The organism is Candidatus Nitrosotalea sp. TS (assembly GCF_011319465.1).
GTDB lineage: Archaea > Thermoproteota > Nitrososphaeria > Nitrososphaerales > Nitrosopumilaceae > Nitrosotalea.
Map to the genome: position 1 here is coordinate 1 of NZ_RCMB01000018.1, position 56,668 is coordinate 56,668.

The window sequence follows — 56,668 nt, forward strand, 5'->3', positions numbered from 1 at the left end:
AAAAATAGTATCCTGATTTCCACTAGAATGGATGACTGATGTTTGCAATGCACTCTAGTGCATACCTACTGATTAAATTCCACAGAATCAAGTTAACTACGGTTGGATCATGGCATCAAGTAATAAAGCTCGAACTTTTGAATTTCTTTGGAGTAAAAAGCTTAAGAAAACACATACTCATTTGTATAAGATGCGGTTCTGACAATATTCAGCGGGGACAGAATATCATCAAGTGCACAGATTGCAGCAAGGTTATCTCCATCAAGTCATAATCTAGACATCAAATCTCTTGACATAGTCAATCCATCAGGTCCTTACCTCGAGGTTTCTGCCTTTATATAACCGCGAAAGTCGTACTAGACATGTTAAAAGAAATAATTGCAAAATTGAAATCTTGCTCTTGTAACAAGAAATCATCTGATGACATGAATACCGCAAAAAAATCCGAAGAATCAAAAAAGTAAAAAATAGATTCTAAACCCTTTTTGTTTTTCAATACAGTATAAACTCCAAACAGACCACCTTACAACGTTATGAAATGCTGATGTGTATTTTCTTTGTAAAAAGGCGTAAGTTCCATCTATTGAATCAGCAACAAAATGAGACAGTCGTCAATATGTGCCTAGTAGTGTCCAATAATCATGCCAAATTTAAAATTAGTATCAATTCAAATCAAGTCACATGCATAAAATACATAGTAACGCCAAGGCAGGACCGGCAATCAAGTGTATAGTCTGTGGGCGTAACGATACCGTTCATTGTACTAAATGTAAAACTCTTGTTTGCAGACATTGCCACAAGCCAACCACCCAGGTTTATTGTGAGATATGTCTTGAAAAGCTTCCAAAGCATAAAACACATTGTGACAAAAAAATGGAATTGTCTTATAAAAAGTACAGTAAACTGATGTAAAATAATTCTAGTTCATTTTAGAACTAGATCTAATTTTTTGCTACAAAAGACAATACTTGACGCAATGTTGGTGGACTTCCTTGTGTATTTTTTATGTAAAGTGCAGATGCACCATTTGCAAAGATGAGTCGTTCCTGCGTACTCAGGTTTGCAAGATACCCCATTATGTTTGCTGCATCCCATACATCTCCTGCACCAGTAGCAATAACAGGTTCGACTTGAAAGGACTTGGCAAATTCAACCTCGCTTCCATTTGACCAGTAGGATCCAGATGCGGTATGAAGATCTATTGTTACTGGTATCTTCTTTGCCAGTTCTAGAACTAGTTTTTTTGTGTGCTCAGCATCAGAGATGGCTGCCAAGGCCATACTGTTTGAGCAATATGTTACATTCATTCTCATTAATGCATAAAGAATTCAGACCAAAATGAAGTTCTTCTAGGGCTTCCTTGAATTCTTTGGGCCTTGTTTGTATATCAGCAGGATCTAGAAAATGAAGCGCAGCACTAGATTTTTCAAACGCAAACTTTGATAGTTCCGTTCCTTTCTTGTTGCTTGCCCAATTTGCCACAATGACAGCTTTGGAGTTTTTCAGTGCTTGTTGTTCCCTTGCTCCAAGCTTTTCAGGACCAAAATTTTCATTGTCGCCAAGATCAGAGAGCATTATATTTACAATGTTTTTGCCATCTTGAAATTCAAGAGCAGTAGTTCTGCCTGGTTTTCCATCAATTACAAAAAGTGATGCGTGTTCAAACTCTGAAAATACTTCAGTGAGAAGAGCAGATCCTGCCTTGTCTGCAACCGTAATTAGAGAGACTGGGCAACCAAGCCTTGCAAGAGCATATGCGACATTTGTGGCATTACCGCCTTTGAGATCCTTTTGCGGAATGCCACGAATACTTCCACCAAGCTTACTTTTCTCAATAATCTGGCTGTAGACCTTGTCAAGATCAGATATTGAGATTATCCTATCAAGAAAAAAATCATTTAGAACAACAACTGGATCTACTAGGTTAATGGTGTCTAGTTTTTCTAGCATGAAATGGTTCTAGCCCATTGGCGGCATTGGAGGTCCACCTCGTCCTCCTTTACCAGATGACGCAATTACATCATCTATTCTTAGAATCATGCACGCGGCTTCTGTTGCAGATTTTATTATCTGCTCCTTTACTGCCACTGGCTCTATGATATCAAGAGTGTACATATCAGCTACCCTTGTGTTTCGTGCATCAATTCCAGTCCATTTCTTACCCTGACTGTGCTTTGCACGCAGAGTAACCATGGTATTGATTGGATCCATGCCAGCATTCTCGGCTATTGTCAACGGAATTATTTCAAGAGCTTCTGCATATTTTTTGATTGCAAGTTGTTCTCTTCCCTCAAATCTGTCTGCCCAGTCTTTTAGACTTGATGCGAGAAATTCTTCTGGGGCACCACCACCAGCTACAACTGCTGGTTTTTCAATTACATCTTTTACTACCATCAATGAATCATGAAGTGATCTGTCTACTTCATCTACGACTCTTTGTGAGCCACCTCTAATTAGCACGGTAATTGCTTTTGGATTCTTACATCCTTCAACAAATGTCCACTTTTCTGTCTCCTACCTTTCTTTGTTCTACTAGTTCAGCAGAACCTAGATCCTTTGAAGTCATATCGTCAATATTGCTGCTAATTCTTCCACCAGTAGCTTTTGCAAGCTTTGTCATATCGCTTTCCTTTACTCTTCTTACTGAAAGAATTCCTTGTTTTGCAAGATAATGTTGTGCAATGTCATCTATTCCCTTTTGGCATATTAGGACATTAGCGCCAACTTCATGAATCTTGTCTACCATTGACTTTAGCATTCTATTTTCTTCCTCAAGGAACATCTGCATCTGAGTAGGATCGGTAATTCTAATCTCTGCACTCATCTCTGTCTTTTCAATTTCAAGAGCGGAATTTAGCAGAGCAATTTTTGCCTTTTCTATTTTTGTTGGCATGCCGCTATGAACTATTTCTTTATCAAGTACAATGCCTTTGATGAGTTGTGTATTTCTAATCGAGCCACCTGCTTTCTTTTCTACTTTGATATTATCTAGATCAACTTTATTGCCTCCTTCCTCTTTTTCAGCTATTTGCAGGATTGCATCAACCACAAGTTTTGAAAGCATGCCACTGTCCTCTGAGATTAGTTTTGATTCCATGCTTGTTTTTGCAACCTTCAAAAGAATTTCCTTTTCATTTGTGCTAACAGGCTTGGCAAGCTCTTGGAAGAAGAGAAAGTGCCTTCTCTGAAGCAGCCTGGAACCCTTCAATGATTACAGTAGCGTGAACATCTTTTTCTAAGAGTTCTTCAGCCTTTGCCAAAAGAGCTCCTCCAAAGACAACAGAGGATGTAGTTCCATCTCCCACTTCAGTATCTACTGTCTTTGAGATCTCTACCATCATCTTTGCTGCCGGATGCTGAACATCGATTTCCTTTAGAATAGTAGCACCGTCGTTTGTAATTGTAACATCGCCCAATCCATCTACTAACATCTTGTCCATTCCTCGTGGGCCAAGGCTTGTTCGTACTAGTTCAGCAACAAGTTTTGCCGCTGAAATGTTATTTTTCTGAGCATCTCGTCCCTTTTGCTGCAAGGCGCTCTCCTTTAGCACAAGAACAGGACCTTGTGGTGTTTGTTGAATTGAAGCCAAAATTATCTCTCTCTTTCGTGATTTAGTTTCCCCTTTTAATACCTTATCCATCCAAAATTTTGAGATAGGTTCTGTTTTTTACATCTATTACGCCATTATACAAAATTCTGATCTCTGGCAATGCAAGAAACGGTAAAAAGAGCGGGATCAGGTGAGGTTGTTTAAATCGACATCCTGTCTCAACTAGCTTTTCATCAACCTCATTGTACTTGGCTACTGCTTCCTCAAGTGGCAATTTGGAGACTAGCCCTGCAACCGGCATTTCAAATTTACATATTATTTTTCCATCTTTTGCAGCAACCATCCCGCCTTGTGTTTTTACTAGCTCGTTTGCCACAAAAGCCATGTCCTTTTCATTTGAACCAATTACGATCAAGTCATTTTCATGAAAACTCTGTGTACATCCAAAGGCCCCAGTTTTTCCTCCAAAATTCTTCAGGAATCCAACACATTTCCGTCCAGTACCATATGTTCTATCTATTGCTGCTACCTTCCAGACATCTTTCTCTTGAGAAGCAACCACATTTCCGTCCTTTACGCAAAGCTCCTCATGATCCTTTCTTGTTATAATTTCAGTATCTAGCCGGATTACAAGGGCTTGTGCCGAGTCCCCTTTGCTTTTGACCACAAAATCATTCTCTGTAAATTTACGCCTCACCTTTACCGTTTCTGTTATCCATTTTGAGATTGCTAGTTTTGCATTTTTGAATACAGGTCTGCCGTGGGCCACCATTAATTTTCCTCCTACGAAGACCTTGTCTGGTTTTAACTTGTTTAGATCATCGAAAACTAGAATGTCGGCAAGTTTGCCTGGAGCAATTCCTCCCAAGTCTTTGCCCATCTTATAATATTCAAAACAGTTTCTGGATGCAATTGTTATTGCATCTATCAATTCCATTCCCATAGATATTGATTTTCTGATACAATGATCAATCATGCCAAAATCTAAGAGATCCTTTGGGGTTACTCCATCAGTGCAAAACATCAGCCTATCAAGATAGGTTTTTTGCAATAGTACGTTTGGTATTATCTTATCAAGATCTCTTCGTATCGATCCTTCCCTCATCATAACCCACATTCCAAGTCGTAGTCTTTCCATCACTTGATCATAGTCTATTGGCTCATGACATGAAAATATTCCAGATGCAATGTAGGCATTTAGCTTCTTGTCGCTAGCACCTGCAGTGTGACCGTTTATGATTCCATCATTTTCAAGAATGTAATTCATACTTTGAATTGTTTTTGGATCCTGCGTTGTGACCTTGGTCCAGGAAAATACTTCTCCCATGCCAAGAACATTTTCTAGCTCAAAGGCCCTCTTCTGTTCTGTCAGTGACATTGTTCTTGCATGGCTAAACTTTCTGTCAACTGGAAGACCACCCGGTATCATATGAAATACCCTTATTGGTAAATTCTCTGTCATCCTGACGAATTCCCTAAAGCCCCTGTATCCGCAAACACTTACGATATCAATTGGATCTGAAAATAATGTTGTAGTACCACATAGAAGAGAATGCTTTGCAAGCTCAGAAGGCAAGATATACTGATCCATGTGTATATGGGAATCTGCAAATCCAGGTGTGACAAATTTTTCTTCCAAATCAATGGTTACAGTTTTTTCACCGATAGTGTGCGATGCGTCCTTTCCAACATATGCAATTCTATCTTGTAAAACGGCAATCTGTGTTTGCGGCGTTGTTTCTCTCGAATAGACATTAACAAGTTTGCAGTTTTTCAATACAATGTCTGCTTTTTTTTCACCCATTGCAACTTTGTTTAGTGGACCAATCATTGATGCAAGGGAGCTGGCCTTCACAAAATGACTTTGGACAAATACATTATTAAAGCGATGTTTAAATTACGGTCAGCCATCGTCTTCTTTTATGAACATGCCCAAGGAGATCAGACGATACTGTCGCAAGTGTAAGAAGCATACGCTACAGAAGGTCTCCTTGTACAAGGCAGGAAAAAGAAGAGGCTCTGCAATAGGTGAAAGAAGACACGCCGAAGACAAGAAAGGATACGGTGGTCAGAAATTCCCCAAGTTAGCCAAGCCTGCAAAGACTACAAAGAAGATGACACCCATTTTCACGTGTCCTGAATGTAAAAAGAAATGGAACGTGCCAGGAATAAGACTAAGAAAGTTGGAGCTTGGTTGCATAATGAAAAAGGCTCAAATCCTCATCCCAAAACCAGGAAGTAAATTCCAGCGAGTTCAGTGCAAAGAATGCGGAGAGGAAAGTGTTGTTTACTCTCATGTTTCTACCACAGTTGCATGCAAGGCCTGTGGCAATACATTGGCTGAACCAACAGGTTCCATTGCAGACATTAACGGTAAAGTGCTAGGCAGCGCCGAGTAGATCGCAGTCGCTTTTTGTGTTAAGGTTTATCGCAACACGCTTGTCATCAATTACAACATATGATTCTTGTACAGGTTCCATGCCCACAATTATTTTTGGATTTACAATCGATATGCCTGTAAATGCACATTCCTCCCCGTTGTAATTTACTAGATATTCTGGTTTTACTCCAATCAGGTCCAAGAACTTTTTGCTTACAAGGACACTTGTCCATGATTTCCTGTTTTCAAAATCACTTACAATTTTTTGTACGATTTCAGAATCTAATAATGCAAGGTCGCCTGACACTACAAAGACATCATCATCAAAACTTTCTAGTATATGATTTAGATCTTCCACATATCCTTCTCCCTTGGTTTCAACTGTGGACATGCCAAGATCCTTTACAAACTGGGATGTTTTTGGAGCATTACAACTCGTAGCACACACTATTTTGGAAAAACATCCAGACTCGTCTAATGCGGAAATAACATGTTGGATAATTGGTTTTTTGTATTTGAGAAGAAGTTTTTCTTGGACTGACTCCATCCTTGTACCCTTGCCTCCGCACATTACAAGGCCGATCATCTTGATGCAAAAATTATCAGCGATGCAAGTCTTACAAGTTCATTGCTTGCCCCAAATACGTCGCCTGAAATTCCCCCAAAGCTCCTGTTTGCCACAGCAAGAAGCAAAAATGACATCCCAATAGTAACACCTGTTACTATTATTCCAGTAATGCCACCTAGAATGATGGCAGGTGCTATTGCCAGTATAGATGCCACGGCTAATTTGGCGGGACTTTTCATAAATTGTGTAAATGGAGAGCTAAGCCCTTGCCATGCAGAAGATCCTCGGTTTGCTTGTAAAACCATGGCAAACTTTGCCATAAGCTCGCTAACCAATATTGCCTCAAATAGAACAAAACCCTTCATCATTGAAATTGACATTATCATTCCAGCAGCATAAAGAACTACAGTAACCACACCTGCCGAGCCTACTGCGGGGTCCCGCATTGCCTTGAGTTTCTTTTCCTTTGTTCCCTTTGCCATCATACCATCAGCAAAATCACAAAGAGCATCGGTATGATGTATTCCCGTAATGATCACAAGCGCTCCTGTTAGAACAAGGCCGACAATTAACGGCTGAACATACAAAGAGAGCCCATAGCCTGCACCACCAATCATCAGTCCAATTAATGCACCAGCGATTGGGAAAAGATACATGTTTTTTGCAACAATATCAAGCTCTGCACCTTTTGACGGAATAATTGTTAGAAATGAAATTACCGAGGCTATTCCTTTAAACAAGACTCCACCATCCCAAGTAAGACAAAATTACAGCCATTGGAATTGTAAACAACAGGGCAAACAAAATAGTTGTAACTTTCATTATAGATATAGCAGTCTTGAAATGTTTCTCTGTAAACTCTGTGCTGCCGTCACCCAAGACATAGTGATCTAGTTTTTCAAATTTTACTCCCAGAGCTCCTGCCATTGTTGCCATTGGATATCCAGCATTTGGGCTCTCAGTCTTTGGACCGTCTCGCTTCATGACTTCAAGTGAGTGTTTCCAGTTGCTGCCTACAATTATGCTTGCAAGTATCATGATCAAACTTGTCAGCCTTGAAGGTACAAAGTTTAGCACCTTATCACAATTTGCCCCAAACCATCCCAAGTTTCTAAAAAGATCAGTCTTGTACCCAATCATTGAATCTACAGTGTTTACTGTTCGATAAACAAAAGCCCCCACAAGTCCAAAAAATGCAAAGTAAAACAAAGGACCTGTGATTCCATCCACTGTATTCTCACTTATGCTCTCAAGTGTAGCAGAGATGATGTGTTGCTTGTCTAGATTTTTTGTGTTTCGCTTCACTATCATGGATAGTTTTGCCCTTGCTTGATCTAGATCATTTCTTGACAGAGAGTCCATGATTTGTGATGCGTGCCTTTGCATTCCCTTGACTGCAATTGTAGTCTTTAGCAGCAATCCAATTGCAAACACAGAACCTGCCAGGACTAGAATCTTTGGCAATTCATTCAAATCAAGACTGGCAAGATATGCAAAGACTTGACCAATGTAAAATGTCAAAACAGCAACAAGTGTCACTATAGAAACAACGAGAACCAGTCCCCCTAATTTTTCCGATGCAGAATTATTTGATCTTACCAATGGCGCAAACTTGCCAATCAGTGTTCCAATCCAAACTGTTGGATGATATCTGTTTTTTGGATCTCCAAGTACAAGATCAAGTGAAATAGCAAGTATAACTGATAGAACAAGTACTAGCATCATTTCAAAAGACCACGTATCGCTTTCATATTTAGACTTGATCTCACGACGCGACTTAAATTCTCTATCTCTTTGTCAAGGGATCGTATGTATCGCGTGGTAAACGATACTTGTTTGGGATTTGCATGCAATGAATCCTCATCTGGGATATTAAATTTTAAGAGCGGGATTGTCCCAAATACTGGCCTGCCGTCTTCTTCTTTAACATCACAAAGCCCGGACGTAAAATATCAATATCTCCTCGAAACTTGTTTATTACATATCCCTTGACAAATCTCTTGTATTCTCCCTCAAGCAGATCTAGTGTTCCCACTATACTAGCAAAGGTTCCTCCCTTGTCTATATCAGATATCAGAATTACTGGCGATGAACAATGCTTGGCCATTTTCATGTTAGCTATATCATATTTTTGCATGTTTATCTCTGCAGGAGAACCTGCTCCTTCCAGAATGACAAGATCATATTGTTCCCTTAGATTATCAAGCGATTTCTTTGCCACGTCAAGCCCTCTTGTAAGAGAGAACTTTTTGTAATATTCATCGGCGCGCATTTTTTTATAGAACTTTCCCTTGACAAAGACTTCACTTTTGTAATCTCCAAGGGGTTTTAGTAGAATTGGATTCATGTGTGGAGATATATCTGTCCTGGCTGCAATGGCCTGAATTGCCTGGGCCCGTGAGATCTCAAAATCATCACTTCGATAAGAATATGATGACATGTTTTGTGATTTGAAAGGGGCTACCCTATAACCTTCATCTGCAAAAATTCTGCACAGTGCAGTGACAAGAGTTGTCTTGCCTGCACCAGAAGACGTTCCTTGAATCATTAATGTTTTTGTCATGGCTTTCCAAACTCTTTGACTAGTCTTTGATTTTCATCATGGGTTCGTACAGCAACCCTGATGAATTTGCTGTCCAGTCCTCTAAACGAGCTACAATCCCTTATCAAGATATTTTTTTTCAGCAGTTTTTTCTGCAGTTGCTTTGAGCTTATTTTTGACTTTATCAAAATAAAATTTGCGTCAGAGCCATAGCATGAAAATCCATCAATCTTTGATATTGAACTATCCAAAAAATTGCGTTCTTTTTCAATTAATTTTCTTGTCTTTTTTAGATGTGATCTGTCAGATAGTGCCCTTATTGCAATATTTTGGGCAATGCCACTGACATTCCACGGAATCTTGATCTTGTTTAGAATTTCAATCATCTTCTTGCTTCCAAGTCCATATCCTACTCGTAGGCCTGCAAGCCCAAAGGATTTTGTCATGGACCTCAAGATGAAGAGGTTATCAAACTCATGCAGCTTGGACGCTATGCTCTCTTTTGGATTTGAAGCAAGTTCTATGAAACACTCATCTACAAAGACCAGAACAGACTTGTCATGTGAGAGATCCAAGATCTTGAGCATGTTTTTTTGGCTGGTGAGAATTCCGGTTGGATTGTTTGGATTGCAAACAAATATGCAGTGATTTTTTGGAATTATTTTTAGAAAATTGTCAATGTCTTGATTTAGGTTCATGGTCTTAAAATAGGAAACTCTGGCGCCATTCAGTCTTGCCGCAGATTCGTATTCTCCAAATGTTGGTATTGGAATTGAGACATTACGCTTGTTCAAAAATGCCTTGCTAAAATTGTAAATTATTTCAGTTGCCCCATTGCCTATTATTATCTGATTTTTTGGAATTCCAGTATAGTTTTCCAGATGAGTCCTTAGCCTAGTTGAATCTGAATCAGGATATACAGAAAACAAGTTAGAATTTTTTTTCAGGTCATTTTTGATTGTAGATGGGAACCCCAACGGATTGACATTTGAGCTAAAATCCAATATTTTTGGATCAAATTCAAGTCCTGCAGAATATACTCCTCCATGGGCTACTGTTTTGTGATTGGCAACATGAGGTTCTACTCTGAGTCTCACACCCTCATGATATCTCATGGGTATTTAGTTGTGTTTTGGATCCCCTGCTAAAGGAATATTAATTGTATGAGCAGAATTTTTTCATATGAAGAAACGAGTAGCTGTCATAGGCGTTACCGGAGCAGTGGGGCAAGAATTTGTGTTGGCCCTAAATAACCATCCATGGTTTGAGGTAAAGCAAATAGCTGCATCGGAAAGATCTGCAAAGAAAAAGTTTGTCGAGGCCATAAGAGACCCAAACAGTGGCATACTCAAATGGCATCTCAGGGAGCCCATTCCCGAATATGTCAAGGATATGATAATTGAATCAGTTGATGATATTAAATCAGAAAACCTAGATCTAGTTTTCAGTTCCGTTGAAAGCGAGGCTGCAAGAGATATCGAGTCAAAATTTGCACAAGACATACCTGTCATTAGCACCTCTGCAGCGTATAGATATGAAGCAGATGTACCAATTTTGATTCCAGGAATAAATGACGATCATGTTGCACTCTTAGATCAGCAGAAGAAAAACAGAGGATGGAAGGGATTTGTAGCACCTCTGCCAAATTGTACCACTACTGGTCTTGCAATTACAATGAAGCCGCTCTTGGACAAGTTTGGTGCACAAAAGATAATCATGACCTCAATGCAGGCAATGTCTGGAGCCGGAAGGTCTCCCGGAGTTTCTGCGTTAGATATCACAGATAACATAATTCCATACATTCCAAAAGAAGAGGACAAGGTTAGACTTGAAACAGGAAAAATTCTTGGCAAACTAATAGACGGTAAGATAGATCCTGCCAAAATGAAAGTTAGCTGTACATGTACAAGAGTTCCTGTAATTGATGGACATACAGAAACTGTTTTCGTCGAAATGGCGTCTCACACTGATCCAGAGAACGTAAAGAAGGCCATGCAAGAGTTTTCAAGTAAGATAAGTGTCACAGGCCTTCCATCTGCTCCAAAAGACTACCTCTTGGTTCACGAAGATCCAACAAGGCCGCAACCAAGATTAGATCGTGAGATTAATGACGGCATGACAACGGTGGTTGGCAGAATCAGAGAGGACACTGTTTTTGATAACGGTATAAAGTACGTCTTATTCTCACATAACGAGAAGATGGGCTCTGCCAAGGGAGCTGTCTTGCTAGCTGAAATGCTATACAAGAAAGGCTACATCTAGTCTACTGCAAATTATAGAAAAATTATAATAACAAGTTTATTAAGATCCATTTATTCACAATAAATGGTGTTTTGAATGGCAAAAGTTGATGATTTAGATATGATAATTTTATCGGAGCTATCACAGGACGCAAACATTTCAGTTCCTCGAATATCAAAGAAGATAAACGTAAACTCTTCTGTTGTTTACAGCAGAATCAAGAGGCTTATCAAAAGAAAGCTGATTGAGCGTTTTACCATTGTGGTAAATGACAGGGAACTGGGATATACCGTTAAAGCCCTAACAGGAATAAACATGGACTCTAAGATGAGAGACCATGTGATTGAGGAGCTGCTAAAGATAGCTGAGGTAAGGGAGATTTCAGAAGTAACAGGCAGATTTGATATCATCGTTACAATGTATGCCAAGAATCTCGATGAGATGCACAGGCTCATATCAGAGAGAGTTGGGCGAATACAAGGAGTTCAGCGTTCTGAGAGCTTCATTGAGATGAAAAGGACTACAAAGCCAATGCCCTACAAGGCTGCCTAAATAATCCAATATTTTCAACCTATAAATAACAAAAAGTCTCCAAAAAGGACAGAGTGTGCTAACAACAAAAGCCAGTTCCAGAATTAAGACGTACTATGAAGTAACCAAGCCTAAGATATGGTACCTTTTGGTCTTTACCGCAATGGGTGCAACATATACTGCTTCTAATCTATATCATATTCCAGTGTCTGCCCTGACTTGGGCACTTGTAACCTTTGGTGTCATAGCAGGCTCTGCCGCAGCCAATACACTGACAAACTACAATGACAGGGACATTGATGCCATCATGGAAAGGACAAAGGAGAGACCAATCCCAAGCAGAAGGATCTATCCAGCAAAGAAGGCATTTTACTTTGGGCTAATTCTTGCAGGCATATCACTAGTCTGTGCATTTGCAATTAACATATGGGCTGGTGTCTTCATGGCATTTGGCCTTGCAGACAACATTCTAGTTTATAGTAAATTTCTAAAACGAAGAAGTAGAACAAATATTGTCTTGGGCGGATTCTCAGGAGGAGCACCCGCAATGATTGGCTATGTGGCAGTGACAACAACTGGCATGTGGGATCTTGGATTGGTCATGGCAGGACTGGTCTTTGTCTGGATCCCAATGCACATCTGGAGTCTTACACTGCATGTCAAGGACGATTACAACAAAGTAAAAGTTCCAATGCTTACTGCAGTAGAATCTGAAAAGACATCGGTTCGAGTTATAGCTGGCACTACCTTGATGATGGTCGTGTTCAGCGTGTTGCCATTTTTCATGACAGATGCGTCTGGAAAACATTTGTTCCATGCAACATATCTTTACAGTGCAATAGCATCAGGCGCAATAATGATAGCATTGAGCATATGGCTTCTTGTTAAACCTTCAGAGAGGGCATCTTGGACACTATTCAAGTTCTCCAGCCCATATCTTGCAATCTTGTTTATTGCACTTATGGTAGATTCGGTCCTAAGATAGTTTACTTGAGATAATTTTTTAGAGAAACTTTTTCGGATTTTGGAATCTTTGCAATCTCGAATCCTTCTGGACGTTTTGAGAAAGGTTTGGTTGCATCAATTCCCATCTTTGTTGTAAGTAAGTTTTTTTGATCACTTGATGGGTCAAGGCTTGAGCCGCGCACCTTTGGTATTATCACAAGATTCTTGTCTGCCTGGAATCTTGTTGCTATGGCATATTCAACCTCCACGGGATTTGACGGATCAATATCATCATCCACTACAGTTACATGTTTGAGAGACCTGTGCGCACCAAAGGTTGCATGGATTGCCTTCTTTGGATCAGATTCTTTCTTCTTTGAAATTTGCACGATGGCATGAAGCCAGTTGCATCCCCCGTCACTTAGTACTACATTTTTTATCTGCGGCATCTCCTGTTTGAGATTTTTGTTTAACTTTGCTTCAATTGGCATTCCCATGAGTAATCTGTGTTCTGCGTACCCTGACAAAATATCATGAAATATTGGATTGTTTCTAAAATACAACCGGTCAAGCTCAAAGACTGGCTGTTCTCTCTTAAAGTCATACGTACGGAGCATTTCCACCATCCATTCCTTGTGGGTCTTGTCCTTGAGTATGCGTCCTTCCAAGACTATCTCAGATTCTGATGGTACCAGCATTCCAGAGTAAGGACATGCCGCAAGTGTCAGTTTTTTGGATAACAGTTCGTTTGCTATCTCAAGTTCATCCTTGCCCCATTCTGCCTGATAGGCACCTGCTATTGATACTGCGGGATGTACTCCAACAGTGATGGCTACACGCAGGTCTTCTCCATGCTCCTTGGCATACATATAGGATCGGTGCAGATGTCTTCCTTCAACCATTCTTACTGAAAAGTGGCGCTTGTCAAGCCTGAGAAGCCTATGAAAAGACGAGTTTTGGGTTCTAGTCTCCTGATTTTTTGTATAAATTATGGATGATGTGATAAAAGCACCTGGCTCTTTTTCAAAGTGCGTTATTATTGGCAGATCGTAGAGGTCTTGGGAATGATTTTCCATGAATCTGCCTTTTTTTATCATCTTGGGCTTTGATGCATGATTTATCGCATGGATTACTTTTTCGTGAATCTTGTCCTCTGTAGATCCTACTGCAAGCGCAAATCGTTTCTTTGTGCCAACAAGATTTGATACAACACGAAATTTGCTTTCTTTGATGTTTTCAAACAAGACTGCTTTTGAGCCATCAAGTTTTGCAGTAACAGCTGCAATCTCATATTTTGTAGAGACCTCTTTTTTACAATTGCCAGCTCTTTTGCCTTTGAAACCTGGCTTAGATATCCTCGCAAGTCCGCAGTCATTGTTTTATAATCTCCATTACTTCATCCATTAGAACCTTCATACTTTCAAGTTCTAGCTCTTTTTGTATGTTTAATGAAAAAATACAGATTCCGTTTATAGTTAGTGCAACTCGCTCAGAGACCATCTTTAGAAAAATTGTATCGGATTTTGATGGTATTACTGTAGCAGTGCTTGTACGTCCAACCGAACCAATTGAAACAACCAGTGTTCCAATCTTTTCTTTTCCCTCCGTTATAGAAATAAAATTTCCATTATCGAAGGGAACCATTTGTACTAAGAAATCTCGTTGATTCACTTTTGCGGTTTTTTTTCTATAACCGACCTGTGATATCATCAGCTAACTGCGCCTATATTGCTACAGGTTCTATTGCTACTTTCTTTATAGCACTGGTCTTAGTTGTCTTTGTCTTTCTTGTAGACTTTACAACTGGTGCTATCTCTTCTGTTTCCACAGTAGCATTAGCCTTAGTCGTCTTTGCCTTTCTTGTAGACTTGGCCACAACTGGTGCTATCTCTTCTACTTCCATAGCCCTTCCAGCAACAGCTTCTAATTGATCAGCCTCGACTCTTGCTCGTAGTTTTGCTTTATACTTGAGGTTTCGTGGTTTGGTTCTGAGTCTGTATCCGCAGCAAGGACACCAGAGACCTTCCCATTTTATGAAGATCTCACAGATTTGACATCTTTTTTGTCCTGATGCGTAACGGCCCGTACCTACTGGCTTCTGTGCCTTGTATCTTGTGCATATTCCTTTACATGTCATTCTATAGTCACTTTTTACCTTGTGTAATTTCATATAGTAATAGTATAATTTAAGCATGGATCAGAAATTTTTATAATTTATAGCATTTTTTTTTAGAAAAATTACATGTATCTTCTGGGATCAGGGCAACAGTTTTCAGAAAAAACGAAGAAATGTTCTATAAATATGTATGTTATTTTAAAGATAAGAATTTTGCGAATTTTCAACAATTTTCAAAAGTAGATATTTAAAGGTTGTTGATCGCTTTTTGATTTTTTATCCTATTCTTGAAAGTGGCAGTACAAGATGACGATATCCTTCTCTTTGAGTAATGTATCTTGCAGATAACTTGTCACGTGTTCCCCGCTTGTTGTAGTTCTTAACTCTAAGTGATGTTCTGCGCTCATCAACAAACTCTAATTCAAAATGGGAACAAAAGCGAAGATTTAGCAAATTGGCTATCTGTTTTGCAATTTGCATATTTCCGTTTCCTACCTTGACTACTTTACGTTCTGCATTCAGTCCGACAAGAACTTTTACAATATGGGAAATTAGGTCGTCGACTGATGTGTAAATAGAGCTCTCTATCTCCTTTTCGTAATAAAACACAGAAAGGCCTATTCTGTTACCAGGATCAATTCCTATGATTAATGAGCTATGATGAATTCCTGATTCTAGTTTTTGTTCTATCCTACCCCGCACTATTGTAGGATCATAGTCGAATTCATCATCAAATAGAACAAAGTTGCTTGGTATTTTAGACGATTCCCTAACTGTTGTAAGGACTAGCCTCCTATCTGAATTTGTAATTTCTTCTGGCAGAACAGAGTCGTAATCTAATTTCAGGTTCTTTAACGTATTTACGAATTTAAAATAAGATCTACCGTATGCAGTTGCAACCACAATGTTACTTTGGGTTTGATACGCTATGACTAATCTGGCTTCTTTGAAAATTTAAAGTTTTTTTGTATTCTATTGTTGATCAATGGAGATCATTTAGTTGTCAACAAAAGTATTGCTCTTGCCAGATCACCCTTGGCTTCAGTTAATGCTTTGGTTGCTTCTTCTGGCGAAACATTTGCCTGTTGTGCTACAAGCATTATATCATCTTGGCTAAAGACCGGCACTTCAAGTTCCCTTTCCTCATAACTTTCTGCAATTACTTGAAAGATAGAGTTGTCTTTTGCCTTCATTTCGGTGACTGCCGGCTTTGCGATTATAATCTCCTTTGTATCAGTCTTGATTATGACTTCTTGAACATTACTGAGCTCCTTCATTTCTAGGCCCATCCTGTCCAACATCCTACGCATTTCCCGGTTTCCGCCACGCATCATTTTCTACTCATATTCCTCAATCTAGACTTTTTAAACTATCTCTGATCTTCACTGGCAACCCCCCTCTTCAAAGAACTCATCATTTGAGATGAAAGGATGGCCCTGCCTACAGCAATGACTTTGTTCTCATGCAAAACCGGAACATCGGAGCCGATCAGGATGTTCTTGCCACACCATGTAATATGACTGCAAAAGACAGAGTTGCCATTTTCAATAAATGGTTTTGAGTCATCGTCTACTTCTACACAGTTTTCTCGAAATTTCTTGCTTTTCATTAGAATTTGTGCAAAATTCGGAGTGATTGCAAGCCCGCCATCTATTCGTAATGTACACAGCAACATATCATTTTGATATACGTGCTGGATTCTTCCAGTTTTTTTTGAATAGGTGAATCTGACATCTTTTGGCAGGTATTTTGATACGCCAATACCAAAAAGGGCATCAAGAGTATGCTTGATCTTCAAGACGGAATCCATTACTGACTTTCATTTGTAATGCCCCTAATTATTTTATAATGAATGCCATACTATATAGTAGAACCGAAGAACTATATAGAATAAACCATAATGCAATATTATATGGGAAATACCGAAGAGATGAGAAAAATACAGTTCACCGGCAAGTCTTCCTATATCGTTTCACTTCCAAAACAATGGGTTGCTGACATGGGATTAAGACAGGGAGACCAAGTGGCCGTAGTTCGACAGGGAATTTCCACGTTACAGATTGTTCCACTAAAACATCACAACAAACCTGTAGTTACAGAAGATGCAACTATTGAGATAAAACCAGAGGATGAAGGCGCTGTGATTATCAGGAAGCTTATTTCGTTATACTTGCTTGGATTTAACATCATAAACGTTAAACCAAAACTTGGAAGACTAAAACCATCCCAAAGAAATGCTGTCAAAGAGGCAGTAAAGGGAATCTTGATGGGAACAGAAATCATTGCAGATTCGACAGAGGGGCTTACCATCCAGGTTCTGATAAATCTCTTTGAGCTTTCAGTGGATGGCGCGTTAAAGAGAATGCTGATAATTGCAAAATCCATGCAAAATGATGCGTTGCTTGCTTTAGGAGAAGCCAACTATGACTTGTCAGAAGAAGTTATCGATAGTGACGATGAAGTTGACAGATTCAGTTTCTACATAATACGACAGTTAAAGATTGCAATTCAAAATGAACACATGTTAAAGGAGATGGGAATAGAGAGCCCGCACCATTGTCTTGGTTATAGATTAATTGTTAAAAACATAGAACGTGTTGGAGACCATGCCACAGAGTTGGCCAAGGATCTTCTAGAATTTAAAAAACCTATCAAAAAGTCAGTTCTTGAGCCAATCCAAGAATTGAATACCTTTGCACTAGCAGTGCTTGACGAATCTTGTCTATCCCTTTTCAAGAAGGATTTCAACCAGGCAGAGCGCACAGTGGAAAAGAGTGCGGAAATTTCCAAGTATGAAAAGAAGATCCTGGACAGCATCAAGTCACTCAGAGATGATGAAGAGATATACCGCGTTAGACGAATGAACGAAAACATACGTAGGATAGCGGAATACGCCAGCGATATTGCTGAAATCGTAATGAATATGACCATAGAAAAGAGTCTGCGAAGACAATGAGACACGAAAAAAAGGACTGGACCTATTGAGAGACTCTGCCATCCTGATAACATACGATAAAGAGGACGTTGTCAAGGAGGCAATTGCTCTCTGTGATGCTGCAGGCTATGAAATAAAAAAAATAATACGACAAAAATTCCTCAACAAATCTAAATTTGGACTAGGGGAAGGAAAGGTTGAGGAACTCAAGGAGTTTATTGGTTCTCTGAGGCCCGATGTCATAATATATGATGAAATACTAAGGCCCAGCCAGAATTACAATCTTGCATCTACTCTGAAAACCAAGATTCTAGACAGGGAAATGCTGATATTGGAAATTTTCCAGCGCAGAGCCAAAAGTTCTGAATCAATGCTGCAAGTAAAGTTGGCCCATCTAAGATACGAGATGTCAAGAGCCAAGGAACGAGTAAGACTTGCAAAGATGGGAGAGCAGCCAGGCTTTATGGGCATTGGAAAATTCGAAGTAGACGTGTACCACAATGATATCAAAAATAGAATGAATAACACCAAGTCAAAGCTGGTCAAGTCATCAAAACAACGCGAACTTCACAGGCAGGCAAGAAAAAGAATTGGGTTCAAGACCATTTCACTTGCAGGATACACATCAGCTGGAAAAACTACATTGTTTAACACGTTAACTGGAGAGCGAAAAGAAGAGAGTCCTAATCTTTTCACTACCCTTTCAACAACCACAAGAAAAATAGTGTTGCGCAGTACTGAGATACTGATATCTGATACGGTCGGCTTCATAAGCAAGCTTCCGGCATACATGATTGACGCATTCAAGTCTACACTTGAGGAATTAGTTTACACAGATATTGTAATAGTTGTAGTGGATTCAAGCGATCCCTTTCCGGAATTAAGGAAAAAGTTCCGAAGTTGCGTGTCTACCCTTGATGAGATAGGGGTAAATCAAGATAAGATAATTTTTGCTCTAAACAAGTCAGACTTGGTTCCAGAAGAAGAGATCATTGACAAGGCAGATCAGCTGGGCTTGAAGGAAAATAAAAAATGCCTGCCGGTATCAGCGGTAACGGGCAAAAACATTCCAGCCCTTAAGAGTCTCATTTACAGCATACTAGAAAACCAGCCTTTACTGAATGAGAAAAATGAAATAGCAAAACAAGAAATAAAAATCAACCATGAAGATTGAAGTTTTACGAATAGGCCAGAGATTGGTAAGGGACGATAGGGTAACCACTCATGTTGCACTTGTGTCAAGGGCATTTGGTGCATCAAAGATATTGATGTATGACGCCAATCCGGAGATAAAAGACACTGTTTCCAAAGTAAACAAAATGTGGGGAGGCGATTTTCAAGTGGAAATAATCGAGGATTGGAAGAAAGCTCTCAAATCAAAAAAATCTGACCTGTACAAAATTGTTCATCTAACAATGTATGGAGAAAATATCAATAGCAATAGAGGCTGAACTAAAAAAAGAAGACAAGATCTTGGTTGTGGTGGGGGCAGAAAAGGTACCAAGAGAAGTTTACGATATTGCAGATTACAACATAGCAATAGGAAACCAGCCACATTCAGAAATATCGGCGTTGGCCATCTTGCTTGATAGAATACTAGATGGGAAACAATTGCAAAAGAAACTTGGCAACGCGCAGCGTGAAATAATTCCTACAAAAAAGGGAAAAAGAGTAATGAATAAAACCATTGATTAAATATGGCAAGAAGAAAGATTTTGACATGAATGTAGAGCATGAAGATCCTTTTGTTAAGATAGCTGCCTTGATTGGCGGCGATGAGTACCTAAAGGTGGCCCGCTCCCTGCTAAATACAGAGGATGCAACAGATGAAGAGATTGCCAGCTCTACAGGCCTTAGAATTAACATTGTAAGAAAAGTGTTGTATGATCTTTTTGGAAAAGCCCTGATAACTGGAATAAGGGTAAAGGACGAAAAGAAAGGATGGTTTGTTTACAGATGGAGAGCCAGAAAGGACGAAGTGGACAATTTCATAGGAAACCAGAAGAAAAAGATTGTTGAGAGGCTACAACAAAGAATTGATTATGAAAATTCTGCAGACTTTTACCATTGCGGTAACATGGATTGCCAGAAACTAACGTTTGAGAAAGCCTTAGACTTGTCCTTCAAGTGTCCCACCTGTGGAAAACTTGTTAACCTTTCAAAAAATGACAAGTTGAAAAAAGCACTGCAAGTAAAAATCGATCAGTTACGCGATGACTTGAAACACTAAATGGTATAGTGCAAAATTATCTCGCTGCCCATCCTTTTGACTTGTTTTAGTTTTAAGGGATACGATATTTTGTCAAACCCATGTCCTTCTACCAGAGAGACAGATTCTTTGCCTCCAACCACGTATGGAGTGATAGTTACAATAATTTCATCAACTAGTTTTTCTTTCAAGAAATACCAGTTAGTTGTTCCTCCACCTTCAACAAGTATTTTTCTGATACCTCGCTTTGCTAAGATTGATAACAATTTTTTGAGATCAATTCTGATTTTGCCGCACTTGATAACTTCCAGCCCTTTCTTTGCAAGAATAGACACGCGCCTTGATGGTGCAGTTTCTGATACTATTGCCATGGTATGGATCTTTTTGGATGTTTTTACAATTTTTGAGCTGGGAGAAATTGTTGCTTTAGGATCGAGAATTATCCTAAGTGGATTTCTGCCTTTTGCATGTCTTACCGTAAGAGATGGATTGTCTACAGATACTGTGTTTCTTCCAACTAGTATGGCATCTACGCTACCACGAAGCCTATGAACTCTGGCAAGATCTTTGCTTGAAGAAAATTTTGATTCTCCCTTACGGGTAGCTATCTTTCCATCCATGCTCATCGCTGCACTCAGGATAACATATGGTTTAGAATTTGCCATGTACTAGTTCTCCTTCAAACATTACTGCCCTAATTGTTCCCTCTGATGCACGATGGACAATGGCTGCATATGGATTGTGCATGGGCTCTAGATCAATTGCATGTTTTTCTATGAATATGCAATCTGCAAAGCTGTTTCTCTGGATGGTTCCAACTTTATTGCCAAGTGCATTTGCGGCGTTTACTGTTGCCATTTTTAGTATAGATTTTGGAGATATTCGTGTCTTGTTCACTCCCATAGAAACTTTCCAGAGATAGTCCATCTCACGGAACATGTCGGCAGAATTTATCATTACATTATCGGTGCCAATCATGATATCACATCCTGCTTTCATCATCAGACTAACATTTGGTATGCCTTCTGCAAGTGCGCCATTTGCACGCGGGCATACTACAATGCCCACTTTATTTCTGGCAGCAAGTAAAAGGTCGCTTTTTGATGCATATGTCATGTGAATGAGGAGGTCGGGTTTTGCAAGCAATGCCCTCTGTGTTTCTGTTTTTTGTGTTGTTTTCTTTGATAGATTATTGCTTTGCTCTGTCTCTGCAGAATGAATCGCGCGCATGGTCTTTTGTTTTGAAAAATGTTTCAGGACAGAATCACTGAATTCATTTGGTCCACTTATTCCCAAGCCATCACAATTTTTTACAAGATTTTTAAGGTCTATCTTTTGGGATTCTGGCAGGGAATCATTTTTCTTGATTAATTTAGAGTCCTGGTAATAGTTTATTCTGCCCAAAACTATCGGCCTTATTGGTATTCCAGAAGATGCATTTTGCAGTATGTTGACTCCTTCTAGGCCTCCCTCTCTGAAATCAATGAAGGTGGTTATTCCTTTTCTAATCATGGAAATGCAGGAATTTTTAATAAAATTAGTAAGATGGGAAATCTCTGAATTCTTGAGAATTCTTTGTTTAAAACCACTTACAGGATGAATCTTTGATTCTACACCTGAGTTGATTCCTACATCCTTTCCTATAGAATCTCCTATGTGGGTGTGTGAATTAACAAAACCTGGCATCATCAAGAGGCCCTCGCAGTCAATGACTTTTTCTTTATTGCTGAGGTGCAAGACCCTCTCCTATTGATTCAATGTATTTTTTAGAAATTCTTACGTTTGTTTTAACAATATAATCCAGGTCTTTTCCATAAAGAAGGCTGACGTTTCGTATTAACATGTAAGCTCAAGAATTCTCTGTTCGTCCTTGCCAGAATCGCGAAGCTCTCGTATTTTGTCAAGCGATTTGGTTGCTAGCTTTGCGGCATCTCTTCCTGTCTTTGCAGTTCCTATACCGCAATTAAACGATATACTATGGTGCTTTTTTATCAATTCAAGAAATTCAGATATGGTTTTTTGTTCAACAGATGAACTAATTATCATAAAATTATCTCCACCCATAAAGAATGCAAGAGAATTCTTTTTTAGGAAAAATTCTGACATCTCGGAATACAACTTGAGTATAAGTGATGAAACTTCGTAGGGGGACTTCTTGGCTGAAATGGATGTAGAGCCATCTACGTCCATGTGTATTATCTGTACCAGGTCTTCGCCATTTTGCAGAGACTGTCCGAAAATATTGTGTTCCCTGTCCAAAACAAGATTTGCCCTTCGTGCATTGTCTGCATTTGAGTTTGCTTCAAAGGGAGTCTTTCCTTGTCCTATTGTCATCGATAGGCCCAGATCGAAGAGTTTTGACAACTTTTCTTGAATTTCCACATGGTCCCTTACTGTGAGTCCATTTGTTATAACAAAAATCTCATCGAATCGGTTAGGAAAGGCAAGACAGTTCCTCTCTGAAAACAGGTTTTGAACCTCCTTGTATAGCGAGGCCTGGAGCATCTGAAGCCTGTGTTCCCTGTCACTTCCCAAAGTTAGAGTCCATGGTCCATACCCAGTTATTTTCAATATAGTAAGTTGAATCATCTCAAATCTTTTTTAATTCATCAAATATTTTTTGTGCGGCTTCCACAGCTCTTTCTGCAACTGGTCTTATTCGTTGGTGAGCCTGTCTGTCACTCATTCCGGGACCTGTTATTCCAAGGGAAATTGGTTTTTGATGCTTCAATGATAATTCGGTTAACATCTTTGCCACAACATTTGCAATAAGCTCATCATGTTTTGTTTGACCCCTTATTACTGCACCAAGTGTTATTACGGCATCAACCTCCTTCTTTTTCAACAACATATCTATTACAAGAGGCATATCAAATACGCCGGGAACTTTACAGGTGTGACTTATGGTCATCTTAAGAGATCTTGCCTTTTCAAGTGCCACCTCAGAGCATTTTTGAGGTTACTTCATCGTTGAATTCTGCCACAACAATTGCAATATTCAAAATTAATGCTCCTTGGCGTATTCTACGAGTTTGCTGCCATCAAAATACGGTATGGCATTTTGCTTTGCATATTTTTTTGCCTTTTCAGCAGAAAGTGCACCATATGTTTCTGAATCTAACATTTCACAAATAACAGTTACAGGCGACAGACCTGCAAGAGTAGCCAAATAAACTGACATCTCCGTATGTCCCAATCTACTAGATAATAGTCCTTCTGATGCAATAAGAACGGAAACATGGCCAGGTGTTTTAAAACTTGAATTGAAAATTTCCTTCTTGTTTTCATTTGGATTTTTGTATAGACGTGCCATTTCTGACATTGTCAATGCCCTATCTCTGTCTGTGACTCCGGTATAGGTACTTTGATGATTAATTGAGATTGAAAATGACGGTCTGTCTCCATATGGTGCTTTTCCAATAATCATTTTTTTGGATTCTGCATCAACATTTTGAGAATTAGAAAGTATATCATGCATATAGTTGAGGCCCAGGTTTTTTGCAAAAGCATGGTTCAAAGACAAGCATATGAGCCCGCCAGCATCCTGTCGCATTCTTGCAACATGTTCAGGGGTAACAAAATCAGCAGCAACTACCATATCTACCTCGTTTTCTCGAGTATTTCCATCATGAAGTAATACAAAATCCCCTCTTTTCAGCGAGGTTATGGTTTCTTCTAAGGACATGATATGATCAGCTTGGAATTATAATTATAAATCTTACTACAAAATTGGTTATTACCACAAAAGTGGTAAATGGTTAATCTTTTGATAAAATGTACTTTCCAAGAACGTCAGTTTCAATATTAACTTTATCGCCAACTTTCTTCAATCCAAGATTTGTTACTTTCATGGTATGTGGAATTATAGAAACTGAAAATTTGTTTTTTATTTTATCAACTATAGTCAAACTAATTCCATCCACTGTTATCGATCCTTTTTTGGCGACATATTTTGATAGATCTTTTGGTAATTCTATCCAGATCTGCACTTGATTGGGTTGTTTATTTATTTTTGAAATTATTCCAGACCCGTCAACATGTCCAAGTACGAAATGTCCTTCTAGTCTATCCCCCATCTTGAGACTGCGCTCAATATTTACCCTATCACCATTTTCTAAAGAGCCAAGATTTGTTTTCTTTATTGTCTCCCCAACCATTTCAAATCTTGCCATTCCTTTTGCAATATGTATTGCTGTTAGACATACGCCGTTTATTGCAACACTGTCTCCAACTCGCAGTCCCTTTGCAAGTTTGCCGAGATTTATCATCATCTTTGCTTCGCTGCGAGTTTTTGTATTCTTGTCAAATTTCATTATTGTACCAAGCCCTTCAATAATTCCGGTAAACATCAAACGATTTTATGGACTAAACATGATTTATGTTCATCGCTGGAGATATCGGTTGTGCGTTATACAGTCATGCAGAATTAACAGACTGGAGCAATGTTTGTGCTCTCTTAAAGTGCACCTCATCTATCATTTTTCCGTCTACCTTTGTTGCGCCCTTCTTCTTTTTCTTTGCTGATGCATATGCGTCAATCACTTTTTTTGCCCATTCAATCTCAGAGCTTGTTGGACGAAATATCCCATGAGTGGTTTGAATCTGACCTGGGTGAATAATGGTTTTTCCTGTGTATCCCAAATTCTTTGCCATGATACAGTCTTGTTCAAGGCCAGCTTCATCGTTTAGGTCCTGCCAGATTGCATCCAGTGCATATTTTCCTGCAGCTCTTGCATCTATTGGAATCTTTGCCCTTGCGTATTTTGCTCCCTCTGCTTGTTTTGTATATTCTATTCCCAAATCATTGAGCAGGTCAAAGACGCCAAATATCAGGGAAGATACGCGTTTGCTTGAAGATGCAATGGAATATGCATTTACTACTCCTTCAGTTGATTCTATGGATGCCATCAGCTCTATTGGTTTTAATTTTCGCTTTTTTTCTAAATTTGCCAGTGCCTTTTCTATTTTTTTTATCTCACTTGCATTATTGACTTTGGGTATAACTATGCCGTCAATTCCCTTCTGAACAATTACGGCAAGATCATCTCCAATTAATCCCGACATCGGGGAATTTGTTCTAACATAGATTTCAGCTTGATAGTCTGTGCGCTTTTCTAGTGCTCCTTTGATGATATTTCTAGCAGATTTTTTTTCTTCAAGCGGAACAGAATCTTCAAGATCAAAGCAAACAACATCGGCAGAAAGTGTCTTGGCTTTTTCTAAGAAACGTTGGTTGTTACCTGGTACAAATAGAAGACTGCGTAAGAGTCTTGCCATAAAGTTGGTTAGACTATGGCTTCAATAAGATTTTGCCGAAGAGTCCCTTACCGGTTAACATTTTTGTGTGCGCTTCTGCGGCATTATCAAAGCTATATGAAGAATCAATTATTGACTTTAGCTTCTTCTTACCCATCCAGAACAGACCCTGCTCTAGCTCAGCCTTTGTTCCTTGTGTTGAACCCAAGATGTTTGTTCCTTTGAAGAAGATGTGTCTCAAGTCAGTCTTTGCATCATATCCAGTTGTTGCTCCACATGAAACAAGTGTTCCACCGATACTTTAGCAATGTGAGTTGAGCATTCCAGTGTGTCTGACCAATGTGGTCAAATGAGATATCTATGCCACCATATGGTTTTGCTATATCTCTTACTTGTTTGCTCCAGTCTTCTTTTCTGTGGTCTACTGCATAATCTGCGCCAAGCTGTTTTAGCTTGTCTAGTTTATCGCCACTTGCGGTTGAGATTACTGTACAATTGTACAGTTTTGCAATTTGAATTCCAAAGCTTCCTACACCAGAACCTCCTCCCATGATAAGGACTACTTGACCTGGTCGAATTTTTGCTCGGCCTACTAACATGTGCCAAGAAGTAAGCAGTGTCATCGAAGATGCTGCTGCCTCGTCATAGCTTACACCGTCAGGAATCTTTGCTACATTAACTTCAGGTAAATGAGTAATCTCAGAAAATGCACCCCACAGAGGCCCTGTTTGGAATCCCCAGATGGTTCTTTTCAGGCAGTCATATTCTCGTCCGTCAGGTGCATGCTTGACATACCCTGCAGGACATGTTTGAGTGAGAAACAACTTTGTCGCCAACTTTGAAGCCTGTGACATCCTCGCCAACAGCGATTACATCTCCTGCGGCATCGGAGCCAGAGATGTGTGGTAATGGAACAGGAACTGGCTGGCCCCTCATTCCCCAAATATCATTATAATTTAATGCTGCTGCCTTTACGCTAAATACAACTTCGTTTGGTTTTGGTTTTGGATCTGGGACTTCTTTGACTTGTAAGATTGATTTGTAATTATCGTCTGGGGCATATTTTTCATAAACGACTGCCTTCATAGATGGTTTCGACTAATTTACCCCTAATATATTTTCGCTCAGTTTTATCTTCTGTTTATTCTAAAATCGCGCTTTGGCTGCTGGATAGAAAGCAGGATCTGCTTTAGTTGATCATCGGATATCTGGTTATGCAGTTTTCCCTGGGATGCCATACCTAGAAGATAGTTTCTCCACCATGGCTGCAAGATCGGGTTTAACCAGTCGTACATTGTTCAATCTCAGTCTTGCTTCTGGCGCCAAGAGTGTTCTCATGGCTTGCTCTTTCATGGCTGTAACTTCTGCATCAGTAGGATTTTTCTCATCGTGTGGATCTTGGTTACTCATAAGATCACTAGGAGTATTTTTTTAGATTTGGATTTTTTGCAACCAGTTCGTTTAGTAGTTCAGTTGAAACGCGATCAACTTTTTTCATTCCCTCGTGAGAAATGGTTCTTCCTTTTCCTTCAACTTTATCAAGATAGCCTAGCTTTTCCAGGTTGTGTATGGCAGTTCTAATTATTGCGCCGCCAGCATCTCTGTGATGTGCGCCGCCATATCCAACTGGTTTTGTTCCACCATACATTGTTCTTAGATCTTGTACGCCGATTGGGCCGTGCAAGTAGATCTTTCTCAAAAGTGAAGCACATCTTGTGTAATACCAGTCATTTTGCTGTGGTGGTTTAACTGCATGAGCACCTGTCTTGACAAATGGAATCCAGCTGGGTGTGACTATGTCTTCAGTCTTTAGAATCTCCGATAACCTAGTAATCAGTAAATCTGCTGGTACGTCATATGCCTTTGCCATAAAATCCAAAATTCAAAGTTCGTCTTATAAATCATTGACCTTTGGAAGCTTGTTTTTTTATTATTTTTCGGTATGTGTGATTACAAAATTTGCATGTTATGCGTATTGATTTTACGTCAGATCTGCCCAGTCTAATTCTTGCTGTGAATCCTGGAACGATAAATTTCTTGCATTTTTTGCAAAAGTTCATTCTCATCTCATAAGGCATTCTGACACGATATTTCGTGCTCAGCCTCTTTGCTAGACTCGCTTGCCTTTGAGCTATCTCTGGATCGTGTCTTGCGTGCGATATTGCATTTTGAATCAAGATTTGCATTCTCTCTATGATAAGATCCCGTAATCTAGCCTTCATGTTGATTAAATAATGCCTACCCTTAAAATACAATCTTGCTTTCACTAGTAATAGCAGAATCAGCACTGGAACTAGTACCCAAAGAGCTTCAAAATCACAATTCGGTTCTTGCATCAGCCAAGAAATTTAACAAAAAACCATCTGAAATTCTTCTTGATGTATCATGGCATTTTGCCGCTATGAAGAAGATAAAAAATGAGATAAAAAGAGGTAGGCCTGATTTGGTGCATTTCTGCCTTCTTGAGGCTTGTAGCATACCTATCTATTTTGAAAATAGACTCCAGGTCTTTGTACACACAATTGATGACATGGTGATATCCCTTGACAAGTCAGTAAGACTGCCCAAGTCTTATCACCGATTTGCAGGCCTCATTGAGAAATTATATTCAGAAGGCAAAATAGAAGAAGATGGAAAAAAGCTGCTAGAAATAAAAAAAATGAATTTTGGCGACCTGATCAAAAAAATCAGCCCCGAGCAGATAATTGGACTTTCAAGCAAGGGAGCCTCATCTTCCTATCAGCAGCTTGCAGAAGAAACAGGCAAAAACGCGTGCATCATAGTTGGAGGTTTTGCAAAGGGACAATTTTCTGATGACATCAAGAAGCATTTTGATAAGACTGTATCAGTTGACAAGAATCCTCTTGAAGCTCACATAATTATTTCTCGCATACTATACGAGTGCGAAAAAAGAATTATTATGTAGGTATAAGATTGGCAGTGTGAGCGGTCGTAGTATAGTTTGGTTAGTACACTGGCCTTCCAAGCCCGTTACCCGGGTTCAAATCCCGGCGACCGCATGTTCTATTTTTATGAAATTATCTTGTTTGATATGAGATATTGAATCGAGTTTAGAAATGTTGCATCATCTATCTTTCCCTCAAACCACCAATAAGCAGTGATCTTCAACCAGTAAGGAATTACAGTTTTGCTTGACACTTCGTCATTTTGTGTCACGGTGTTTTGTTGAGTCAGGTATTGAATTACATTGTAAAAATCAGCATCACTTGCTTGTCCAGTAGCCCACAAACCTGCTACTCTTTTTGCCCATATGATGCCAGTAGAATTGTTGTACGAAGTAGATGTTTTGTTGGTTTGATTATCAATAAGGTAAAACCACGCTATACCCGACTCTGTTTTATTGATGAGTGTTCCTTCCAGAAGAACTGTATTGTTAAAAGATCCAAATTTGGTCTCATCTATGTTAACTGCCCTAAGAGTCACCTCACCTCCAGTTACAAACTGCGGATAATCATTGATGTTGAAAACCTTGATTGCAAATCTTCCATTTTGGGTGTCATTAGGCATTACATTTTTAGTAATCATTTCTCCTCCCTGTGCCTCCATTAGCTCAGATGCAAACTGGGATTGTAGCGGATTGATTATGATATGATTAGGATCGGCATACGAATAGTCTACTGCTTGTTGTGGACCCTTGTTACAAATCTCATGCCTCCAAGTTCCAGGGTACTTTATTGCATCAATCATCAATTGGCCGTGAAGCAGTTCATGATATAGAATTACTTGATTTTCCACTTGGTGAACTGTGGGGTTTACACCTGTTCCATTTAACAAAATTTCCGGATTCAGTCTTAGCTCGTTGTTACATTGAAGTGTGACCTTGCCTACTTCTGTTGTAACAAGACAATTCCATGTATAGGTCCCTCCTGTAACTATATCCTGATGAGAATTATCTTCATCAAACTTGGCTAATCGGGTCGTGATTACAGATACTACAAAATTATTTGTATCATTAGCATTGCATGAGAAACTTGTGATCAGTGGTTTCTCAAATGTCTGAATTACATCAGTTACATCTTTCTTAGGAGCCAGTGATCTTCTCAAACTGGGCAAGCAATTGATTGAAAAGATTTTGCTCTTGGAGGTGTAGGAGAATCATAAGTGGCATATGCCGAGACAAAGTTTGCAAAAAACAGAACAACGATTACAAGGCATAGATTTTTCAAACTGGCAAATTCACTTTTTTGCAATTAAGAATTAGGACTCATCTGTACTTGATTCTTAAATTCATCCCATGCCGGCTTTGTGTTGTTGGTATCGTCAATCAGTCCAGAACTGCAAAGATATGCCGCAGTATTATTCAAGAGAATGTTGTTGTTAAATGAAGTTTGTACGTTTGTATTCAGGCCTCTATAACAAGTATCAAGCGGTCTGTCATATTGCCTGTACCATGTCATAAACTCAAATTGAGATTCATTTTTCCTGTAAAAGTCAAATGCAGTCTTTACAAATTGTGCCTGGTCAGCCTCGGTTCCGTTAATTGTTTTATCTGTGCCCCAACCAATCTCCATTAATGCAATGTTCTTTCCGCCTGCAAAATCTATCATCTTCTGAAGATTTTGTCCCGCTTCATCAGGACTCTTGGTTTGATAGAATTCCAGATCAACTGGAGCGTAAGAATACGCTACAAAATCACCTTGGATTGAGTTTTTTTACCATGTCAGAATCAGAGTGGTTTATCAGGTCATTTAGTGAAAACCAGTTTCCAAACTTGACATTGGGGTGTTTTGTCTTAAGATCCGCATAAACTGGAATTGAAAAAGTCCACATATTTTGGAATGTCATTTGGGTGATCTCTAAAGTAGACATTCAGATCCCCTCCTATGATTACATAGTCCACGTATGTAGTATCTTGACAGAATTGTGTCAAGCGCACTTGCTGTCTGGTTTGCCAGATTTGCATCAAGGCTTGGTTGTTGTCCCAACCAATTTGGAAATGGTCCAAGCTGTTCGTTATTTATTATAGAAAAGTAGAGTGTGACGTTGAGATGTTGCTCCCTGTTCAGACCCATGAGAATATCATATGTTTGCCAATTGAAAGTTCCTTGTTGCGGTTCTATAATTGGCCATAGCATGTAGACGTTGCTTCGGCCTATGCCAGTTGATGCGGCTTGGATGTAGGCATTGTGCACTTCATTAAATGTAGGCCTCTCAGTTGGCGGCATGATAACTAGACCAAGTTTTGGATTTGGCGTTACTTGAGTTACTGGTTGTGGTTGTGACGGTTGTAAAACAAGAAAGAGCACTGCAACAGCGAACCGCAGCTACTACTGCACCTATAGCAATACCAATAGTTTTTCTCTGCAACGCTATTTTCAGTAAGTAATGATACTAAAAGAGTTTTGATTTGAGAACGGCAGATCTATCCAGATGTGCATCCGCTATATCCACATTCAATGCAGATGTTGCAGCCTTCTGCGAAGACAAGTGTATTTTTACATGTTGGACACAACGTCTCTTCAATTTGTTCAGCCGTAAGTTTTGGCGGTGATTGAATTACCCCACTTTCTGGAATCTTTATCTGAAGTGCTCGTTCCACTTGGACTCTCAAGTAAGCATTTGTGATATTCTTTGAGATGTAGTCAGTTACAAATGTGCTTGGAGTAACTTGGAATGTCTTTTGTACATCATCACCTGTCATGTGAAGTACTTGTTCATGTCTTGAGCCGTCTCGGTATACAGTGATTCCCTTTAGTCCGAGTTCATGTGCTAACAAATATGCTGCCTTTACATCGTCAGATGATACATCGTTTGGCATGTTGATGGTCTTTGCAATGGCATTTCCGATCCATCTTTGCCATACACCCTGTGCCATTAGGTGATCTGCCCAGTGAATGTCCATTGCTGTAACAAAGATTTTCTGCATCCATTCTGGAATCTCTGCAATTCCTTTTACTGAACCATAGTTATTTGCAATTTTTTCCAGTAACTGATCACTGTATAGACCGTGTTCCTTGAGAACTGCTTCAAATATCTTGTTTGTGTAGAAGAATCTTCCTACGGTTACTCGTTTTTCAAATACAAGTGCAAACATTGGTTCCATTCCATTGGAGCAATCGGCAATCATGGACAAGGTTCCAGTAGGTGCTACTGTAGTAGTGAGAACATTTCTGATTCCGTTCTTTTGGATCTTTGCTATCAAGGCATCCCAGTCATAGGTTCGAGTATTCTTTGGCTTTTCATAATAACCTGCCACTGGAATCTTTCCTTCGGGATATTCTGTTTTTGAACACAATGGAAACGGTCCTCGTGTTTTTGCAAGTGCAATGCTTTCTTCGGTGGAATAGTAGGTCAGTGCCTCGGCTAATTTTTCTTGGAATTCATATCCTTCTTGTGAGTTGTATGGAATTCGTAGTTTGAATAACAGGTCTGCAACTCCCATTACTCCAAGACCTATTCTTCTAGAGTCCTTAGATGCCTGATCTATCTCTGGAATTGGATAGTTGTTGACATCAATTATGTTGTCTAGGAATCTGGTTGTTTTTCTAATTGCTTCTTCATATCTTTGCCAGTCAAATTCGTATTGTCCATCTGCCTTTCTCTTTACATAGTTAGCCAGATTAATTGATCCAAGGTTGCATGATTCGTATGGATACAGGCTTTGTTCCCCGCAAGGATTTGTTGCACGAAGTGGTGCACCGCGAGCCTTTGCAAATACATTGTACTTGTTAATTATATCAAAGAAGATCAGTCCAGGTTCTGCACTCTTCCATGCAGATAGTGCTATCAAATCAATAATGTGATGAGCATTCACTTCTCTTACTGGTGACTTGTCCAGAGGACTTCGTAGGGTGTATTTGCCATCTTGTGAATTTACTAATGCTTCCCAAAAGTCTTCCCAGATTCCTACACTTACATTAAAGTTCTCTAGTATACCTGGCTTTGTTTTAGCAGTAACGAATTTCTCAATATCTGGATGCCATGATTCTATGATTCCCATGTTTGCACCCCTTCGTTTTCCTCCCTGCTTGACCACTTCTGTTACAGTGTTAATTATATTCATGAAAGAGACTGGACCTGATGCAACTCCTGATGTTGATGCAACCATGTCTCCTTCTGGCCTCAAGTCAGAATAATTGATACCAACACCACCGCCTGATTTGAATATCAAAGCAGCATCAGAAGATGATTTCATTATCTTTTCCATGTCATCAGGCATTCCAAGCACAAAACAGGCAGAAAGTTGTCCTAGTCGTGCTCCTGCATTCATCATGGTAGGGGAATTTGGTAGAAAGTCTTGGGAAGCCATCATTTCATAGTATTCGTCAATTCTCTCAGCATGCTGTTCAAACTTGTTTGCTGCAAGCATCGTAAGAAATTCTTTGATGCCAACCTTCATCTGGCCACGTTTGGCCAAGTCAATGTAATGCTGTATGAGTGACCTAAAGTGATATTTGCTGAGGTAATACTTTCCTATTTTGAATTTGCAGTTAAAGTCATCCAGCTTGTCTAGATATTTTGCTGCCTCCTTCGGTATTCTGGATATCACCCCTCTCCACACTGAAGATAGATGGATCTTTTAGAACATCAGAGATTCCAACAAGCGTTGCAACTCTTTCAAACATCTCACCTGGGCTTTCAGTTATCTGGCCCTTGTTGTTTCTGAGTAGATATCTAGAGGCAAGAACTCTAAGACAATTAAGATCAAATTTCTTGGCAACAGAGTCAAGAGTCTGGGATTCGAGCACCTTTGACTTTTCCTCTCGTACCCTTCTGCGTTCATGTCTATACAGTATGTATGCTTTAGCGATCTCCCCCAATCCTTCATCAATCAGGGTTGATTCTACCATATCTTGTACATCTTCAACGCTTGGTAATGCTGAGGATGAATAGCCATGAGTTACAAGTTTTTCAATAACACGATTTGCTAGTTTATCGGCGGATCCATGATCGGGTCTGCCGCAAGCTACTAGTGCCTTGTAGATCGCATTTGAAATTTTATCCTTCTGGAACGAAGATACGCGGCCGTCACGCTTCTTTACATCGATGATCGAATTCTCTATTTGTGAAAAATCTGTCATTTTACACTCCCCGCAACAGTATCAAATGAGAGTTAAATAAAGTCTGCGGCAAAATTTTTTTTCGTATTGCTGAGCTTTGGATCAATTTTGTTGACACCATTATGATTTTCATAGTAATAGATCGTCATGCGTCAATATAATCGTAAAAGAATTCTGTGAAAATTTGTGAACAAATTCAATAATATTTTCTAATTTTTAATTCTAGGAATTTGTTGGCTATGCTAGTATGTAGGGTGACTTGCAGACCGGACATTTTTCTGCAATCTTTTCTTCTTTGAGTCCGCAATTGCTACAAATAGGCACCTTCTTGATTGGCCTAAACGAACCTAATAGATCTCCGGCTTTTTCTATTGCCTTTTTAATTCCTGAGGAATCCATTGCGTCTGGGATCTTTAGTTGGACCAGTAATCCGCCGTTAAGCATCTTTGAAAGATGGTTAGATTCTGCTACCTTTTCGCTCTTAGGCGTCATTCCATCAATTTCTGAGGCGTCGATTGTGACTCCTTCCGAGTAAGATTCGCCTTCTACGTGTGGGTGAATTGACATTTTGCCATACTTTTCACCATCTAATGAGGAGAAGCGAGCAGATGCGTCACTTTCAGTTATGGAAATGGTAACATTGTCACCCATCTCTTTTCCTTTCTTGGCTGCCACCTCAGTAGCAGTAGTTACAACTTTTGCCAAGATTTCCTGTCCAGCCTTGTTATTCTCATAACCTAGGATTCCATAAACTGCTTCCTTGAGTCCTAGCAAATTAACAACTAGTGTAACTGAACCCTTTTGCATATACTGCGTATTATTTGCAAGGATTGGGTTAAGTCCCCTACGAGTAAGATCTGATATCTCCTTCTTTCGTATTGACATTGCTGCCAGAGCAGGTTTCATTAACAATGCCAATCTTGCTCTAAAGTAGGTTTCATCTTTGTTTGATTCAAACGCAAGTCGTGGCATATTGATCGATAAAGATTGCAAGTTAATTGAGGTGACCGAAGTGCTCTTTGCATCTCCCTTAGAGAGGCCTTTGCTTGATGCCAGTCCTTTTGAGAACATTACACGTCCTCCTAACGCAATAATGTCAGACAAAATATCTGAAAACTCGTTGATCTTTCCTTTTTCATAATCTATTATGACACCTATCGATGGTAAAGGTGTAGATTTTACATATTTTTTATACGCTGCAAGAATAGCGCCGACAATTTTTGGCTCTGTACCTAGTGAAATTCTAAACGATGCAAGTGCCTCGTTCTTTCCATACTTGGGCGCAGTTGATATTTTGGCAAAAGAATTTGTAAGTTTTTCTTCAATTTCCTGGATATTTTTTGAATATTTTTGTAATACTCCTACCAATCCATCAATAACAACCTCCTGAGAGGCCTCCTTGATAAGAAGCGATGTTATGATTGAAAGAGATGTGGCCAAGTCATCAAGAGAAGTTGGAGCCGTCTTTCTTGTTACTCCCAAGAATTTTCCTCTTAGGTCTATGCCATCTTCAATTAGCTCCTTGATGTTTACAAATATGGTATCAGGAAGAATTGACCACAGGCCAGCGTTTGTAATATGAATATCACCTGAAAGATGAGAATCGGCAACATCTTTGGCAATGTATTCAATACAAGATACTCCCCGAAAACAGTTTGACCTGTCTTAAACAGCATGCCTTCTACCCCGTTATGGATGCCATCCACATTAGTCAGCATCTCATGTATATCGTATCCAGGAATGCCAAATCGTGCTAGTTTGTGCCTATAGTCCTCATGGCCCTGTTCCAAAAGGACAGAATTGACCATTTCACGTATTAATGAAGAAGTAAGATATGATGTCTGGAATTTGTATATGCGGTTTTCTACCTCTTCTGTTATCTTCTGTGCAAGTTCTAAAGGCAGGCTTCCTTCCCGAACAAGGGACTGGATTATTTTATGAGAGTTGAATTCCTCTATAGATTCGTGCGATGTACGTACGTACATCTTGCCGCTCTCAATAATTGAGCGTTCCTCGATCTGCCTAGCAAGGCTTAGTACTAGTTTACCCAAATTTGTGATGGTATATCTTCTCTCAGACTTGTTTAAAGCCACAAGAGACTGGCGCAATAATTTTCGAAGATGATATGCAAACTTGCCGCTTTCTTTCTTTGATTTGAACCCAGCAAGCGACTTTAGCTCCGAATATGTAAGTGGACCTTTTGAATTTAAGATTCTTAAAATATCTATTCTGTTAGGGCTTGCCATGACAGAGAAGATCATTCTTACTCGCTTTGATGCAGACTGTAAAATTCCTCCTCGCTTTTGATCACCAAAGTCTTCACTCAGTTCCATGGAAAGGTCTACTTTACGTTGGTAAATAAGATTTGTGACGTAATCTGATCTTACGCAAACTTTTTAGATCAGTTCTTTTGAACGTCTACGGTAAATTCCGATGATGACAGCGTTTGACCGCAGGACGGGCATTTACTGTTGTAGGGTCGCATTACATCCTTGATCGATTTTAGCATTCGCATGTTTGCTATCTTAGATCCACATTTGCTGCATACGACATCCACTGACATAAGAATAGATCTTGCATAATATTATAAAAGAAATTATCTAGTTTTTTTTAATTAACTCGATAAAATTGATTTACTGTTTTTGTATTATCATTCCGTGTTCGTCATATCCAGTTATCTTTACTTTTGTACCCAAGGGCAGATCTGCTGGCGACTTGATGTTTGCCATGAAACCTGAAATTCGTAATTCGAAATTGTCTACATTCATGACAACCCAGGCGTATGGAACCGCCTTCTCAAAACCCTCTGGCGGGACAGTTATTATGGTATAGGTAGCTACTGTGCCCTTGCCATCAATTATTATATTCTCAAATCCCTTGTTTCCGCAACTTTGGCAAAAGTATGTAGTAACCAGATGAGGGTGTCCGCACTTGGTACATTTTCTTGCTAGTATCTTTCCTACCTTTGCATTAGTGATAAATTCCTCTTTAGATAGCAAAATTATACACTTTTGAAAATATGAACTGCGCAGCTTGCGCCAGTTGCACCAAAGTTGTGTGTTAGCCCGATTTTTGCATCTTTGACAGTTCGTTCTCCTGCCTTTCCTGTCAATTGATCAAAGACCTCAGCTACCTGTCCTATTCCGGTTGCCCCTATTGGATGTCCCTTTGACTTGAGGCCTCCTGACGGGTTTATGGAAATATCAGCATTGAGTTTTGTTCTTCCTTCTCGTACTGCTTGTACAGCTTGTCCCTTTTCGAAGAATCCAAGATCTTCAGTGTCAACCAGCTCTGCAATTGTGAAACAATCGTGGACTTCGGCAAAGTCTACATCCTTTGGAGTAATTCCTGCCATCTTGTATGCTGCCTGAGCTGCAATCTTGGTACTTGGAATTGTAGTGATGTGATCCCTTCCTTGCAATGCAGCAGGTGATCCACCCCTTCCTGATCCAATTACTTCAATGTAATTTTTTGAATGAGCCTTTGCAAATTTTTCACTACACAAAATTACAGCACTTGCTCCATCTGAAAATGGACAGCAGTCATATAGCTTCAGTGGGCTTGCAACTACTGCTGAGTTTAGGACATCGTCGATGGTAATTTTTTTGCGAAGATGAGCTTTTGGATTAAGTAAACCATTATCGTGATTTTTTACTGCAACCATTGCAAGATCTTCTTCGGTTGCCTTAAACTCTGCAAGATATGCTCTTGCCATAGATGCAAACAATCCTGGAAATGATGCACCATCACCACCCTCATAAAAGAAATCAGAGCAATAAGAAAAGTAGGTTGTAGTCCATTCAGTACCAGTGTGGGTTACTTTTTCAACACCGGTTGCTAAAACTACATCATAAAATCCTGCAGCTACATTTGCATATGCTTCTCTAAATGATACAGAACCGCTTCCACATGCAGATTCTATTGACAAAGATGGAACTTCTGGGATTCCAAGGTTACTCATTATTACTGGACCCAAGTGAACTTGCTTGTCTGCAATACCAAATACATTTGATATGTATCCAGCTTGGATTTGCTTTGGGCCTATTCCTGCACTTTCTATTGCTTCTACGGATGCTTGAAGTGCAACGTCGGTAATACTGTCTTGCAGCTTGCCATATTTTGTGCTGCCGGCACCAATAACACAGACTTTTTCCACAAATCTCGCTGACTAGATTCCATATAAAAATTCTTCACTAGTATTCTTTAATCAGTCAGATCAAATGATACCAGTGAAAGAAAATATTTCTCGGACAATTGTGCTCAAAAAAAGATCAGGCGCAAGAAATTCTGTTCGAATTACTGATAAAAAAGTTGTAAGGATGAAAGAAGAGATACGCCAATACTACGACAAGAATGGCTATCTTTCGTGGTCAGAGAAGAAGGGAAAATACGTCATTCTGGGCACAAATACTCCTGCAAATGGGCTAGTCGAGTGTCCAGAATGCAAGATTGGCAAGCTTTTGGTCATACGCTCTAGGCAGACAAGGAAACGCTTCATTGGATGCTCTAACTACTATAATGGCTGCAGGGCCTCTTCTCCGCTAATCCAGAGAGGAATGATGTGTGCGACAAAGATTCCATGCAAGATTTGCTTTTGGCCCATGATTGTGTTTAGATATTCTGTGAAACAAAAATGGACAAGGCAATGCTGCAACATACGGTGCCCAAGTAGAAACATCAAATCCTAAAGTCATTGTATATATCAGTTCGTCGGTTTTTCAAAAGAGGCAATTTTTTGCGTACTTGTTTTACTTGATCTAGCGAGATGTCAGCTATTCCAACACCTTCTCGTTTTTTCATGTCTAGAAGAACTTTGCCAAATGGATCTACTATCATGCTTCTTCCACAGTAAATGTTTCCCACCTGGTCTGGTGCAATAACATAACATCCGTTCTCTATTGCCCTTGTCTTGTTAATTGCAATCCAATGCTCCTCCTTCATTTTCCCTTGTACCCATGCAGAAGGGGCAACTAGGATCTCAGAGCCAGATGATGCCAGCATGCGTGACATCTCAGGAAATCTCAAATCATAGCAGATCATCATGCCAATCTTGCCAACACTTGTTTTAATTGGTCTTGCAACTGAAGAACCTGGATAAAGTTTTGCTGACTCTTTGAAGCCAAGTGCGTCATAGAGATGAATTTTTCTATACTTTGACACTATCTTTCCGTTTCTGTCAGTTAGAAACGAAGTGTCATAAACTCTGTTTTCTTTTGGGCTTTTTTCGTAAAATGTTCCTACAACTTGAACTGAATTTTTTCTTGCTGCTTCTGATATTGAAGTGACAAACTCTCCGGTTATTTTTTCTGCCAAGCTTGCAAGCTCTGATGCAGATTGGCGAGATGGAGTGTAAAACATCATGAATTCTGGAAATGTGCACAAGGTCGAGTTTCTTTTTGCAGCCTGTACGATATAGCCAAGAATTTTTTTTAGGTTCTTTTCCTTCTCGGTATCAGCTCTCATCTGTACTACTGTAACTTTTGTCACAGACTTTGTGTAATTTTGTATAAAATAAAAATGTGTTTAAAGAGGATTTCCAGCCATGTACCAGTTTTCTTTTGGATTCTCTTCGAAAACTACAATTACATGATTCTCTTTAGTTTTGAGAATTTCTACTGCAGATTTTGTGACTGCTTTTGCAAATTCCTCTTTTTGTTTTTCAGTTCTGCCAGGATACATAGAGATGGTTATCAGTGGCATGTTGTTTTTGTTGAATTTATGAAATTTATCTCTTGGGAATTGTTATGTGTTGTTTTAGACTTGGTATTTTTTACCTTTGATATTTACTGACTAGACTGTATTATCCCAATTTTGATAAGATACTGGATTCCAGCCACAAATGTTTGGTCATCTATCTGTCCATTAGACCACCAACCTGCATTTGTTTTGACCCATTGGGGTATCTGGACACCTGATGAAGCTTGGCCCTGAGATGTTGCAGGTATCTGAATTATTCCTTGTTTTATCATGTATTGAATTCCAGAAGCAAAAGTGGAATCATCTATAGAATTTTCTGACCACCACTTGGCGTTGTTCTTTACCCATGCTGGAATCGAAATTTGGCTGGTGGTTGTCTGGTTGCCAATTGGAGTAGTTTGGTTGCCAATTGGTTGTACAGTCTGACCTTGGTTTCCTGAGATGGCAACAACACCTTGATCCGTGCCCACTGTAGATGGAATAACCAAACTACCTATTGCCACACCTAGTCTTGATGTATCAGGTAGTCCTGTTGGACCTACTATAGACGTGATATTCATTTGAAGATGATATATTCCGTCACCTGGTCAGGTTCAGAGATTGTGTGTCTACTGAATTCTTTGCAGTCAAACCGTTTTTGGAAAGAATGGTGTTACCATCACTGTCTAGTAATTTTAGATTGTAATTTACGTCACCATTAACTGGTTGTTCAGTAAATGCATCAAAGAATGAAAGTTGTAACTTATTCACAGAGTTTGGTGTGATCTGGGTTGGATTCCATCCCAACTTGACTCCCCAGCCTCCAAAGTCAGTAAGTGCACTGTTTGATGTTTGTACATCTGGCTTGGCTGGTGCAAGGGTAAAGTTCATTGTGTTGGTTCCAGGCGGCATTTGTTTTGCAATTGTCTGTATGTCTACCTTGTTTAGCAATATGTGAGCAATAACAGTGGTTCCCGATGTATATGGATCAACAATTAGTCTGCGGCCTGTGATTTGGTATCCATTCATAGTTGCAGAGTATGTTGGTGTGTTTGTAAAGTCCTTGAAAGCTTTTGGAATGTGGATTTCTTCGTGCACAAAGATTGGCTGGCCAGCTATTCTTGTCATGTTCCAGTCAAAGGGCATTGAATACGAAAGCTGCAATTTCGAGGGATCAAAGTTAAAGTCGTCATTAATTTTATCATAATAAGAAATGATAGTAGAATTGTATGTGTTTCCCTTGTATGTCATGTCATGACTTGAAACATCTCCAACACTAAGATATGCATCAAAGTTTGGTACACTTGCGGGGTTGTCGGTTGTGTCAAATATGTTGTTGTCATAATCTATTGTAAACATTTGCATGTTAAAGTGATACAATCCACCTTCATTGAAAATTGGACCTATTACATCAATTGGGTCATCATCATTATCAGGTACCCATCCATTTAGAATTGGTTCCTTGTCGGCATAAACTGTCCAAGTGTTACTGTTAGTTGGGGTGATATCCATGTTGAGTATTCCAGTATGGGTGTGGAGAAGTTCTCTGAACAAAAGCTGGTTGTGTTTTGTAATGGTAAGGAAAAACGATATGTGTTGTAGTGTCTGGTTAGTGTTTGCATCAAACCACCTGAAAAATATCGTTGGCTGTACGCCAGAGCCAGAATAGAGTATTGTTGGGTTAAGTTTGATGAAAAGCTGTACTTGCCTGTTTCCAACTGATGCAGGCGGGAGATTTTCCATGGCAAAGCCGTCACCAAAAGCGTTACGCGGCAATGAAGAGAAGACCACAGAAGCGAGCAAAAATGAAAACAGTAAAAACTTGAAAGTTTTTTGCAATTAACAGTACCCGATTGACGATGTGTCTAGCTTCATATTTAATGTTAGCTCTATTCTCACTAACATTATATTATTAGAAGAATTTAATTGACTTTGTGAAAAATTGGCAAAGATCTTCCATGGTTCTGGTTTCTGCAGCAGTCATTTCTTTTATCGCCATTAGTTTTCTAGCCCAAGATCACAATACTGTCTTGGCCCAGAGTACACCTGCCGGATCAAATACAAAATTATCAGGAATTATTCCAGCAGCCAATTCCATCTTGTCCATGTCTTCATCAAACACTGGAGAAAACAATTCGACTGAAAATCCAACTGGAATAATGTATACTGCAAAATTTGAGTGTGGTTCCATCTTTGCTGGAGAGGGACCTCTCAGGCCGGGCCATTATGATACAGATGTAAGCATCTTCAATAAAGAAAGATCTGAATCGACCATGTTTTGGGATGTTGTTGTAAATAATGGACCTAGTTCTAATGCAGCGCTAGTAAATTTGGGCTCGGAGAATTCCACTGGCATTACTTGTCAAGACATAAGAAGAGTACTTGATGATTACAACGAAAATTTTCTTGAAGGATTCATTACAGTTACCGTGCCATTTGATTCAATATTACAACCTTCAAAAGGCGCCGTAATATCGAACTCAAACTATGACACTAATCCCTTAGAGGTGCAGGTCTTCTATACTGCAAATGCCCTAGATACGCTACCTCACGAGGTAATTGTAGACAAGATTGTATTTTACATAATACAAGACGGTACAGGCAAAATTCCACCAAACATGATAAAGCATACACTTGACATTTCCATTCCCTCGACCCTCAATCAACTGTCCAATACAGAAGATAGGGTAAAGGAGATTCTTGCCAAACAGTACAATCTCACCAGTGACGATCTGCCAAAGGTCGTGGTAAGAATAGCAAGCGTTAATGTCGGAGTAGGCGTGCTAATTGATGATCATGCAATATCTCTTAGTACAGTAAGGCCAGAATTTGCCCCCTGATTGAAGAATAATAAAAGAAATTTCTCAAAGTCTTTGAATTTCGTGCGACATTGTTTTCTTTGAAAATAGTCCTGAACGTTTTGCCAGCAAGGCGCCAACATACATTGACACCAATATCATAACTATGCATCCAGATGGTGCCAGGTTAAGGGGATATGAAATGATGATGCCAGATATTGTTGCTGTCACTGATAAAGAAACAGAAATCATCATTGTTTTTTTGAATCCTTTCCCCATCATCATGCTTGTTATGTTTGGCAGGACTATCAGTGCTGAAATAAGCAAGATTCCAACCAGCCTCATTGTTATGATTACAGTAACAGCTGCTATGGCGATGAAGAGATAATTTAGCTTCTCCACAGATACGCCATTTACTTTTGCCTGTTCTTCATCAAATGTGAAATGAAGTAATTGTTTTCTAAATGCAATCAGTATAGCGATAACACCACAACTTATTCCTACAAATGATAATGTATCATTCACTGTGTTTAGCAAAACGCTTCCAAAGAGAAAGCTGAAAAGATCAATGGTAAATCCATGGTGATGCACTGACAAGTATCACTCCCATACCCAATCCACCAGACAACATCACGGCAATGGCTGCATCTCCAGATATCTTGGTACTCTTTCTTAATTTTGTAATTCCCATTGCTGCAGAAACAGAAACTATGGTTGCAGTCCAAATTGGATATATGTTAAGAAAGTATCCAAGAGCAATGCCGCCAAATGCCATGTGAGAGAGAGGCATCGCCAAAAAGTGAATATCTCTTCAATACCAAGATACAATCCTACCATGGCACAACAGATTGCCGCTGCTGCGCCGGCAACCAGAGCCCTTTGCATAAAACCATACGCCAGAAAATCAAGAGTCATACAATTACACTTCTTTGCCGTGATCGTGGCCGTGATCATGCATGTGCATCTGCATAGCTGACTCGGAATATGTTTTTAGCAAATCCTTGTTTGAGAAAAATTCATCTCTTTGGCCATGGAAGAACAAGTCCCTGTTCATGCACGCTACCTTGGTTGCATGATCTGAAATTGCAGTAAGATCATGTGATGCCCAGATTATGGTAATCTTGTTTTCCTTGTTGATCTTTCTGAGCACTGAATAGAATTTATTTTGTACTTCCATGTCTACGCCAGTAACTGGCTCATCCATTATCAACAACACAGGTTCTTTGACAAGTGCATTTGCAATGAACGTACGCTGTTGTTCTCCCCCAGACAGCTCACCTATCCTGCGATCCCTTAATGATTCCAGTCCAACAATTTCAATTGCTTTTTCTATTTTTTCTCTATCTTTGCTTGATTCACCAAATACTCTGTTCCAACTGCAACCACGATTTTGAATCAACTTGACTCCCTTCCTTAGTTTTTTCTCTGACAAGAGACCCATTGCGATAACATCAGATACGGTGGCTGGAAAGTTTTGCTCGAAATTTACTTTTTGCGGTACATATCCCACCATAGGAAGCAGTGATGAATACTGGCTGCCTTCATAGCCAAATAACTTGATTTTTCCCTGATAGCTTTGCAGCCCAAGAATTGACCTAAATAATGTGGTCTTGCCTGCACCGTTGGGTCCAACTATTCCAAGAAGATCTCCCTCCTTTACACCAAAGGTAATTTTGTTTATGGCCAAAGCTCCGTTATAACTTGCAGATACATTTTCTACATCAAGTACATTCATGGACATTGCATTGCATCTCTGAGTTCAGATAGATTTTCATGCCATTTATCTAGGTACGTTATTCCTTCTTGTTGTTCAGTCTTGTTTATGCCCTCAAGGGGGCTCAATATTTCGGTTCTAGCGCCAACATCTGCTGACAAGGCATCAGCAAGCTGAGGAGATACGAGATCTTCAGAAAAAATTACTTTAACGTTAGCTTGTTTGGCCAGAGTTTCTACTCGTTCAAGATCTTGTGGAGACACTTCTGCTTCTGGTGCCAGGCCTGATATCCAGATATCAGTCAAGTTGTATCGCGGTGCAAAGTAATTAAATGCATTATGAAATGATACAAACGTACGCATCTTACAGTTTGCTAGTCCCGACTTGATGTCTTGATCTAGTTTGGCCAGCTTTCCAATGTATGTTACTGTGTTGTTTTCATAATATTGTGCATTTGCCGGATCAGCTTTTTCCATTGCGTTTCCAATATTTCTGACCTCTTGTTCTGCCAATACTGGATCATTCCATACATGTGGATCCTTTCCTCCCTGTACAATGATTGGACCTGCTTCATTGGGATCCGCGTTTGTTTCATTTGCATTGAGCATTGTAATTCCTGTAGAAGCTTTGACAAATGTTGTGTTTCCGAAATTACCTGCAGACAAAAATGTTGGAATGAATGCTTCCATGCCCGCTCCGTTGTAAATGAAGAGCTGAGAGTTTTGTACATCTTGTATCTCCTGAGTAGTCGGTTCCCATCCGTGCGGTTCATCACCGATTGGAATGAAAATACTAACGTCTGCCCTGTCCCCAGCTACATTTTTTGCAAATTCATACATTGGAAAAAAAGATGCAATCACTTTGAGTTTATGCGCAGATGCAGAATTGGTACTATTGGCCAAGCTTGGTGAGATATTTTTTTGAACAAAAACATTTGAAGTTGCAATAACAAGAGCAGATAGGATAACTGCAGCTACAACTGCAGCTATTGCTGCCGTTTTCTTTCCAGATTTCAACGCCATCTTGATTGCAATGTTATTAATAAATTTATAAAATGTTAATAATATTTATTGCTAAACTTATAAGATAGTTAATAATATTCATGCCATGCCTATTGTCTCAATCTCGCTAAATGATGAGATCTTGTCGGAGATAGACAAATTGCAAAAAACAATGGGATTTTCTGGAAGGTCTGAAATCATTCGCGCCGGAATTAGAAATCTAGTGGATGAAGAGAAACAAAAATCAGATCTTTTTGGCCGTATTCATGCTATTCTAATGGTAGTCCATGATGAAAAATCCGAGCAGGTAGTTACTGGCATTAAACACAATCATGAGGACCTAATCGGTACACATCTTCACAGCAAGGTTGACGGAAACAAATGCATGGAGTTATTCTTGTTACACGGTGACGCTGAAAAGATTAGCATTATGACAAAAGATTTCAAAACAAATAGAAAAATGGAAAATGTCAAACTTGTGGCAATGTAAGGTAGATGCAAATTAAACTGGATCAGTGCAATATTAGGATGAGAATTTTTTATACAATACCTGTTTTTGTATTGCTTGGCATTTTATTTCACGCTGCAAGTGCCGAAGTATACATACCTGACAATGAATATGCAGGATACTTTGATCATGATGGAATCTATGTTGTGTATGGTTCTGTGAAAAATACTGACAACCAGACCGTTCTTGCAAAAGTCCAGATTACGGTAAATAATGGAAATGCTACATTTTCAGAATCGCGCATCCTTCCTGCGATATATCCATTAAAGGACATGCCATTCAAATTCAAGTTTCCTCAGATAACCAGCGGGAAGCCTCTTTTGCAAAAACCCCAAGTTTCATTCATTCTTACCAATAGCAATCCCCTGAACATAGAGGTAAACTATGACAAAACTCTTGTGAAATATCCTGATGGTCACCTGACTGGATTTATCACAAATACTGGCAATGATACGGTAAACAACATTGATGTCTATGCATTGGTACACGACAAGAACAATAACTATCTTGATGAGGTGGAAAACACCTGGACCATACCAAGCCTAAGCCCTGGAAACAAGACGGAGTTTGTCATGTATCCTGATCCAGCAGTTGCAAAACAGGTATACTATTACAGTTGTTTCATTCCAGGAGCTGACAGCTCTGTAGAAATGTCAGCGCCATGGAAAGACAAGACATTTTATTTTAGCGTCCTCTCAATTGTCTATTTTACCAACCAAAACTTTGATGAGAACAACAATTCAATCTCTTTTGATGCGGCAAATCCTTGGCAGATACCATATTATGCCAACTTTATGTTTCCCAGCAGGTCAAGTGCTGGAGACTTTACGGTATCAATAGATGGCAACCAGATCAATCCCTTGATTAGCAAGGACAATGATACACAAAATTGGCATGTTGCATTCAATGTAGGCTATGGCCAGCACAAGGTGACGATTTCAGGCTTTGATCCAAATTATGTTCCAAACACTGATGAATATTTTTATCTTGATGAAAAATCTGCGTTAATTGCCTGGGCTGGCTTTTCAACGTTTACCATATCTGATTCCAAGCTTCTAGATGTACTTGGAATTCAGGGTAGCTATGTTCCACCATGGGTGAAAAACACTGTAAGTTTCATGATATACAACAATATTCCTTCAGACGATGTTGTCCATGAAATAAAATATCTAAAGCAGGTTGGAGTAGTAAAATAGCTATATTCCTTTTTCGTTGAGAATCAGTGCAAGTATAGCTGCACGCGTTTCCTTGCCATATTGAGCTTGTTTGAAATATTTTGCCTGTGGAGTTGAATCAAATTTGTGGGAGATTTCGTCCAGGCGTGGCAACGGATGCATCACTATAACATCTTCTTTCATCTTTTTGAGCAACTCCAGCCCGATCTTGTAGCTGCCCTTTACTTTGACATACTCTTCCATGTCAGCAAACCTTTCCTTTTGGATTCTTGTTACATATACAACATCGAGGTCGTCCAGACTTTCTTCCAGGTCTGTTGTTTCCGTATACGAGAGCCTTTTTCTTATCTCATACGTAGAGTCTGCTCGTATCTTCAAGGCTGGAGGGGATATCAATCGAACATCCACCTTGTAGTTGCTCAGTGCATACAAGAGCGAGTAGACTGTTCTTCCATATTTTAGGTCTCCAACAATTCCAATCTTCAGACCGTCAATTCGTTTCTTTTCCTTTCTGATTGTATAGAGATCAAGTATTGCCTGAGTTGGATGCTCTTCGGTTCCACTGCCAGCATTGATAAGCGGTGTTTCTGACACTTCGGCTGCAAATCTGCTTGACCCATCAAGCTGGTGCCGCAAAACAACCACGTCAGAATATAGCGACATTATCCTAACTGTGTCAGCAAGGCTCTCACCCTTTTTTGCAGAAGAGGAGGAAGCATCAGCTATGCCAATGGAGGTACCCCCTATGGAGGCCATTGCAGACTCGAAGCTTAATCGTGTTCTGGTACTTGGCTCAAAGAAAAGATAACCGAGAGTTTTTCCTCGTGCAAGCTCCCTTCTTTCATTTTGATTCATGCCAATTATTTTATCGGTAGCTTGGAAAACTTCCTCAAACTTTTGTTTATCAAAATCACGTACCGAGACAATATCTTTTTGGAAAAAAGTATTGCTCATCGTAGTTCACTGTTATATATGAGTAGTACAAAAACTATTCCAATGTCAGAATCAGACCTAATCGTTCGAAAAATCAAAAATGGAACTGTCATTGATCATGTTGAAGCTGGAAAAGGTCTCAAGGTACTCAGTGCACTGGGGATAGATGGAAAGGACGGCAATGTAATTACAATAGCACTCAATGTTCCAAGCTCAAAGGTTGCAAAAAAAGATGTCATAAAGGTCGAAAATAGATTTCTGCAAGACTCTGACACCAACAAGCTTGCGCTCATTGCCCCAAAGGCAACTGTAAACATAATCAAGGAATACAAATTGGTAGAGAAGAGGCGCGTGACGTTGCCAAATGAGATAGAGCGAATTTTCAAGTGTTCAAATCCTGATTGTATCTCAAATAGCGATGAGGAGATAGAACCGGTGATGGACGTGGTGGACAAGACCGGGCTTGTTCTAAGATGCAGGTTTTGTACTAGAATACTGGATGTTAACGAATTAAAGTACTATTAATTTTGTAGATGGTTCTAAAACCTATACCAATGGCACGCATTGCCGTGCTTGGATTGAGAAAAGAAAGACAAACCGTAGTCTCAATTCTCCATGATCTAAACGCAGTTCAACTCGAACCGCTCTCAAAAGATGTTGCAGCACTGCTGCGAAACGAACGAGACGATGATACGTACAGACAAGTTTCAGACCAGCTCCTAAGGATGAAGGCCCTGAAGACTGTATTGCCTCCAATATCGGCAACACAATGCCAAAGGTTTGGCTCTGTAGGACAGCTCTTGGAGGGGACAAAATCTATTGACATAGACTCTAAGGTTGCATCATTAGAAAGAGAAAAGGACGCACTCCTGACACAATTCAAAGAAACTGAAAACCACATGAAATTAGTTGAAGAGTTTTCGTTTTTCCCTGAAGATTTCAATGTGCTGCAACTTTCATCTGCCCATTCTTATTTTGGAAGAGTGGATCAAAAGAACACTGCAGGCTTCAAACAAGCGTTAAATGTACACGGCCAAGATGTCTTCCTGTACTCAAAGGAAGAAAAAGACACAACACGAATTATTTTGGTCACTTTTCCAAACTTTCCTCCGCATGCATTATCTACTGTAATCCAAGAATACAGTGTCAAACTTGAGGCCGTACCAAAACTAAAGGGGAAGGCGGCAGAGCTAAGCCAGAGCCTAAAGAACAAACAAAATGAAATTACACAAAAAATAAATGAAATTGATAAACAACTGGCAGAAATTTCAAAGGATAATTATGTAAATATCATATGTCTTGAAGAACAACTGGAAATTGAGAACAAGAAACTCGAAGTTGTTGACAACCTTGGTGTTACTTCAGATTCCTTTGCACTGGAAGGATGGATACCAAAATCAAAGGTAAGCCAATTAAAGGATAGTTTTAACCAGCATTCAAACGGAACACTGCTTTTTGAGCTAGAAACAGACGAGAACCCACCCACCCTATTTGGCAATCCAAAGAGATTCCGACTGTTTGAGGCCTTTATCAGGTTCTATTCTCTGCCATCAGGAAAAGAATTTGATCCCACGCTAATCTTTGGAACTCTCTTTCCAATATTCTATGGATTGATGATAGGCGACTTTGGTTATGGCCTTGTCATACTGCTTGTTTGCCGGTGGGTAATTCGAAGAGTAGAGGGAGGAAAGAGGAACTTTAACATCATGCCCACGCCACTGCGTAAGTTTGCATTAACCATACTCAAACCGCGACAAATGGTAAAGCTGGCAAAGGCCATGACACCTGGTGCAATTATTGCAATGGGATTAGGATTTGTGTTTAACTTGTACTTTGGATTCCATCCCAACGTATACCTTTTCAGCTATCTCAATACTGCACTTGGAATGCACTTGCCCGCAAGCGGCGCATTCTTTGATCCTATCACTGGACTGCGAAAACTATTGCTCATATCTGGATACATTGGATTGGGCATGGTCACATTTGGGTTAATCCTTGGAATACTCAACACCATAAGAGAAGGAGAGAAGAAACACGCAATAGGCAAGGCCGGCTGGCTGCTCTTTGGATGGGGTGTAGTCCTTACTGGATTGGCACTATTACACCACCAGCATGTCAACCCAATTCATCACATAGAGGGAGTTGGATATGTTGGCCTGATGCTTGCTGGAATTGGACTCATGTTCTACGGCGAAGGTGTAAGGGCAATCATGGAGCTGCCGTCGATTGTGAGCCATATCCTGTCATATACCAGACTTGTTGGAATTTTGCTTGCATCTGTAATTCTTGCTGATGTGATTGACTTTATCTTCATCAAGACCCTGCATCACTCGATACCATTTGTTATACTTGGAGTCATTATCGTTTTCATTGGACACATATTCAATATCATAATTGGAGTGTTTGAGCCAGGAATACAGGGAGCAAGATTAGTCTATGTGGAATTTTTCTCCAAATTCTATCACGGCAACGGAAAACCGTTTAGGCCATTTGGAACAGCAAGAAAGTATACCTATGATCAGTACGAGCTAAAGGCAAAAGAATAGATCTATACCCCTTTTAGCAAAATATCGATTATTTCTTGTACAGTTTGTGTGTCAATTTTAGCGGAAACTGTTTTTGATTTAGTAGTTGCATCGTTGACTATCTTTTCGGTTTCTGTTGTGGCTTTTTTTCTTGATTGGTCCACATTTGATCCCACTAGTTTTTCGCCATCAGTCTTTGCAGTAGTGATTGTTTTGGATACATAACTTTCAAAATTTCTAAATTCTTCTGAAACTTGTTTTTTGCGCTCGTCTATCTGTATTTGCGTCCTATCCTCTGCTTCTTTTATCTGCTTGAGTGAATGGACGTATTTTTCTGCAGTCGACATTTTATACTCCTAGAAAGTGCCTTCCTGCGTATAATGCTAGAGCGACTGTTCCAAAGATATTTCCGAACTTGAAAGCCCTCATTATCAGATATAATTTTCTCTGTTCTGCGTTCTTGAAGCTAGGCAACTATCTCTTTCTCCTTTTTGAGTTGGGCTTCCTGCTCTCTTTCTCCCATCTTTCGCTTGACTGTCTTTAGCATTATGAAAGTATCACGTTCCATCTCATCTAATCTAAAAGTGATAAACTTGACTGCAGCTTGCAATCTTGGTATGAATACATTCTCAATTGCGTTTGATTTACGCTTTGTTTTTTCTATTTCGAGCAAAAGTTTTCGTAATGCTGTTTCCTTTTCTGCCACCTCAAGTACCATCTTGTGGACATTTTGGAAAGCCTTTATTGCTTCATTAATTGATGGCGGCAACTCTAGCAAGTGTTCTGTAAGGGACTGATCATTTTGTCCTCCGCCAATTTTTGGAATTTTAACGCCCATTACATTTTTTGAAGTAATTTGTAATTTGTTAAGCTGAGGAATCTTCATTGCTTCATTTTCCAGCCTCATTGAACCTGCTAGCATTTCTGCCATAATTATGCTCTGATAGCCCTTGATGAGCTCTGCCTGCAAGGCAGTTCTCATAGAGGCTGCAGTTTTGCTGGTATTGAAAAATTCTAAAATTAGAGCCTGTCTTTTTAGTTTCAGTAACTTTAGGCCCTTTTGTGCCATCTTTATTCTTCTTTTTGTGCGTATGTATTCAAGACGAGTAGGCCGGATGTTAGTTACTGATGGCAACCCTACTTTCCACCTGGACTGGTCCTCTTTCTGTATTTCTCGATAAATTCAGGCTTGATACGATTCAATTCAGAGTCTGAAAGTTCATCGAGCAATTCCCAACCAATATCCAAAGTCTGTTCAATGGAGCGATTTTCATCCATTCCTTGATTGACAAATTTTCTTTCAAAGCTGTTAGCTACCCTTAGGAACTTTCTGTCAAGATCACTTAATGCTTCTTCACCCACAATAGCCGCAAGTGATCTTGCATCCTTTCCTTGTGCATAGCTAGAATAGAGTTGGTCTGCAAGACTTCGATGATCTTCTCTTGTCCTTCCTTTTCCAATTCCCTGATTCATCAAACGCGAAAGGCTGGTCAAGACATCTACTGGAGGATGTATGTCTCCTCTATGAAGATCTCTGCTCATGACAATCTGTCCTTCAGTAATGTAACCAGTAAGGTCTGGAATTGGATGAGTGATATCATCTGCTGGCATGGTTAGAATTGGAATCTGTGTAACAGAGCCGTTTCTGCCCTTGATCTTTCCTGCTCTTTCATAGAGAGATGCCAAGTCAGTGTACATGTAGCCTGGATATCCTCTTCTGCCAGGAACTTCTTCTCTTGCAGCTGAAATTTCTCTTAATGCTTCACAATAGTTTGTCATATCAGTCATTATGACTAGCACGTGCATGTCTCTTTCATATGCAAGATATTCTGCTGTAGTTAATGCAAGTCTTGGAGTAAGCAAACGCTCCATTGATGGATCTGATGACAAGTTTAGGAAAAGTGAGGTTCTGCCAAGTGCACCACTTTCTTCAAATTGTTTTACGAAAAAGTTTGCTTCTTCGCTTGTAATTCCCATTGCTGCAAAGACTACTGAGAAATTCTCAGATGTATTAAGAACTTTGGCCTGTCTTGCAATTTGCGCTGCAAGCAAGTTGTGAGGAAGACCTGCGCCGGAGAAAACTGGAAGCTTCTGACCTCTTACAAGCGTATTCATTGCATCTATGTTAGACATACCGGTTTGAATGAACTCAGATGGTTCTTCTCTTGAATATGGGTTGATACCAGAGCCGACCAAGTCGACTTTGTGTTTTGAGACTATCTTGGGACCATTGTCTCTTGGATTTCCTAGTCCATCAAAGACTCTGCCAAGCATGTCATCTGATACTGAAATCTGGGCAGTCTCTCCAAGGAACTTTACTGATGTTCCATTGGTGTTCAATCCCATAGTTGAGCCAAATACCTGAACTACTGCAAGTCCTTGTCTTGTATCGAGAACCTGTCCTTGTCTTCTTTCTCCGTTTACAAGTTTTATTTCCACCATTTCACCATAAGATGCATTATCCACTCCTTGTACAAACATCAGCGGACCTGCAATCTTGTCAATTGTCTTGTATGATATGGTAGACATCTAGCGTGTAACCTCCACTAGGAGACTGTCAAACTCTTGCTGCATTTTGTTTTTAAAGTCCTTGACTAGCTGTTCGACCTGATCCTCTTTTGTCCATTTTATTTTTGATATCATCTTTCTTGATTCTAATGTTCCTATCTTTGAAGATGTAACTCCTTTCTTGATTGCCTCTGTTTCCATTTTACCAAATTCTATGATTGCAGCTAGCATCAGGAATTGTTTCCTAATTGATGTGTATGTATCCACATCGTCATAGGCGCTTTGTTGTAGATAGTCTTCTCGGATTGCTCGTGCGGTATCAAGAACTCCCTTTTCGGGTTCTGGTAATGCATCGTAACCGACAAGTTGGACAATTTCTTGCAACTCGGATTCTCTCTGCAAGATTTCAAGTGCTTCCTTTCTTAACGCAGTCCATTCAGCTGCAACATTCTTCTTGTACCAATCACCCATGTCATCTGCATATAATGAATAACTTGTAAGCCAGTTAATTGATGGGAAGTGTCTTCTTGATGCCAAGCTTGCGTCAAGTGCCCAGAAAACTCTAGTTACTCTAAGTGTGTTCTGAGATACTGGTTCTGAAAAGTCTCCACCTGGAGGTGATACTGCGCCGACAAGCGTGAGAGAGCCGACACGCTCTTCTGGAGAGATAACAATTGCCTTACCTCCTCTTTCATAAAATTCTGCTAGCCTTCTACCAAGATAAGCTGGATATCCTTCTTCACCTGGCATCTCTTCCAGTCTACCTGAAATTTCTCTTAATGCCTCGGCCCATCTGGAAGTACTGTCTGCCATCAAGGCAACGCCATAACCCATGTCACGGTAGTATTCACCCATTGTAATTCCGGTGTAGATACTTGCCTCTCTTGCTGCGACTGGCATGTTAGAAGTATTAGCTACAAGAATGGTACGCTCCATCAATGGTCGTTTTGATTTTGGATCTTCGAGTTTTGGAAAAGTTGAAAGAACTTCGGTCATTTCATTTCCTCTCTCACCACAACCTACATACACGATAACATTGCTGTCTGCCCACTTTGCAAGCTGCTGTTGAGTTACTGTCTTTCCACTTCCAAATGGACCTGGAATTGCAGCTGTTCCGCCCTTTGCAACAGGGAAGAATGTATCAAGTACTCTTTGACCGGTAAGCAGTGGTTCCTCTGGCGGCAGTTTTCTTAGAACTGGTCTTGGAGTTCTTACGGTCCACCAGCTTGAAAGGCCGATATCTGTTTTGGCACTGTTTTGTACAGTTGCAACAATATCATTAACTGTAAACTTGCCTTCTGAAATTTCTGACAATTGGCCCTCAACATTGAATGGTACCATAATTTTGTGCATGATAAGCGGAGTTTCTTGGACTTGGCCAATTATTTCACCAGGAGACACAGTATCTCCTTTTTTCTTTAATGGAACAAAGTCCCATTTTTTGGTTTGATCAAGAGCTGGAATGACTTTTCCTCTACTGATAAAGTCACCACTTTGTTCTCTTAGAACATCAAGCGGTCTTTGAATTCCGTCATAAATCGAAGTAAGCAGACCTGGACCAAGCTGCATTGAAAGTGGCCTTTTTGTGTTGGTTACCTTCTCGCCTGGACGTAGACCTGTAGTATCTTCATAAACCTGTACTGTTGCCTTGTTTCCTTCTAATCTGATTATTTCACCGACTAGTCCCATCTCACCGATGCGGACGACGTCGAACATCTGTGCTCCCTCAAGTCCACTAGCAATTACTACCGGACCCGAAATTCTTGAGATTATTCCATCAACCATTTATTATCATCAACTTGTGGGGATACTTATTCCTAACACTCTCTTTGCCAGTGCCGCAATCGACTCTTCTTGAATGTTTCCTTCCATGGCCGGCATGAACAGAACTAATGGTTCTATTGACGCCTCGATCTTTTTCCTAAAGACTGCCGGGAGGGCATTTCGTACGGCATCGCTTGCAATAATTAGACTAAATTTTCCAGAGTGGTACAGGTCTTGGATAGTTTTGCTTGCCTCTTCACCGCTTACTACAAAGGTATCCTCGATTCCAATAAGCCTGTATCCTATGACAAGCTCACGCTCTCCTGCTACTGCGATCTTTCCACTGGATTGGGTTTTTTGTGTAGACATTATCTCACTCTATTAGTAATAACGAGTTGATGTGCTCGGCTGAGAGGTTATAGCGCTTGCCATATGCAATTCTTTTGATATTTTCACGCTCTTGTTCCATTTTAAGAATAAAGTAGAAAATTGTTCCAATTGATAATGCAATATTTTTCAATTTGTTCACATATTCGGAATTTATGAATTTATCCAAAGCAACTTCAAAATCAATTAGACTTTTTGATTTCTTGTATAGAGCAAGTGCGTTAACCAACATAAAGCGATTCTCGATTCTTCCTACGATTTCCGGCACGTCCTTTGCGTTATAGATCTCCAAGAGTTCATTTTTCGAGATCTTTCCTCCATCTATAATGTGTCTGCCAAGTATATCTTTGTCAAGGTTAGATTCTTTTGCCTTCAGAAGACTTAGGACATTCTTTTTGTCTATCTCTGTTCTAAAGAGATCGCGAATCATGCCCTCATCACCCTGGAAGAACTTGAGTGATTCCAAAAGATTATGATAGTAATGAGTCTGTAGTGCAGACATCATAGGACCTTGGTTTCCTGTCTTTTGATATGTCTCAAGATGCTGCATCAACATGGTACCATAGTTGTACTTGACTAGTTGATTTACAACTCCCTCTACATTGTTCTGTGAAAGTATAACCTTAATCTCATCGTGAGGAATATTTCCTGCCGAGATTCCGGCTGGAACGTTTCTGCTTGATACCAAAAATGATTCTACCTCCGTGATTGGTCTGCCCATGATTTTTGAAGACAAAATTAGTTCTATATTGTAAATATCCCACTTGGACAGATATGCTCGCACTGCAGACTTGCCATTAAATGGCGTTGCCTCTAGTGCAATCTTGTTAACAAGTACTAGGTGTCTGTTTAATGCGACCTCCAAGAGATCTGTATCTTTGAATAAAGTTGCCGCCTTTTCAATTTCTGGGCCATACCAGGTTGATTCTAAAATCTTTACCATCTCCCCTTCGTCTTTTGCTTTCATTAGATTCTGTATTGCCTCTTTTGAGAGGAGGTTCAGGGAAAATGCTTGTAAACGGCCAAAGGATGATGCATACTGCGATGTCGGCAACTACATTCGCTCCGAAAGGAAACTTTTGATCTGGTCTTCGTTGGTTCTTAGCAATTCTTCAAAAGTAAGATCAAGTTCTTTTGTTCCTTCCTTGTTTTCTACAACTATGCCGCCTAGAGTTTTAATGATCTTGTCCACTGTTACACCCATATCCTTCAATACGGATTTGTCCTCATCGCGGCAGTGAACAACAATATTTTGTCCGAGTTTTTTCTTTGCGCTGTTCACCATGGTTTCAAGAGCTTTTTTGTATTGCGGACTCTTGGTATAATTTTCAACTTCTTTTTGGATGACATCAAATGCAGATTGCATGTTTGCATTTATGGCATCAAACATGATCTTTTTTGCCTGGAGTTTTCCTGCTTCAATTATCCTGGCATATTCTCTTTCTGACTTTACCTTTGCTTCATTTGCAAACTTTTCTTGAATCTCTTTAACAGTAATATTCAATTCTGTTTGAAGTTTAGATTTTTTTTCTGCTAGGTCCTTATCGAGACTATCAATCTCCCTTTTCTTTCTATTCTCTATCTCAAGGAGGAAAGTCTCTATGCTCATTACTGAAAACCACTACAGGATACCTAGCAGTAATATTATTCCCAATACGAATCCGATGATCCATAATGTTTCTGGAATGACAAAGAAGAATAGTACCTGACCAAACTTCTCTGGTTTTTCTGCAATGATACCCATGCCGGCAGCACCAATACCTTGTTGTGCATTACCGGTACCTATCAAACCGCCTGCAATTGCAATAGCTGCAGCAATAGCAAGTAATGGTTTAGTCAAACCACTGCTTGTTGTAGTAGTGTCTGCAGCAAATGCAGAATGAGTTGTAAAGAAGGTCGATAATCCGATTGTCAATCCAGTCATTATGATAATAAGCGATAATTTGGAACGCTTGTTCAACACCATCAGTAATGGCTCATTTGGCGTGGATATATTAATCTAATTCTTATAAAGCCTCACTAGATTTTTTCAAAAAATAGGAAAATCCTTGGTGCGATCATCGTACGTTGTATTTGCTGTATTGCAATATCTAGAAACCTGTTAATCTTCAACTGGAAGATCTAATCTGTTTCCCCATTCGCCCCAAGAGCCAAGATATACCTTTACGTTTTTGAAGCCGAGCATTTTTAGTGCCACAAATGAGTTTGCTGCCCTATAGCCTCCCTGACAATAAGTTATGATCTCGTCATTTTTTGAAAATTTGTATAGCTTTGCAAGTTCCTTTAGCGATTTCATGGTGCCATCTTTGTTGATGTTCAATGTCCAATCAGTGCTGACGGAATTTGGTATGTGACCCTTTCTTGCTGCACGCATGACTTTTCCT

The 56,668-nt window shown here is 39.7% G+C and carries 60 protein-coding genes, 1 tRNA gene and 8 pseudogenes (1 of these 69 cut by a window edge); 16 read left to right on the forward strand and 53 right to left on the reverse strand.

The annotated features are described in order from the left end of the window. Window positions 1-941: 941 nt before the first annotated feature. The 4 genes and pseudogenes from DYY67_RS08160 to DYY67_RS08175 form a co-directional block, all read right to left on the reverse strand. On the reverse strand, window positions 942-1,274 hold the full coding sequence (locus DYY67_RS08160; protein ID WP_166392371.1) for a PfkB family carbohydrate kinase: 333 nt from the start codon (window positions 1,272-1,274) through the stop codon (window positions 942-944). Next, window positions 1,258-1,950, reverse strand: a complete 693-nt coding sequence (locus DYY67_RS08165) for a PfkB family carbohydrate kinase (RefSeq protein ID WP_166392373.1) — start codon at window positions 1,948-1,950, stop codon at window positions 1,258-1,260. The genes DYY67_RS08160 and DYY67_RS08165 overlap by 17 nt, the downstream gene beginning before the upstream one ends. A 9-nt stretch (window positions 1,951-1,959) precedes the next feature. Next, window positions 1,960-3,590, reverse strand: a pseudogene (thsB, locus tag DYY67_RS08170) (thermosome subunit beta). A 43-nt stretch (window positions 3,591-3,633) separates the two neighbouring features. Continuing rightward, a complete protein-coding gene (locus tag DYY67_RS08175) occupies window positions 3,634-5,355 on the reverse strand; it encodes an adenine deaminase (protein WP_166392549.1) in 1,722 nt (573 codons plus the stop codon). A 118-nt stretch (window positions 5,356-5,473) separates the two neighbouring features. Here DYY67_RS08175 and DYY67_RS11935 point away from each other — a divergent pair, with 118 nt between their 5' ends. After that, window positions 5,474-5,950: a 30S ribosomal protein S27e gene (locus DYY67_RS11935; protein ID WP_445082580.1), complete on the forward strand. Its 477-nt coding sequence runs from the start codon at window positions 5,474-5,476 to the stop codon at window positions 5,948-5,950. Here the strand turns inward: DYY67_RS11935 and DYY67_RS08190 are convergent. The 5 genes from DYY67_RS08190 to cobD all read right to left on the reverse strand — a co-directional run bounded on the left by DYY67_RS08190 (window position 5,933) and on the right by cobD (window position 10,138). Continuing rightward, entirely contained in the window at window positions 5,933-6,517 is a 585-nt protein-coding gene (locus tag DYY67_RS08190) for an NTP transferase domain-containing protein (protein ID WP_166392375.1), read from the reverse strand. The genes DYY67_RS11935 and DYY67_RS08190 overlap by 18 nt on opposite strands. Next, window positions 6,514-7,239 carry an adenosylcobinamide-GDP ribazoletransferase gene (gene cobS, locus DYY67_RS08195; protein ID WP_166392377.1) on the reverse strand — a complete coding sequence of 242 codons (726 nt, stop codon included), beginning with the start codon at window positions 7,237-7,239 and terminating at the stop codon, window positions 6,514-6,516. Before cobS ends, DYY67_RS08190 begins: the two co-directional genes overlap by 4 nt. Beyond that, window positions 7,232-8,224, reverse strand: coding sequence for a cobalamin biosynthesis protein (locus DYY67_RS08200; RefSeq protein WP_166392379.1), 993 nt, complete (start codon window positions 8,222-8,224; stop codon window positions 7,232-7,234). Before DYY67_RS08200 ends, cobS begins: the two co-directional genes overlap by 8 nt. Before the next feature lie 154 nt (window positions 8,225-8,378). After that, entirely contained in the window at window positions 8,379-9,062 is a 684-nt protein-coding gene (locus DYY67_RS08205; protein WP_255493043.1) for a cobyric acid synthase, read from the reverse strand. Next, the gene (cobD, locus tag DYY67_RS08210) at window positions 9,059-10,138 is read right to left on the reverse strand and encodes a threonine-phosphate decarboxylase CobD (protein ID WP_166392551.1); all 1,080 of its coding nucleotides are present in this window, start codon (window positions 10,136-10,138) and stop codon (window positions 9,059-9,061) included. Before cobD ends, DYY67_RS08205 begins: the two co-directional genes overlap by 4 nt. Before the next feature lie 85 nt (window positions 10,139-10,223). On the opposite strand from cobD, the gene asd reads away from it, so the two are divergent. The 3 genes from asd (at window position 10,224) to DYY67_RS08225 (ending at window position 12,798) form a co-directional block, all read left to right on the forward strand. Further along, window positions 10,224-11,303, forward strand: a complete 1,080-nt coding sequence (gene asd / locus DYY67_RS08215; protein ID WP_166392381.1) for an aspartate-semialdehyde dehydrogenase — start codon at window positions 10,224-10,226, stop codon at window positions 11,301-11,303. Between the two features lie 75 nt (window positions 11,304-11,378). Continuing rightward, a complete protein-coding gene (locus tag DYY67_RS08220; RefSeq protein WP_166392383.1) occupies window positions 11,379-11,834 on the forward strand; it encodes an Lrp/AsnC family transcriptional regulator in 456 nt (151 codons plus the stop codon). A 55-nt stretch (window positions 11,835-11,889) separates the two neighbouring features. Then, on the forward strand, window positions 11,890-12,798 hold the full coding sequence (locus DYY67_RS08225) for a heme o synthase (RefSeq protein WP_166392385.1): 909 nt from the start codon (window positions 11,890-11,892) through the stop codon (window positions 12,796-12,798). Window position 12,799: 1 nt separating this feature from the next. Here DYY67_RS08225 and DYY67_RS08230 read toward each other — a convergent pair. The 6 genes and pseudogenes from DYY67_RS08230 to DYY67_RS08255 all read right to left on the reverse strand — a co-directional run bounded on the left by DYY67_RS08230 (window position 12,800) and on the right by DYY67_RS08255 (window position 16,684). Beyond that, a pseudogene (locus DYY67_RS08230) lies at window positions 12,800-14,133 on the reverse strand (UbiD family decarboxylase). Continuing rightward, a complete protein-coding gene (locus DYY67_RS08235) occupies window positions 14,130-14,402 on the reverse strand; it encodes a hypothetical protein (protein WP_166392387.1) in 273 nt (90 codons plus the stop codon). Before DYY67_RS08235 ends, DYY67_RS08230 begins: the two are co-directional and overlap by 4 nt. 79 nt (window positions 14,403-14,481) lie before the next feature. Continuing rightward, a complete protein-coding gene (locus DYY67_RS08240) occupies window positions 14,482-14,952 on the reverse strand; it encodes a hypothetical protein (protein WP_255493044.1) in 471 nt (156 codons plus the stop codon). 198 nt (window positions 14,953-15,150) lie between these two features. After that, window positions 15,151-15,777, reverse strand: coding sequence for a pre-16S rRNA-processing nuclease YqgF (locus tag DYY67_RS08245; protein ID WP_166392389.1), 627 nt, complete (start codon window positions 15,775-15,777; stop codon window positions 15,151-15,153). Window positions 15,778-15,866: 89 nt separating this feature from the next. After that, window positions 15,867-16,208 (reverse strand): nascent polypeptide-associated complex protein, encoded by a 342-nt coding sequence (locus DYY67_RS08250; protein ID WP_166392391.1) that lies wholly within the window; start codon window positions 16,206-16,208, stop codon window positions 15,867-15,869. A 16-nt stretch (window positions 16,209-16,224) separates the two neighbouring features. Beyond that, window positions 16,225-16,684 (reverse strand): annotated as a pseudogene (locus DYY67_RS08255) (PUA domain-containing protein). A 102-nt stretch (window positions 16,685-16,786) separates the two neighbouring features. Here DYY67_RS08255 and DYY67_RS08260 point away from each other — a divergent pair. From DYY67_RS08260 to DYY67_RS08275, 4 genes and pseudogenes are all read left to right on the forward strand, one after another. Then, complete coding sequence (locus DYY67_RS08260; protein WP_166392395.1) at window positions 16,787-17,830, forward strand: phosphate uptake regulator PhoU; 1,044 nt, start codon at window positions 16,787-16,789, stop codon at window positions 17,828-17,830. A gap of 25 nt (window positions 17,831-17,855) precedes the next feature. Next, on the forward strand, window positions 17,856-18,983 hold the full coding sequence (hflX, locus tag DYY67_RS08265; protein WP_166392397.1) for a GTPase HflX: 1,128 nt from the start codon (window positions 17,856-17,858) through the stop codon (window positions 18,981-18,983). After that, window positions 18,973-19,504 (forward strand): annotated as a pseudogene (locus DYY67_RS08270) (tRNA (cytidine(56)-2'-O)-methyltransferase). The gene hflX and the pseudogene DYY67_RS08270 overlap by 11 nt, the downstream one beginning before the upstream one ends. A 25-nt stretch (window positions 19,505-19,529) precedes the next feature. Continuing rightward, entirely contained in the window at window positions 19,530-20,039 is a 510-nt protein-coding gene (locus DYY67_RS08275; RefSeq protein WP_166392399.1) for a transcription factor, read from the forward strand. Here the strand turns inward: DYY67_RS08275 and DYY67_RS08280 are convergent. The 12 genes and pseudogenes from DYY67_RS08280 to DYY67_RS08330 form a co-directional block, all read right to left on the reverse strand. Next, window positions 20,036-20,683, reverse strand: a complete 648-nt coding sequence (locus DYY67_RS08280; protein WP_166392401.1) for a 2,5-diamino-6-(ribosylamino)-4(3H)-pyrimidinone 5'-phosphate reductase — start codon at window positions 20,681-20,683, stop codon at window positions 20,036-20,038. The genes DYY67_RS08275 and DYY67_RS08280 overlap by 4 nt on opposite strands. Further along, window positions 20,670-21,755, reverse strand: a complete 1,086-nt coding sequence (locus DYY67_RS08285) for an amidohydrolase family protein (protein ID WP_320416020.1) — start codon at window positions 21,753-21,755, stop codon at window positions 20,670-20,672. The genes DYY67_RS08280 and DYY67_RS08285 overlap by 14 nt, the downstream gene beginning before the upstream one ends. 99 nt (window positions 21,756-21,854) lie before the next feature. Beyond that, window positions 21,855-22,607 carry a GTP cyclohydrolase IIa gene (locus DYY67_RS08290; protein ID WP_166392403.1) on the reverse strand — a complete coding sequence of 251 codons (753 nt, stop codon included), beginning with the start codon at window positions 22,605-22,607 and terminating at the stop codon, window positions 21,855-21,857. Between the two features lies 1 nt (window position 22,608). Next, window positions 22,609-23,020, reverse strand: a pseudogene (gene ribH / locus DYY67_RS08295) (6,7-dimethyl-8-ribityllumazine synthase). Window positions 23,021-23,022: 2 nt separating this feature from the next. Continuing rightward, window positions 23,023-23,703: a 3,4-dihydroxy-2-butanone-4-phosphate synthase gene (gene ribB, locus DYY67_RS08300; RefSeq protein WP_166392405.1), complete on the reverse strand. Its 681-nt coding sequence runs from the start codon at window positions 23,701-23,703 to the stop codon at window positions 23,023-23,025. A 73-nt stretch (window positions 23,704-23,776) separates the two neighbouring features. After that, window positions 23,777-24,367 (reverse strand): riboflavin synthase, encoded by a 591-nt coding sequence (locus DYY67_RS08305; protein WP_166392407.1) that lies wholly within the window; start codon window positions 24,365-24,367, stop codon window positions 23,777-23,779. Between the two features lie 67 nt (window positions 24,368-24,434). Beyond that, window positions 24,435-25,295 carry an HpcH/HpaI aldolase/citrate lyase family protein gene (locus tag DYY67_RS08310; RefSeq protein WP_166392409.1) on the reverse strand — a complete coding sequence of 287 codons (861 nt, stop codon included), beginning with the start codon at window positions 25,293-25,295 and terminating at the stop codon, window positions 24,435-24,437. A 13-nt stretch (window positions 25,296-25,308) separates the two neighbouring features. Then, window positions 25,309-26,360 (reverse strand): annotated as a pseudogene (locus DYY67_RS08315) (zinc-binding dehydrogenase). A gap of 44 nt (window positions 26,361-26,404) precedes the next feature. Then, window positions 26,405-26,512, reverse strand: coding sequence for a DNA-binding protein (locus DYY67_RS11675; RefSeq protein WP_320416021.1), 108 nt, complete (start codon window positions 26,510-26,512; stop codon window positions 26,405-26,407). Beyond that, window positions 26,487-26,684 carry a DNA-binding protein gene (locus DYY67_RS08320; protein ID WP_320416022.1) on the reverse strand — a complete coding sequence of 66 codons (198 nt, stop codon included), beginning with the start codon at window positions 26,682-26,684 and terminating at the stop codon, window positions 26,487-26,489. The genes DYY67_RS11675 and DYY67_RS08320 overlap by 26 nt, the downstream gene beginning before the upstream one ends. Window positions 26,685-26,691: 7 nt before the next feature. Next, the gene (locus tag DYY67_RS08325; RefSeq protein ID WP_166392411.1) at window positions 26,692-27,144 is read right to left on the reverse strand and encodes a 30S ribosomal protein S19e; all 453 of its coding nucleotides are present in this window, start codon (window positions 27,142-27,144) and stop codon (window positions 26,692-26,694) included. A 31-nt stretch (window positions 27,145-27,175) separates the two neighbouring features. After that, window positions 27,176-27,496 carry a ribonuclease P protein component 4 gene (locus DYY67_RS08330; RefSeq protein WP_166392413.1) on the reverse strand — a complete coding sequence of 107 codons (321 nt, stop codon included), beginning with the start codon at window positions 27,494-27,496 and terminating at the stop codon, window positions 27,176-27,178. A gap of 35 nt (window positions 27,497-27,531) precedes the next feature. Here DYY67_RS08330 and DYY67_RS08335 point away from each other — a divergent pair, with 35 nt between their 5' ends. After that, a complete protein-coding gene (locus tag DYY67_RS08335; RefSeq protein ID WP_166392415.1) occupies window positions 27,532-28,200 on the forward strand; it encodes a ribosome biogenesis protein in 669 nt (222 codons plus the stop codon). A 20-nt stretch (window positions 28,201-28,220) separates the two neighbouring features. Beyond that, window positions 28,221-28,294: transfer RNA gene (locus DYY67_RS08340), tRNA-Gly, on the forward strand. Window positions 28,295-28,304: 10 nt separating this feature from the next. Here DYY67_RS08340 and DYY67_RS08345 read toward each other — a convergent pair. The 8 genes and pseudogenes from DYY67_RS08345 to DYY67_RS08380 all read right to left on the reverse strand — a co-directional run bounded on the left by DYY67_RS08345 (window position 28,305) and on the right by DYY67_RS08380 (window position 37,451). Further along, on the reverse strand, window positions 28,305-29,339 hold the full coding sequence (locus DYY67_RS08345) for a hypothetical protein (protein WP_166392417.1): 1,035 nt from the start codon (window positions 29,337-29,339) through the stop codon (window positions 28,305-28,307). A 146-nt stretch (window positions 29,340-29,485) separates the two neighbouring features. After that, window positions 29,486-29,842, reverse strand: coding sequence for a hypothetical protein (locus DYY67_RS08350; RefSeq protein ID WP_166392419.1), 357 nt, complete (start codon window positions 29,840-29,842; stop codon window positions 29,486-29,488). Window positions 29,843-29,927: 85 nt separating this feature from the next. Beyond that, window positions 29,928-30,104, reverse strand: a complete 177-nt coding sequence (locus DYY67_RS08355) for a hypothetical protein (protein ID WP_166392421.1) — start codon at window positions 30,102-30,104, stop codon at window positions 29,928-29,930. Further along, a complete protein-coding gene (locus tag DYY67_RS08360; protein ID WP_166392423.1) occupies window positions 30,092-30,541 on the reverse strand; it encodes a hypothetical protein in 450 nt (149 codons plus the stop codon). The genes DYY67_RS08355 and DYY67_RS08360 overlap by 13 nt, the downstream gene beginning before the upstream one ends. 116 nt (window positions 30,542-30,657) lie before the next feature. Further along, window positions 30,658-33,316 (reverse strand): annotated as a pseudogene (locus DYY67_RS08365) (adenosylcobalamin-dependent ribonucleoside-diphosphate reductase). Window positions 33,317-33,532: 216 nt separating this feature from the next. Further along, window positions 33,533-35,628 (reverse strand): annotated as a pseudogene (gene nrdD / locus DYY67_RS11940) (anaerobic ribonucleoside-triphosphate reductase). A 300-nt stretch (window positions 35,629-35,928) separates the two neighbouring features. Next, window positions 35,929-36,294 (reverse strand): Zn-ribbon domain-containing OB-fold protein, encoded by a 366-nt coding sequence (locus tag DYY67_RS08375; RefSeq protein WP_166392425.1) that lies wholly within the window; start codon window positions 36,292-36,294, stop codon window positions 35,929-35,931. A 2-nt stretch (window positions 36,295-36,296) separates the two neighbouring features. Then, window positions 36,297-37,451 (reverse strand): thiolase domain-containing protein, encoded by a 1,155-nt coding sequence (locus tag DYY67_RS08380; protein ID WP_166392427.1) that lies wholly within the window; start codon window positions 37,449-37,451, stop codon window positions 36,297-36,299. Between the two features lie 64 nt (window positions 37,452-37,515). Between DYY67_RS08380 and DYY67_RS08385 the strand changes: the two genes are divergently transcribed. Beyond that, entirely contained in the window at window positions 37,516-37,983 is a 468-nt protein-coding gene (locus DYY67_RS08385) for a topoisomerase DNA-binding C4 zinc finger domain-containing protein (protein ID WP_168711862.1), read from the forward strand. Here DYY67_RS08385 and DYY67_RS08390 read toward each other — a convergent pair. From DYY67_RS08390 to DYY67_RS08405, 4 genes are all read right to left on the reverse strand, one after another. Further along, window positions 37,973-38,782 carry a nitrilase-related carbon-nitrogen hydrolase gene (locus DYY67_RS08390; protein WP_166392429.1) on the reverse strand — a complete coding sequence of 270 codons (810 nt, stop codon included), beginning with the start codon at window positions 38,780-38,782 and terminating at the stop codon, window positions 37,973-37,975. The two genes, DYY67_RS08385 and DYY67_RS08390, sit on opposite strands and share 11 nt — an antisense overlap. Before the next feature lie 36 nt (window positions 38,783-38,818). Further along, entirely contained in the window at window positions 38,819-38,995 is a 177-nt protein-coding gene (locus DYY67_RS08395; protein WP_166392431.1) for a tautomerase family protein, read from the reverse strand. 83 nt (window positions 38,996-39,078) lie between these two features. Beyond that, the gene (locus tag DYY67_RS08400; RefSeq protein WP_166392433.1) at window positions 39,079-39,552 is read right to left on the reverse strand and encodes a hypothetical protein; all 474 of its coding nucleotides are present in this window, start codon (window positions 39,550-39,552) and stop codon (window positions 39,079-39,081) included. 19 nt (window positions 39,553-39,571) lie between these two features. After that, the gene (locus DYY67_RS08405) at window positions 39,572-40,762 is read right to left on the reverse strand and encodes a peptidase (RefSeq protein WP_166392435.1); all 1,191 of its coding nucleotides are present in this window, start codon (window positions 40,760-40,762) and stop codon (window positions 39,572-39,574) included. Between the two features lie 143 nt (window positions 40,763-40,905). Between DYY67_RS08405 and DYY67_RS08410 the strand changes: the two genes are divergently transcribed. Then, window positions 40,906-41,811, forward strand: coding sequence for a hypothetical protein (locus DYY67_RS08410; protein ID WP_166392437.1), 906 nt, complete (start codon window positions 40,906-40,908; stop codon window positions 41,809-41,811). Window positions 41,812-41,835: 24 nt separating this feature from the next. Here DYY67_RS08410 and DYY67_RS11070 read toward each other — a convergent pair whose 3' ends face one another. From DYY67_RS11070 to DYY67_RS08425, 4 genes are all read right to left on the reverse strand, one after another. Further along, a complete protein-coding gene (locus DYY67_RS11070; RefSeq protein WP_320416024.1) occupies window positions 41,836-42,360 on the reverse strand; it encodes a metal ABC transporter permease in 525 nt (174 codons plus the stop codon). After that, entirely contained in the window at window positions 42,335-42,544 is a 210-nt protein-coding gene (locus tag DYY67_RS11075) for a metal ABC transporter permease (RefSeq protein ID WP_255493057.1), read from the reverse strand. Before DYY67_RS11075 ends, DYY67_RS11070 begins: the two co-directional genes overlap by 26 nt. A 144-nt stretch (window positions 42,545-42,688) precedes the next feature. Beyond that, window positions 42,689-43,504 carry a metal ABC transporter ATP-binding protein gene (locus tag DYY67_RS08420; RefSeq protein WP_166392439.1) on the reverse strand — a complete coding sequence of 272 codons (816 nt, stop codon included), beginning with the start codon at window positions 43,502-43,504 and terminating at the stop codon, window positions 42,689-42,691. Continuing rightward, complete coding sequence (locus DYY67_RS08425; protein ID WP_166392441.1) at window positions 43,501-44,505, reverse strand: metal ABC transporter solute-binding protein, Zn/Mn family; 1,005 nt, start codon at window positions 44,503-44,505, stop codon at window positions 43,501-43,503. Before DYY67_RS08425 ends, DYY67_RS08420 begins: the two co-directional genes overlap by 4 nt. A gap of 85 nt (window positions 44,506-44,590) precedes the next feature. On the opposite strand from DYY67_RS08425, the gene DYY67_RS08430 reads away from it, so the two are divergent. Both DYY67_RS08430 and DYY67_RS08435 read left to right on the forward strand, forming a co-directional pair. Further along, window positions 44,591-44,974 carry a CopG family ribbon-helix-helix protein gene (locus DYY67_RS08430; protein WP_166392443.1) on the forward strand — a complete coding sequence of 128 codons (384 nt, stop codon included), beginning with the start codon at window positions 44,591-44,593 and terminating at the stop codon, window positions 44,972-44,974. A gap of 38 nt (window positions 44,975-45,012) precedes the next feature. Beyond that, window positions 45,013-46,188, forward strand: a complete 1,176-nt coding sequence (locus DYY67_RS08435; protein ID WP_166392445.1) for an FxLYD domain-containing protein — start codon at window positions 45,013-45,015, stop codon at window positions 46,186-46,188. Here DYY67_RS08435 and pyrB read toward each other — a convergent pair whose 3' ends face one another. Then, a complete protein-coding gene (gene pyrB, locus DYY67_RS08440) occupies window positions 46,189-47,121 on the reverse strand; it encodes an aspartate carbamoyltransferase (RefSeq protein WP_166392447.1) in 933 nt (310 codons plus the stop codon). It abuts the gene before it with no gap. Between the two features lie 42 nt (window positions 47,122-47,163). Between pyrB and pyrI the strand changes: the two genes are divergently transcribed. Together pyrI and DYY67_RS08450 are read left to right on the forward strand one after the other, a co-directional pair. Further along, complete coding sequence (gene pyrI, locus DYY67_RS08445) at window positions 47,164-47,625, forward strand: aspartate carbamoyltransferase regulatory subunit (protein WP_166392449.1); 462 nt, start codon at window positions 47,164-47,166, stop codon at window positions 47,623-47,625. Between the two features lie 29 nt (window positions 47,626-47,654). Beyond that, window positions 47,655-49,646, forward strand: coding sequence for a V-type ATP synthase subunit I (locus DYY67_RS08450; protein ID WP_166392451.1), 1,992 nt, complete (start codon window positions 47,655-47,657; stop codon window positions 49,644-49,646). Between the two features lie 2 nt (window positions 49,647-49,648). Here DYY67_RS08450 and DYY67_RS08455 read toward each other — a convergent pair whose 3' ends face one another. From DYY67_RS08455 to DYY67_RS11680, 9 genes are all read right to left on the reverse strand, one after another. Continuing rightward, on the reverse strand, window positions 49,649-49,972 hold the full coding sequence (locus DYY67_RS08455; protein ID WP_166392453.1) for a hypothetical protein: 324 nt from the start codon (window positions 49,970-49,972) through the stop codon (window positions 49,649-49,651). 119 nt (window positions 49,973-50,091) lie between these two features. After that, window positions 50,092-50,760 carry a V-type ATP synthase subunit D gene (locus tag DYY67_RS08460; RefSeq protein WP_166392455.1) on the reverse strand — a complete coding sequence of 223 codons (669 nt, stop codon included), beginning with the start codon at window positions 50,758-50,760 and terminating at the stop codon, window positions 50,092-50,094. A gap of 2 nt (window positions 50,761-50,762) precedes the next feature. Continuing rightward, window positions 50,763-52,154 (reverse strand): V-type ATP synthase subunit B, encoded by a 1,392-nt coding sequence (locus tag DYY67_RS08465; protein WP_166392457.1) that lies wholly within the window; start codon window positions 52,152-52,154, stop codon window positions 50,763-50,765. Further along, window positions 52,155-53,918: a V-type ATP synthase subunit A gene (locus DYY67_RS08470; protein WP_166392459.1), complete on the reverse strand. Its 1,764-nt coding sequence runs from the start codon at window positions 53,916-53,918 to the stop codon at window positions 52,155-52,157. Window positions 53,919-53,927: 9 nt separating this feature from the next. Then, window positions 53,928-54,266, reverse strand: a complete 339-nt coding sequence (locus DYY67_RS08475) for a V-type ATP synthase subunit F (protein WP_166392461.1) — start codon at window positions 54,264-54,266, stop codon at window positions 53,928-53,930. Window positions 54,267-54,270: 4 nt separating this feature from the next. Then, entirely contained in the window at window positions 54,271-55,338 is a 1,068-nt protein-coding gene (locus DYY67_RS08480; protein ID WP_166392463.1) for a V-type ATPase subunit, read from the reverse strand. Next, window positions 55,339-55,893 (reverse strand): V-type ATP synthase subunit E, encoded by a 555-nt coding sequence (locus DYY67_RS08485; RefSeq protein WP_166392464.1) that lies wholly within the window; start codon window positions 55,891-55,893, stop codon window positions 55,339-55,341. A gap of 12 nt (window positions 55,894-55,905) precedes the next feature. Then, entirely contained in the window at window positions 55,906-56,250 is a 345-nt protein-coding gene (locus DYY67_RS11080) for a F0F1 ATP synthase subunit C (protein ID WP_255493061.1), read from the reverse strand. Between the two features lie 135 nt (window positions 56,251-56,385). Further along, window positions 56,386-56,668 carry the 3' portion of a sulfurtransferase gene (locus DYY67_RS11680; protein ID WP_320416025.1) on the reverse strand. 179 nt of this gene lie beyond the right edge of the window, so only the last 283 of its 462 coding nucleotides appear in the window; its start codon lies off the right edge, out of view — the gene reads right to left on this strand; it ends in the stop codon at window positions 56,386-56,388.

Bases quoted from the DNA above. Each gene is read 5' to 3' on its own strand.
- DYY67_RS08165 (WP_166392373.1), bottom strand. From the start codon at position 1,950: ATGCTAGAAAAACTAGACACCATTAACCTAGTAGATCCAGTTGTTGTT.
- DYY67_RS08175 (WP_166392549.1), bottom strand. From the start codon at position 5,355: ATGGGTGAAAAAAAAGCAGACATTGTATTGAAAAACTGCAAACTTGTT.
- DYY67_RS11935 (WP_445082580.1), top strand. From the start codon at position 5,474: ATGAACATGCCCAAGGAGATCAGACGATACTGTCGCAAGTGTAAGAAG.
- DYY67_RS08190 (WP_166392375.1), bottom strand. From the start codon at position 6,517: ATGATCGGCCTTGTAATGTGCGGAGGCAAGGGTACAAGGATGGAGTCA.
- DYY67_RS08200 (WP_166392379.1), bottom strand. From the start codon at position 8,224: ATGATGCTAGTACTTGTTCTATCAGTTATACTTGCTATTTCACTTGAT.
- DYY67_RS08205 (WP_255493043.1), bottom strand. From the start codon at position 9,062: ATGACAAAAACATTAATGATTCAAGGAACGTCTTCTGGTGCAGGCAAG.
- asd (WP_166392381.1), top strand. From the start codon at position 10,224: ATGAAGAAACGAGTAGCTGTCATAGGCGTTACCGGAGCAGTGGGGCAA.
- DYY67_RS08220 (WP_166392383.1), top strand. From the start codon at position 11,379: ATGGCAAAAGTTGATGATTTAGATATGATAATTTTATCGGAGCTATCA.
- DYY67_RS08235 (WP_166392387.1), bottom strand. From the start codon at position 14,402: ATGGTTCCCTTCGATAATGGAAATTTTATTTCTATAACGGAGGGAAAA.
- DYY67_RS08240 (WP_255493044.1), bottom strand. From the start codon at position 14,952: ATGCTTAAATTATACTATTACTATATGAAATTACACAAGGTAAAAAGT.
- DYY67_RS08250 (WP_166392391.1), bottom strand. From the start codon at position 16,208: ATGATGCGTGGCGGAAACCGGGAAATGCGTAGGATGTTGGACAGGATG.
- DYY67_RS08260 (WP_166392395.1), top strand. From the start codon at position 16,787: ATGGGAAATACCGAAGAGATGAGAAAAATACAGTTCACCGGCAAGTCT.
- DYY67_RS08275 (WP_166392399.1), top strand. From the start codon at position 19,530: ATGAATGTAGAGCATGAAGATCCTTTTGTTAAGATAGCTGCCTTGATT.
- DYY67_RS08280 (WP_166392401.1), bottom strand. From the start codon at position 20,683: ATGGCAAATTCTAAACCATATGTTATCCTGAGTGCAGCGATGAGCATG.
- DYY67_RS08290 (WP_166392403.1), bottom strand. From the start codon at position 22,607: ATGATTCAACTTACTATATTGAAAATAACTGGGTATGGACCATGGACT.
- ribB (WP_166392405.1), bottom strand. From the start codon at position 23,703: ATGTCCTTAGAAGAAACCATAACCTCGCTGAAAAGAGGGGATTTTGTA.
- DYY67_RS08305 (WP_166392407.1), bottom strand. From the start codon at position 24,367: ATGTTTACCGGAATTATTGAAGGGCTTGGTACAATAATGAAATTTGAC.
- DYY67_RS08310 (WP_166392409.1), bottom strand. From the start codon at position 25,295: ATGGCAAGACTCTTACGCAGTCTTCTATTTGTACCAGGTAACAACCAA.
- DYY67_RS11675 (WP_320416021.1), bottom strand. From the start codon at position 26,512: ATGGCATCCCAGGGAAAACTGCATAACCAGATATCCGATGATCAACTA.
- DYY67_RS08320 (WP_320416022.1), bottom strand. From the start codon at position 26,684: ATGAGTAACCAAGATCCACACGATGAGAAAAATCCTACTGATGCAGAA.
- DYY67_RS08325 (WP_166392411.1), bottom strand. From the start codon at position 27,144: ATGGCAAAGGCATATGACGTACCAGCAGATTTACTGATTACTAGGTTA.
- DYY67_RS08330 (WP_166392413.1), bottom strand. From the start codon at position 27,496: ATGAAGGCTAGATTACGGGATCTTATCATAGAGAGAATGCAAATCTTG.
- DYY67_RS08350 (WP_166392419.1), bottom strand. From the start codon at position 29,842: ATGATAGATTTTGCAGGCGGAAAGAACATTGCATTAATGGAGATTGGT.
- DYY67_RS08355 (WP_166392421.1), bottom strand. From the start codon at position 30,104: ATGTCTACTTTAGAGATCACCCAAATGACATTCCAAAATATGTGGACT.
- DYY67_RS08385 (WP_168711862.1), top strand. From the start codon at position 37,516: ATGATACCAGTGAAAGAAAATATTTCTCGGACAATTGTGCTCAAAAAA.
- DYY67_RS08395 (WP_166392431.1), bottom strand. From the start codon at position 38,995: ATGCCACTGATAACCATCTCTATGTATCCTGGCAGAACTGAAAAACAA.
- DYY67_RS08400 (WP_166392433.1), bottom strand. From the start codon at position 39,552: ATGAATATCACGTCTATAGTAGGTCCAACAGGACTACCTGATACATCA.
- DYY67_RS11075 (WP_255493057.1), bottom strand. From the start codon at position 42,544: ATGGCATTTGGCGGCATTGCTCTTGGATACTTTCTTAACATATATCCA.
- DYY67_RS08420 (WP_166392439.1), bottom strand. From the start codon at position 43,504: ATGAATGTACTTGATGTAGAAAATGTATCTGCAAGTTATAACGGAGCT.
- DYY67_RS08425 (WP_166392441.1), bottom strand. From the start codon at position 44,505: ATGGCGTTGAAATCTGGAAAGAAAACGGCAGCAATAGCTGCAGTTGTA.
- DYY67_RS08430 (WP_166392443.1), top strand. From the start codon at position 44,591: ATGCCTATTGTCTCAATCTCGCTAAATGATGAGATCTTGTCGGAGATA.
- DYY67_RS08435 (WP_166392445.1), top strand. From the start codon at position 45,013: ATGAGAATTTTTTATACAATACCTGTTTTTGTATTGCTTGGCATTTTA.
- pyrB (WP_166392447.1), bottom strand. From the start codon at position 47,121: ATGAGCAATACTTTTTTCCAAAAAGATATTGTCTCGGTACGTGATTTT.
- pyrI (WP_166392449.1), top strand. From the start codon at position 47,164: ATGTCAGAATCAGACCTAATCGTTCGAAAAATCAAAAATGGAACTGTC.
- DYY67_RS08450 (WP_166392451.1), top strand. From the start codon at position 47,655: ATGGCACGCATTGCCGTGCTTGGATTGAGAAAAGAAAGACAAACCGTA.
- DYY67_RS08455 (WP_166392453.1), bottom strand. From the start codon at position 49,972: ATGTCGACTGCAGAAAAATACGTCCATTCACTCAAGCAGATAAAAGAA.
- DYY67_RS08465 (WP_166392457.1), bottom strand. From the start codon at position 52,154: ATGTCTACCATATCATACAAGACAATTGACAAGATTGCAGGTCCGCTG.
- DYY67_RS08470 (WP_166392459.1), bottom strand. From the start codon at position 53,918: ATGGTTGATGGAATAATCTCAAGAATTTCGGGTCCGGTAGTAATTGCT.
- DYY67_RS08475 (WP_166392461.1), bottom strand. From the start codon at position 54,266: ATGTCTACACAAAAAACCCAATCCAGTGGAAAGATCGCAGTAGCAGGA.
- DYY67_RS08485 (WP_166392464.1), bottom strand. From the start codon at position 55,893: ATGAGCATAGAGACTTTCCTCCTTGAGATAGAGAATAGAAAGAAAAGG.
- DYY67_RS11080 (WP_255493061.1), bottom strand. From the start codon at position 56,250: ATGGTGTTGAACAAGCGTTCCAAATTATCGCTTATTATCATAATGACT.